This is a genomic window from Pontibacter indicus (genome assembly GCF_900156345.1).
Taxonomy (GTDB): Bacteria; Bacteroidota; Bacteroidia; order Cytophagales; family Hymenobacteraceae; genus Pontibacter; species Pontibacter indicus.
Window position 1 is genome coordinate 1,090,572 of record NZ_FTPP01000002.1, and the last position, 57,240, is coordinate 1,147,811.

The following is a 57,240-nucleotide window of genomic DNA, read 5'->3' on the forward strand; positions in this document are numbered from 1 at the left end:
GTCATCCTAGTGATGCGCACGCAGTTCCGGGTATACTTCAATGCCTACGCCGGCTACTACAGCTACCTGGGCGACCTTTACCAGGGCTCCGATAACGATATTCTGGCGGAGCGCTTCTACAAAGAAAGTGACTTGTTCGACTCGCATAACACCAAGGCCAGTTTCAGTTTGTCGGCCATGTACCGTGCCCAAAACGAGCGCAACAAAGAGATTCTGACCCTGCAGGAGGCCCTGGAGCGCCGTCCGAACCCGAAACTCTACATCCGTCTGGCCAACCTCTACGACCGCAAGCAGTACTTCTTCGAAAAACTGTATGTGCTGCAGCAGGGAGCAGAGGCCTTCCCGAAGAACGGGGAGATCTACAACAACCTGGCCCTGCTCTATGCCCAGACCAGCGTGCACGACAGCGTGACCTACTACTTCGACCGGGCACAGCAGTTTGCAGAAAATAAGGACGTAGTGCGCAGCAACCGGATGGCCTACTATACCCGCCAGGCCATGCCCGAAGAGGCCAAGGAACTGCTTACGGAGATCCGTTCCACCAAATACAAGCCGCTCCGCAGCAACATGGCCGCGCTGAACCAACTGCTGGGCCGAACCTCCGACCTCAAAGAAGATGATTTTGTGCCGGACTCGTTGGAGCAAGTGGAAGACTTGACTCTGTTCTACAACAAAACCATTTCCAGCGTAAACAAAGGCGACACAGCGTTGTTAAAGCCCATTAACCGCTACCTGGCCTCGCAGGAGAACAGGCTCTTTATGGAGGACCTGCTATACCTGAAAGGGCTGGTGCACCACTACGACGGCAGGCCGAAGGAGGCGCGCAGCGTGGTGGAGAACCTGGCACTGGCTGCAGGCGAACGCAGTGGCTACTACTACAATGCGCTCGGTCATTGGATGATGGAAGAGGAAAACTACGGTGCCGCCGCCCATTATTTCAAAGAGGCCAAAGACAGAGGCTATACCCAGGCTTTCCTGTCGCATGCCTATGCATTGGCGCTCAACCACCAATCCGATGAGGCGATGGTAGCGTTGCGCGACGTGGCCTTTACAGAGCTGGAGTCGGCGGTAACGGTGGCACAGTCGCTGGAGGAGGTGCTGGAGCAGGCGCCGTCCACGATCATTAACAGCGCGCCTGACCGTGACAAGGTGCAATATCTGATTGCCTACCTACCCGACCTGTTGCCTGCCGATGTGGAACGCATTGTGAAGAGTGTGCAGGAAAAGGACCTGCGCCGGGAAGCCCTGGTGGCCAAAGTAGACTACTTTATGGGAAGGCGGCAATGGAAGCTGGCCAACGAAGCCATTAAAGAGGCCGCGGCCGAACTGCAGCCGGAAGGGGAACTCCGCTCCAGGCTCAACCTGCAGCAAATGCGCCTGTGGCTGAATACCAAAAATCAGGAGGTGCTGGTGAAAAGGATGGACAACCTATACCTGACGCCGAAGGACAAACGGCACAAACTGTACTTCCGGGCGAAAATAGCCGAGATAAAAGGCCGTGACCGCGAAGCCGCCGAGCGCTACAGCCAGGCGCTTAAAATGCTGCTTTTCGATGAACAGGTGGTAGAGGATGCCGCTGCTTTCTTCTCCAGGTATAACCCGGGCGAAATGAAGGCTTACGACATTCTGCTGGACGGAATCACCTACAACCCATACTCTGCCAGGCTCTACAAAGCTTATGCGCTGGAGAGTCTGAATAGAGGTTTGATAAGTTACGCAGACCAGGCGCTTGTTTCGCTGCGCGGCTTGCTTCCTGCTTTGGAATATAGTACTTTTAAAGAGAAATTTGATAAACAGCGCCAGTCTAAAGAGGCAGAGGCGGACCAATGGCAACTCTAAAACAGGTTCTATGAGCACCATCATCGAGACACACGATATTTCGAAAGTATACCGCATGGGCAGCGAAACCATCCACGCCCTCAAGTCTGTGTCCATCCGGATAGAGCGTGGGGAGTATGTGGCGTTTATGGGGCCGTCCGGTTCCGGAAAGTCGACGCTCATGAACATCATCGGCTGTCTCGACACCCCGACAGGAGGGCAGTACGTCCTTAATGGCCAGGATGTGAGCAACATGACTGATAATGAGCTGGCGGAGGTGCGCAACAAGGAGATCGGCTTCGTGTTCCAGACCTTTAACCTGTTGCCGCGGCAGAGCTCACTCGAGAACGTAGCCCTGCCACTGATCTATGCCGGGTATAACAAATCGGCGCGTGAGGAGAAGGCACAGAAGGCATTGGAGAGTGTGGGCCTGGGCAACCGCGGCAAGCACAAACCAAACGAACTGTCCGGTGGTCAGCGCCAGCGTGTGGCCATCGCCCGCGCCCTCATCAACGACCCCAGCATCATCCTGGCCGACGAACCGACGGGTAACCTCGACACCAAGACCTCCTACGAGATCATGGAGCTGTTCGAGAACCTGCATGCCAAAGGCAATACCATCATCATGGTGACGCACGAGGAGGACATTGCCAAATACGCCCACCGCATCGTGCGCCTCCGCGACGGCCTGGTAGAAACAGACGAGATTAACCACGATGTGACTTCGCATGCGAAAATGAACGCAGCGCAATAGCTCATGAAAATATACACCAAGACAGGCGATAAAGGCACCACTTCCCTCATAGGAGGAACCCGGGTTGCCAAGTCGCACCTGCGCATAGAAGCCTACGGCACCGTAGACGAACTTAACTCCTACATCGGACTGGTACGCGACCAGGAAGTAAACAAAGGTCGGGCCGACATCCTCAAAGAGATACAGGACCGCCTCTTCACCATCGGCTCCACGCTGGCCACCGACCCCGACAAGAACACCAAAATGGTAACCCCCGACCTGCACCCGGAGGATGTGAGCCTGCTGGAGCAGGAAATCGATAAGATGACAGCCGAAGTGCCTCCATTGCGCTCGTTTGTGCTTCCGGGCGGTCATCAGTCGGTTTCGTTCGGGCATTTGGCCCGTTGCGTTTGCCGCCGCGCCGAGCGCCTGGCCATTCGCCTCCAGGAAGAGTCGCCGGTCGACGACCTGGTGATCGTATACCTCAACCGCCTGTCGGATTATCTGTTCGCTCTTTGCCGGAAAATGACGTATGAGTTACAGGCTGAGGAAATCGCCTGGAAGCCGCGCGTCTGATTGCATTGTTCAACTTATAATTCCCTTTATTTATGTCAGTTGATACCCTAACTATACCTACTCAGACGGTTTCGCAGAGCCGCATTTCTGAGCTGGACTTCAATAATATTGAGTTCGGGAAAATTTTTGCCGACCACATGCTCGTAGTTGATTACAAAGACGGTGCCTGGCAAACACCCGAGATCAAGCCATACGGCAACATGTCGCTTAGCCCGGCCACCTCGGCCTTGCACTATGGTCAGGCCATTTTTGAGGGGATGAAAGCCTACAAGAATGCTGCCGGCGACATCCTGCTGTTCAGGCCGCTCGACAACTTCAGGCGACTGAATATATCCGGTGAGCGCATGTGTATACCTGAGCTGCCGGAAGAAATTTTCATGCAGGGCCTGGAGCAACTGCTGCGCCTCGATGCCGCTTGGGTGCCACCAACAGCGGGCTGTGCCCTTTACATCCGCCCCTTTATCTTTGCCACCGACGACTTCATCGGCGTTCGACCGTCCTCCAGCTACCGTTTCGTGGTGTTCAGCTGTCCGGTTGGGGCCTATTATGGTCAGCCGCTTCGCGTGGCCATCGAGCCTAATTATGTGCGGTCAGCCGAAGGCGGTGCGGGCTATGCCAAGGCGGCCGGTAACTATGGCGCTGCACTATACCCTGCCCGCAAGATGCAGGAGCGCGGCTACCACCAGCTTATCTGGACCGATGCGCGCGAGCATAAGTATATTGAGGAATCCGGCACCATGAACGTGATGTTCGTGATCGACGGTAAGCTCGTGACGCCAGCCGTGAGCACCACCATCCTGGCAGGCATTACCCGCGACAGCGTGCTGCAGATTGCCCGCGACAAAGGTATACCGGTAGAAGAGCGTAAAGTGGCTGTGAGCGAGATCGTAGAGGCACACAAAGCCGGCAAGCTGCAGGAAGCATTCGGTACAGGCACAGCGGCCACCATCGCCCAGATCGCCACCATCCATTACAATGGTGAAGACATGAATTTGCCAGCACTGGAAGGCCGTGAGATCTCCAACAGTATTGCGGCGGAGCTGGATCGGATCAAAACCGGCCAGGCACCTGATGCGCACAACTGGATCCATAAGATCAGCTTATAGCGAAAGAGAATAAGTGAATGCTGGATTGGAAGCAAACAAAGCTTGCAATCCAGCATTTTAGCGTTTTATATAAAATAGACAGCATGACTTCAGAACAAATGAAGGAATTAAAGGCGCGCGTGGCCGCCTTGAGGAGGTATCTTTGACTACGATGCCAAGAAAGAGCAAATAGCCGAGACCGAGCAGCAGACCCTGGCGCCCGACTTTTGGGACGACCCGAAGGAAGCCGAGAAGGTACTGAAAGAAGTAAAGCTGCTAAAGGTATGGACAGACCACTACGAAGAGGTAGAGAAGTCTTTGTCTGACTTGGAGGTTCTCTTTGATTTCCACAAGGAAGGCGATGTGTCGGAAGAGGACATGAAAGCGGAGGCCAAAAAAACCGAGGAGGCCATCGAAGGACTGGAATTCAAGCGCATGCTCAGCGGCGAGGAAGACCAGTTGAGCGCCATCCTGGAGATCAACCCGGGAGCGGGCGGCACTGAGAGCCAGGACTGGGCCGAAATGTTAATGCGCATGTACATCATGTGGGCCGAGTCGCATGATTTTGGCGTGAAGCAGGTGAACTATAACCCCGGCGATGGGGCAGGTATAAAATCGGCCACGCTGGAGATCACGGGCGACTTTGCCTACGGGTACCTCAAGTCCGAGATCGGGGTGCACCGCCTAGTGCGAATCTCTCCCTTCGACTCAGGCGGGCGCCGCCATACCTCATTCGCGTCGGTGTTTGCCTACCCGGTAGTGGACGATACCATCCACATCGAGGTGAATCCGGGCGACATTGAGTGGGATACCTTCCGCTCAGGCGGTGCCGGAGGTCAGAACGTGAACAAAGTAGAGACTGCTGTGCGCCTCAAGCACAAGCCAACCGGTATCGTGATCGAATGCCAGATTGAGCGCTCGCAGCTCATGAACAAGGAACACGCCCTGCGCATGCTCCGATCCCGTTTATACCAGTTCGAAATGGAGAAGCGCAACGAGGAGCGCGACCGCATCGAGAGCACCAAAAAGCGCATCGACTTCGGCTCCCAGATCCGCAATTACGTGCTGCACCCTTACAAGCTCGTGAAAGATATCCGGACAGGCGTAGAGCGGTCGGATGTGCAGAACGTGCTGGACGGCGACCTGGACGAATACATCAAAGCATACCTGATGCAAGCATAATAGCTAAGGTCTAGAATGTAAAAAGGCTTCCTGTAAAGGAAGCCTTTTTTGTTTGAGAAGCTGCCTGGCTGCTTAGCCGGTCACAATGACGCGTACCTCCATGGCACGGTGCTCGATGCCGTCGATCGTTACCCGGAAGAACATCCGGATCACGTCATTCACCTGCAGGGCGCCTAGCGGAGTGCCGGGAGCCAGCGTACCATCTGCCTGTACAATCGTGGTGGTAGACAGTACATCAGGTATAGCATTGGCAGGTATTGTGAAGGTAACGGTGCTGCCGGGCGTTACCGCCTGGTTGACGGCAACGTTCGGAGCCGAATTTCGGGTGATGACCGTGGCCGGAGCCCGCTTTAAACGATCCGCATTTGTGGTCCCTGTAGGCAGGGTGGGGCTCAGGTTAGGAGGCGTGGCCGCGCCGTTGCGGAAGCGCTGGGCGGCTGCGGAAATAGCGGTAATCTGCTTGCCTTCCGGCACCCTGACTTCCACAGTTATACCGCCATTGGCAATCGCATCCTGATAAATAATGAAAGCGCCTTCGTCGAGCAGCGGCTGGCCATTGGGGCCAACAGACTGTGGAAAGGTAATGGCAGCTTCTGGCACCGGATCGGTATTGAGCAAGCCGTCGAACTCATCTTTTTCGCAACTGATCAGCGTTAAGCACAGCGTAACGAGTGCCGTGTACTTAACTGTTAAATTCTGGATTTTCATTTTTAAATCGCTTTAAAGTCAAATACACTATTCTCCCATCCACCAAACCGGTACCAGCAAGCCTGCCGGATAATCCTGCAGCGGTACGTTCTCAGAGTTACCCTGAATCTCTCCCAAAGCATAAGGCCAACGCACAGGGATTCTGGTGACGCCTACCTGCGGGTTCTGGGCAAGTTCGAGCTGGGGATAACCGGTGCGCCTATAGTCGTTATAGGCCTCGTAGGCGTTTCCGACCGAGGACGCCCATTTATCCCGAATCAGGATATTGAGCTTGCCTTCTGTAGAGCTGGCCGACTGAAAGGCCGCCACGCGCCTGTTAATGTACTCTGCCGCATCCGTCTGGAAGTTTGCAGGTAAGTTGCCGGCACCCACAAAGCTTGTGATATCGTCGAACTGAGCCTGAAGCGCCTGCCTGAAATACTCTGCCGGATCGCCGGGAGTGCCGAGCGTAAGGGCGGCCTCAGCGAGCCAGAAATTCACCATGGTATGGGTGATGAGGCGTATGGGGGCAGCACCGCCATTCGAAATCGTGCCGTCTGCATTCTGAGTGCCATTGCCTACCACGTATACTCCCCAACGAGACCTGTTTGGACTAGTGAAGGGTACTGAAGTGAATGCACCATTGTCGTATGTCACATAGTTTCCGTTGGTTCGGGTGAAGAACACAGGCAGCCTCGGGTCATTCAGGGACGAAAGCGAGTCGTAGAAGCGCTGGCTCAGGATCATGTCGTTGATGCGTGTCTGGTGCTGGTACATGTAGATCGGGTTGAACGAGCCAGATGAAGAAAAATACCTGACATTGAAGTTCTCTGCATTGGAGGAGATCAGGTTCCCTTCGTTTACCAGCTGTGTGATCGCGCTTGCCGAGTTCGGGTTCGTCTTGCGGCTTTGCAGGTATAACTTTAGTTTGATCGAGTTAGCGGCCTTGCGCCATTTGGCCAGGTCGCCACCGTAAATTTGATCCCCGAGCGAAGCGGCTGTCACGGTGGTTTTGTCCAGGTCGGCCAGTCCCTCGTCGAGCAACTGCACCACCCCGGCGTATACCTGTTCCTGCGGATCATAGGCAGGTTTCGGGAATTCCGTAATGTTCAGCGCCTGCGAGAAAGGTATATCGCCCCAAAGGTCTGTAGCCACCAGGTATACGTATGCCTGTTGGATACGGGCCATACCTGCATAATGGAAGTTGCCCTCCTCACGCCCCTGCTGCACGATCTGTTCCAAATCATCGAGTAAGGTGGCATAGATCGCGTTCCACTCGTTGTTTTCCGGGGAGACGTTATACCTGTCATAAGGGTCGGTCTGTGTACCTGTACCAGCCATTTGCTGCATCCAGAGCGAGGTGATGATCTGCGCGGTGTTTCCCACAAAGAAGCCTGTACCGATCTGTGCCCCTGGTAGCAGGCTTTGCACCGAGGCGTTTTGCAGGTTGTTCGGGCTTACGTTCACATCCAGGTAATCGTCGCAGGAGCTGGCGATTGCCAGCAAAAATGCCAACACCACGCCCTTTATTATTGTTATCTTTTTCATATGCTTTGGTGTCTAGAATTAGAATGTGAAACGAAGGTTGACGCCGTAGTTTCGAACAGTTGGAGGGGAGTTAAACTCAAAACCCCTGGTGTTACCGCCGAGTTGGTTCGACTCTGGGTCAGCATGCGGCAGGTTAGGCGCATGGAAGAACAGGTTACGGCCGGTGACGGAGATACTGGCCGCCCCAAACGGCGTGCGCTCCAGTATCGACGCAGGCAGTTCATACCCTAAACTCACTTCCCGCACCCTGAACACCGATGCGTCAAACACCGCGAATTCGTTGGCCGCGTTCAGCGCCACCCAATACTCCTGAGCAGAGATTTGCGTAGTGTTCGGCCTGGAGGTACCGTCAGCATTCAGGACAACGCCCTCAAAGAGGTAGGGGCGCTCCCGGTCTGTTTGTTCTTCGAGCACACCGCGCAAACGGGCGATCTGGGTCTGACGGGAGTAGAAGTCTCCTCCGTGCACATACTGGAGCAACACGTTTAGGTTAAATCCTTTGAAGCTGAAGGTGTTGCCCAGGCTACCCCACCAGTCTGCATTCGGGTCTGCGATGATCTGCGGGTTCTGATCCACCACCGGCACACCCGTGTTGGGGTTGATGATGAAGCGGCCCTGCTCATCGCGCAGGAAGGCCGAGGACTGGATCACACCAAAGGGCTGGCCAGGTATAAGCACTGGGCTAAGGCCTGTGAAGGCGCCGGTTCCGGCGCCGGTCAGCAGCGTGAACTGGTTAAGCCCGGGCGCCAGCGACACCACTTTCGACTTAATGTCAGTGAAGTTTACGTTGACATCCCAGCGGAAGCCACCCTCAAAAGTAAACGGAGTACCTGTAGCCGATATTTCCCATCCTTTGTTCTGGATCTCGCCGGCATTCTGGGTAAAGGTGGTAAAACCTGTTGAGCCCGGCACGTCCACGTTAAAGATCTGGTCCGTGGTTTTGTTGAAGAAGTAGTTCACATCAAGCGAGGCCCTTCCGTCAAACAGTCCTAATTCAACGCCAGCTTCGTAAGAAGTGGTAAACTCAGGGTTCAGGTCTGGGTTACCCCGTCTGTTGCCGCGTGATACGGCTGCCACTGTGCCATTGAATGGAAAACTGATACCTGCCACGTTGTTACCGAAGGCCTGGTTAACGAAAACCGTGTTGGTCAGGTATATGCCAGCGTCATTACCTACCCGGGCATAGCTACCCCTAAGCTTACCATAGCTGAGAATAGGGTTGGCAATATCAAAGGCATCTGTGAACACAAAGCCAAGGCTGGCAGCAGGATAGAAGTAGCTGTTATTGTCGAGCGCCAGTGTCGATGACCAGTCATTACGTCCCTGCAACTCCAGGAACAGCCAGTTTCTGTAAGAAAGACCGAGCTGTGAATAAATACCCACCAGTCGGCGCTGTGTCTCCGTGTTCGTCGGGAAGATGTTGGTATTTGTGTGGTTGAGCAGGTTGTAGAACTCAGGTGTGATCAAATCTTCCGCCCTGATGTTCCGGTTATCCGTGTTGATCGTGTTGATCTGGTTACCCACCAGGAATCGCAGGTTGATATCCTCGTTCAGGTCTTTGGTATATACACCGAAAATGTCCTGGTTAAACTGACGGTAGAAAATGTCGTCGTAAATCTGAGATCCGCGCCTGTTAAGGGCTGTGTTACCGTTTGAGTTAATAGAGCCGAAGGCGATCGCTTCGCGGCGTCTGTCAGAATACTGGTCCAGACCGATACGGTAGGTAAAAGTCAGATCCTGAAAGAACTGAGGCTTCCAGTTCACGGTGGCACTGGTAATGGTTCTGTTCACCTCGCTTTCATAGAAGTTCTCGTTAACGCTCCAGCGTGGGTTGTCGCGGGCGAGCTGGGTGAACAGGGTAGGGGCTTGCTGTCCGGGACCTATCTTATATGGCACATTGTTTACGTCAAAACTTCGGGGTGTGAACGGAAGCGTAAACCAGGGGCTGGTACCAGAGTTGCCTTGCAGCGAGCCTTCCTGCTCCGTGTTTGCATAGATGATGGAGGCATCAATCGAGATACCATACGACAGCTCGGCGGTACCAGCAGCACGAAGCGAGAAACGGTCAAGGCCGCTGTTCGGGATAATGCCGGACTGGTTGGTGCTGTTCGCGCTGAAGATATACCTGGTGTTAGCTCCCGCCCCAGACAGTTGCAAACCATTGTCGAAGATGGTGCCCGTCTCGAAAAAGTCTTTTACGTTATCCGGGTAGGCTCTATACTCCAGTGTCTCCTGCGGGTTACCAGGCACGTTGGGCACGGTGGTGATACCGGGGGTACCAAACCTTGGTCCCCAACTGTCGGTCACGTTCGGGCTGTAACGGAAGTTGGTGCCCTGTCCATACTCATTCTGGTACTCAGGCAGACCGTACACATTCTGCAGGTTAAAAGACGAGGTAACACTCACTTCAAACTTTTTGTTGGCGTCTCCGGACTGTCCTTTCTTGGTGGTGATGATGATGGCCCCGTTTGCCGCTCTGGATCCGTAGAGCGCCGCAGCAGCAGGTCCTTTCAGCACCGTCATTGATTCGATGTCGTTGGGGTTGATGTCGAGGCCACGGTTAGAGTAGGCTGCGCCGCCCACGGTAGGAGCGGAAGTAAAGTTAGTGGAGTTGTCGATCGGGATACCGTCCACCACAAAAAGCGGCTGGTTGTTGCCGGTGGCGGAAGAAATACCCCGGATGAACACCTGCGTACCTGCGCCGGGCAAGCCACTGGAGGAGATGATCTCTACACCTGCCACCTTGCCCTGCAAGGCATTTACCACGTTTGGTTCCGAACGCTGGGCAAGTTGCTCGCCCCCTACGTTCTGCACAGCATAGCCTAGCGACCTTTCGGTACGCTCTATACCTACAGCCGTCACCACCACTTCCTGCAACTGCCGGGTGTCTACACTCATAGTTACATTGATGGTCGATTGATTGCCTATGTCCCGTGTGATGGTGGTATAGCCAATAAAGCGGAAAGCAAGCGTGTTCGAGCCTTCCGGCACATTGATGGAGTATTCACCATTGGCGCCTGTCGCGGTACCGACACTGGTGCCCTGCACCAGTACGGCCACACCGGGCAGCCCTTGCCCTGTTTCCTGATCTGTCACGGTTCCCGTAACCGTCCTAGTCTGGGCCATGCCTTGGTGAAAGAGGGCTAGAATCAGAATAGAACACAGTAGTAGTAGTTTGTTCATGTTCCCAAAAAGTTTTGGCTTCAAAAGTTTAATAGAATCAGGTAGGTAAAAGCGTCACCAAGCAGGACGCTTACTGGGGAGGTATTAAGGGGAGCCTTTCTGAAGTTGGTTTTTATGTAATCAGGCAGAAAGGGTACTAGTAAATGGTGCTTGCGTGTCTATTTTATAATATTAAAGTTATATTATGTGAACATAACATTATACGTGTCAATTTTTATTTAGAACTTGATTAATAGTATTTTAACTAAAAATTAATATTAATATATCAAGTTGTCAGTATTCGTATATCTAGATTTAAAGTATGTTTGCAAAGTGTATTCTTAGGTGCTGAGCGAACAAAATCAATCAGCAGCATGGGGTTGAACAGTCTACTGATTTCTGGTACCAGTCTTGGGTATGATGCTTTTCTTATTCTAATCTATTATTGCTGGTCACGAGTAGAGTGATCCGACCAAGAATACCGGCTAGAATGACGTCTTAAGCGAATAATTCGAATTGTCTTTATTGTAGAAATGCCCTAGTTGACTTCTCTGATCAGGGACCGCCTTTCCTATAGATCATTGTTCATGTTTTGGTATGTGTTATAACATTGAATCAGAATAACTTAGGAAATTCGGAATTTATACTGATTTGATTGTTTTGGTACTATATTTAGTGAGGTTTATATAAGATGTGTTAAAATAGCGTTGATAAACAATGGGTTGTGTGTTTTGTGGGCTTTGTAAAAGGTGTGTCTTTTGTAATAACACAAGATGAAGGTTTAAGTCGCTGAAAAATACGGAGATAGAGGCAAAGAATTTTAAATAGCAGTTTTGTATATATTAGAAAAATATGCTTAGTTTGGAGCACTCAAGAAATGTAAAAAGTTTGTTTAAATACTAAATAGGCTTGTTTTACTCCTGTTAATTTGCTGGAAAGGAAAATGTGATCCGGTTCTCAAAACCGCATGGGAAATTCCTTTACTATGTGCCAGCATTTTAATTATAGCATACTGAAACCTTATTTCTTTAAACCTTAAATCTTAACTACTATTTATCTTTCACCTCAATTAACAGACCAATGAAAAAACTACTACTATTGAGTTTTGCGCTGGTATTCGTCGTGCTTCAGCAGGCATTGGCGCAGAGCAGAACTGTTACGGGTACTGTGACTGACCAGTCGACTGGCCAAGGCCTTCCTGGTGTTGCAGTGCTTGTAAAAGGCACTAGCACCGGTACGGCTACCGGCGCTGACGGTACTTATTCTATCACTGTGCCAGCTGACGGAAACACGCTTGTGTTCCGCTTCCTCGGCTACAGAACAACTGAGCGTCCGATAGGAACATCTGCTTCTATCAACGTTACTTTAGAAATCGACCAGAGACAACTTGATGAAGTTGTAGTAGTAGGTTACGGTACACAGCAGAAGAAAGACGTGACCAGCTCTATTGCGCAGGTGAAAGGTGAGACAATTGCCAACCTGGCAACTCCATCTTTTGACCAGCAGCTGGCAGGTCGTGCTTCTGGTGTGCAGATCACGCAGCCATCCGGTATCCTGGGTGCGCCTCCGAAGATCAACATCCGCGGTGTGAACTCTATCTCTTCCAACACGCAACCGCTTATCGTAATTGACGGTGTGCCAGCTACATCAGGTAACCTGGGTGGTTTCACGCCTTCAAACGCACTTGCTGACATCAACCCGAACGACATCGAGTCTTTCGAGATCCTGAAGGATGGTGCTGCTACAGCGGTTTACGGTTCACGCGCCTCTAACGGTGTAATCCTCATCACTACAAAACGCGGTAAATCAGGTCAGGCTAAGTTCTCTTACGATGGCTGGGCTGGTTCTGCTAAGGCGATCGAGCTACACGACCTGCTGAACGCGCGTGAGTTCGTTGACATCACAAACGAAAAGTATGCAAACCTTGGCCAGGCATCTCCTGCTGTTTTGGGTGATGCAGACACTGACTGGAACAAAGAAGTATTCCGTACTGCTTTCCAGCACAGCCACGCATTCTCTGCCAGCGGTGGTACTGACAAAACAAACTACTACTTCTCTCTTGGTTATTCTAACCAGGAAGGTATTGGCCGCGCCAACAGCCTCGAGCGTTATTCAATTCGCACTAACCTGCAGACGAAAGTAACTAAGTTCCTGGATTTCGGTTTGCAGGCTGGTTTAACTAACCAGATCAACTCTGGTCCGCTTACTGGTTCTAACAACCTGTCAGGCAACATATTTGGTGTGATCCGTATGCACCCTAACGTGCCTGCACTTGATCCAAACGACCCAACCGGTTATAACATCGACGATCAGAACGACAGATCACTGGGCCGTGGTCCAAACTTGGGTACGATTGCCAACGGTATTCCTAACATCCGTTTCGTATTGGATAACAACGTACGTAAAGCTACTACTTACCGTGGTCTGGGTAACGTATTCCTGGATTTCAAACTGGTAGACAACCTGCGTTTCAGAACTCAGCTGGGTGCTGACTTAACGCTGGTAGACGACTTCCTGTTCAACGACCCACGTCATGGTGACGGCCAGGGTTCAGGTGGTGTCGTTTCACAAGCTTATTCTCCAATCAAAGCTTGGAACTGGCAGAACATCCTGAGCTACAACAAGTCATTCAACGAGGTGCACAACCTGGATGTGACTGCTGTACAGGAATATAACAAAACAAGATCAAGCTTCTTCCAGGCACAAGGTACTGGTCTTTCTGACCGTTTCTTCAATGAAAACCTGGTATCAGGTTCGTTTGCTAACCAGTTCGCCTTCGGTGGTATCGGGGAGAATGGTCTTGCTTCATACCTGGGTCGTTTCAACTACAACTATGCTGGTAAGTACTACATCGGCGCTTCTATGCGTGCTGACGGTCTTTCTAAGCTTTCTGAAGACAACCGTTGGGGTTACTTCCCTGGCGTATCTGCTGCCTGGAGAATCTCTGAGGAAGAATTTTTCAAGAACTCATCTACTCTTAGCGTAATCTCTGACCTGAGACTGCGTGGTAGCTGGGCAGAGGTAGGTAACATCGGCATCCCTGGAGGTAACTATCCATACCTGGGTTCATTTGTTGCTGCTCAGTACGGTACATTCAACGGTATCGCTTTCGGTAACACAGGTAACCCTGATCTGCGTTGGGAAGCTCAGAAAATCACTGACTTCGGTATCGACCTGGGCTTGTTCGATGGTCGCTTGAACGTAGAATTGGCTTACTGGATGAAGGACAACTCGGACATTGTACTTGCTGCTCCAACACCTCCATCATTGGGTGTGCCTAACAACTCGATCATCCGTAACATCGGTAGCGTTTACAACGACGGTATTGAATTCTCAATCTCTGGTACAGTAATCGACAAGTCTAACTTCAGCTGGAACTCTAACTTCAACTTCTCTACACAGAACAACGAAGTGAAAGAGCTGGTAGACGGTCAGGACATCGTTTATGAATACACCATCCACCGCGAAGGTGAGTCTATCAACTCCATCTACGGCTATCAGTACGAAGGCGTGAACAGAGCAAACGGTAACCCAATCTACCGCAAAGCCGATGGCTCGCTGGTACAGGGTAACATCACTGGCAACGGTGGTTCTGCTGGTGTATACTACGGTTACGACCCAGCTAACCCAAGCGCACTGGGTGCACAGTCTTCTCTGTCATCTGCTGACAAAGTAATCTTGGGCAACACACTGCCTAAGTGGTTCGGTGGTTTCGACAACAACTTCAAACTGGGTAACTTCGATGCAAACGTGTTCGTGCGTTTCTCTGGTGGCAACAAGATCATGAACCGTACGCGTCAGGACCTTTTGACAATGGCGTTTGAGAACAACGGCCGTGAGATTCTGGGCAGATGGCAGTCTGCAGAGAACCCTGGCGATGGTCAGACTCCAAGACTGGCTGCTGGTGCTAACTACGGTAACTTCATTAACACAAACGGTGAGTCTTCTTCTCGTTTTGTTGAGAGCGGCGACTTCCTGAAAGTGAGCAACCTGTCACTTGGCTACACACTGCCTAAGACGCTGTCTGACCGCATCAGTGTAGACCGTCTGAGAGTTTACGCTCAGGTGCAGAACGCTTTCGTGATTACTGATTACACAGGTCTTGATCCGGAAACCTATACTAACATGAACAACAACAACCTCGGTGTTGACTGGAACGGTCAGCCACAGCAGCGTGTGTTCACAGTTGGTTTAAATCTTGGCTTCTAATTTCTTAATTTCCTTAAAATGAAAAATAGATCATTTATCAAAAATAAACTGAAGTTAGCGTTGCTAGCCCCTGCGGTGTGCTTCTCCCTGATGCTGACTTCGTGCGAAAAGGATACAGTAGAACTTGATCCTTTCGACAGACTTACTGAAGCAAGTGCCTTTACAACTCCTGAGCGTGTAGAACTGGCTGTAGCCGGTGTTTATGACGCTGCTCAGAGTGGTTTCTATGCTGGCGGTGCTGTGCGTGGTTATCCGTTTGGTGCGGCTCACGTAGAGCAGGGCGACAACCGTGGTGAGGACATGCTGAACCTGGAGGCGTTCTACGCCATCACGTACGGCTCCACCTACAACGCAGCCTCTGCCAACAACGTGTACCACTTCGAAACACTTTATTCGGTTATTAACAAAGCCAATATCGTGATCGAGGGTGTGGAGAAAGCTGTGGCAGACGGTTTGATTACACCTGAAGTAGGCAATGCTTACCTTGGTGAAGTGCGTATGCTGCGTGCCCTTTCTAACCACGAGTTGCTGGTGCACTTCGCGCGTCCTTACAATCACACAGCCGACGCTTCTCACCCAGGTGTTCCGATCAGAACGATTCCGGTGAACACACCAGCCCGCGTGGAAGAGGCAAGACAGCAGGGTAGAAATACCGTGAAAGAAGGGTATGATGCCATCTTGGCTGACCTGGACTATGCTGAATCTAACCTTCCTGAAACCCGCGCAGCTGGTGCTAAAATTTCCAGAGCTACAAAGAGTGCTGCTATTGCACTTAAGTCGCGCGTGAAACTGCACATGCGTGACTGGCAGGGAGTAGTGACAGAGGGCAACAAGCTCATCACTGGTACTACGACTTTCACAAGCCCAGTCGGCGGTTATGCTCTGACGGCCTCTCCGGATGGTCCTTGGGCTAACAATTCCAGCAACTCTGAATCCATCTTCTCGTTCATGAACACGGCCAACGACAACGCCAGTGTGAACGGTTCTTTGGGTCAGATGTACTTTGCCGGTGCAGGTGGCCGTGGTCTGGTTGCCATCAGCCCGCTGATCTGGAACGCCACTTTCTGGCCAGCAAACGACGCTCGTCGTCAAATCATCACAACTACTTCACGTGCGATCTTTACAAGAAAGTACAGAGATCCACAGACGCAAACCGACTGGTCACCAATCATTCGATATGCTGAAGTGCTGCTGAACGTAGCCGAGGCTGAGTCAAGACTGGGTAACAGCGACAGAGCATTGGCTCTACTCAATGCAGTTCGTGGCCGTTCTACAGACCAGACTTACACAGGTCTGACAGGCGATGCCCTGACACAGGCCATCGTAAACGAACGCCGTATCGAGTTCGTGGGTGAAGGTCTGCGCTGGAAAGACATCCACCGTCTGGCAAAAGAAGGCAAGTTTGGTCCTGCGGGTATACCTGCCAAGGTAGCCTCTACGTCTAACCATATTCCGCAGTACAATGCGGCAAGCGGTACGTTCCCGGCTACCACTATACCTTTCATTCCTTACGATGACTTCCGTTTCATCTGGCCAATTCCAGTGTCTGAAGTTGCATCTAACCCTGTGTTAGCTGCTCAGCAAAACCCTGGATACTAAGCCTAGCGGATAGTATAGATTTAAAAAGCCCTGTCAGCGGAAGCTGGCAGGGCTTTTTGTTTTATTTTTGTCATGTAAACTTCTCTATACACCATGGCGCTCCTACCAAATTACAGTGGCTATACCTTAGAAGCAGGCATTGACGAGGCAGGTCGCGGCTGCCTGGCGGGTCCTGTGGTGGCGGCCGCTGTCATACTGCCACCCGACTATAGCCATACCTTACTGAACGACTCAAAGCAACTGAGCCATAAGCAAAGGCTGCAGCTACGGGTAGACATTGTGCGCGATGCCGTGGCCTGGGCCATAGGAGAGGCCAGCCAAACTGATATTGACCAGGTCAACATTTTACAGGCGACCTACCTGGCCATGCATCGAGCTGTAGCGGGACTAGGCCTGGAACCGGAGTACCTGATAGTGGACGGGAACAGATTTAAGGTATACGAAGGGCTGCGCCATACCTGTGTGGTAAAAGGAGACGGGAAATACCTGTCGATTGCGGCGGCTTCGGTACTGGCCAAAACGCACCGCGATGAGTTGATGTGTGCGCTTGCTCACGAATACAGCGCATATGGCTGGGAGCGTAACGCCGGATACCCCACCCGGGAACACCGCAATAGCATTGCGCAGTTCGGAACCACGCCATACCACCGCCAGTCTTTCAGGCTGCTGTCAGAAGAGCAGTTGTTGCTGTTCCCTGACAAAAAGGACTAATCCTTATTTAAGCTTTATGAGGTCGAGGAACAGAGTGAAATTATCAAGCGATGACTGGCTGTTCTCGAAGTTGTCGAAACTCATCGGCTTTACGATATAGCCGGCCACATTAAGTTTTTGCGCGGCCAGGCGGTCTGTCTCTTCGTTTGAGGTAGTCATGATGAATACCGGGATGTGGCTGAACTCCGGCTCATGGCGCAGTTCGGCCAGAAACTCCAGCCCGTTCATGCGTGGCATGTTGATGTCGAGCAGGATGACACTGGGTGCTGGGGAAATTTTGGGCACGCCGCTTCCGCGCAGCATATCGAGCGCCTCACGGCCATTACGGGCTACATGGGTTGGGTGCTTAATGCCTATTTTCTTAAGTTCACGTTCCACATTCATAATATCCAGGTAGTCATCTTCTACTAAAAGGATATTAACGTCTTTATTTATCATAGCACTTCTCGAAATTCAATAATCAAAACTAATATAATTATTTCAATTATTCCCGATTTTTAGGCCAGGTAAAACTGAATGTTGCCCCTTGACCGGGGCTGGAGACCACCCAAATATTGCCTCCGTGGTACTCTACGATCTTTTTCACGATGGCCAGACCCACCCCTGTACTTTCGATGGCGTCGCGCTCCTGCAGAGTCTGGAAGATCACGAAAATGCGTTCGTGGTACTGTGGCTCTATCCCTGGTCCATCGTCCGTCACCGAGAAGGTATAGAAGTTTTCCGCCTCCTGGCACGTAATATCGATGCGGCCGTCTTCGCGGTGGTGATATTTAATGGCATTTGTGACCAGGTTAAGGAAAATCTGATGCAGATGCACCCGCTGTGTATAAATGTGCGGCATGTCAGGCCCGATTTCGATGGTAAAGCCTTTCGGTGGCGTGGCCATGTCCGTCACCTCAACCAGCAGCTGCCGCACATCCACCATTTCCCGTGCGTAGCTGTTGCGATCCACGCGGGCGAGGGCCAGTATACCGTTGATCAGGTTCTCCATGCGGTGTACGCGCACTCGCATCATTAACAAATACTCCTTAATATTGTTAGGCAGGCTCTGGCCCATGTCTTCCTCCACCCAGCGCGAGGCCACTTCTATACCTCTCAACGGCGCCTTCAGGTCATGCGACACCACGTAGGCAAACTGGTCCAGCTCCTTGTTCTTTCGATCCAGTTCCGTAAACGTCTCGTCAATTGTGCCCGACATCCTGTTCAGGGAGTGAGACAACTGACTGAGTTCGTCTTGGGAGGTGTCCACAATTTGGGTCTGGTAGTCCCCCTTCGATATCTTCTCTGCCAGTACCACCATTTTCATGATGCGGTTAGAGATGATGCGGGTGATGTACCACGCCCAGCCAAGGCCCAGCAGTACCGACAGTACGGTAAGAACGATGGATACCTGCCTTGTAGTATTGATACTGGTGTTGAGGCGGTCATTTCTTTCTCCCCGCAAGGTATACTCATGGGAGTTGAACACGCGGAAGTCCGTTCGAATAGTGTCCATCAGTACTTTTTCGCCCAGCACAAGCGTATCGAGCTTCATGTCGAAGGCCCGGGAGGCGTATTCGAGCGTGTCGCCTCTCTTCATTTGGATAAGTGGCTCGGCATACTGCGTGATCCAGTCATTGTGCGTACTGATGATCTTGTCGAGCCTGTGTTGCTGGTTCTCGGAGGCGGTGTAGTTCCGCACGTCTTCCCGGAGCCTGGGAAGAATCCGTTTGGCTTCGTGGTAGGGTTCCAGGAACACTTCGTTGCCGTTGAGCAGAAAGCCCCGCAAGCTCGCTTCCATGTCGATGATGTTACGCTGCAGGGAGGCGGAGTTGCGGACCACGATCTGAGAGCGCGATACCCAGCGCATGTTCTCAATCACGTCCTCCGACAACCTGAAGTTTACGATGGCTACAATGGTGAAAAGCAGCGATATCAGGACAAACCCGATAAACACTTTGGTAGATAGCTTCATGGAATATTATCTGATATGCGCCAGACTAAGCTCTTGATAAGACAGACGACATCCTGCTAAGATAGTAAAAATGGTCCGAAGCAGACTAACATGCCCTGCAAAACCCGAAACGGCCGGCAGAAGAGGCAAATAGAGAGCAGGCACACTTGCCCGGTGTGCGAAGCGGTGATGAAATGTGAACGGCATTCCTTTTGGCTAAAAAAGTGTCGGGTTGGTGTACGCACTGTCCACCGCAAGGTTATGCACAAAAGCGTGTGGATAAAGGTCTGCGGGAAGCAGGAAGCGGTTAGGTTTCTAGGAAAATAGGGTTCAAACTATACATACCTTGTTCCTGTATAAAATTTAGGAAGCGGTTTAATTTTACTTAATTTTGGGCATCTACTTTATTAGCAGTCAAATCTGATATGGAACTGAAGAAAATAGCTTTGAATGATGTGCACGAGTCGCTGGGAGCGAAGATGGTGCCTTTTGCAGGATACAACATGCCGGTGCGTTACTCCTCCGACCTGGAAGAGCACAACACCGTGCGCAACGCGGTTGGTATATTCGACGTGTCGCACATGGGCGAATTTATGGTGAAAGGACCGCAAGCACTCGACCTGATCCAGCGCATCACCACCAACGACGCCTCTAAACTGACGCCAGGCAAGATTCAGTACTCCTGCTTCCCGAACGAGGAAGGCGGTATAGTAGACGACCTGCTGGTGTACTGCATGGCCGAGAACGAGTACATGCTGGTGGTGAACGCCTCCAACATCGACAAAGACTGGGCCTGGGCGAACAAGTACAATACCGAAGGCGCTGAGCTGGAAAATATTTCAGATGAAATGTCGCTATTTGCCGTGCAGGGACCGAAGACAGTAGAGGCGCTTCAGTCGCTCACTTCAGTAGACCTGGGCAGCATGGCCTACTATACCTTCGAGAAGGGCGAGTTTGCTGGTGTGCCTGATGTTATACTCTCGGCTACAGGCTATACCGGTGCGGGTGGCTTTGAGATCTACGTGAAGAACGAGGACGCCAAAAAGGTGTTCGACGCGATCATGGAAGCAGGTAAAGAACATGGCATCAAGCCGATCGGTTTGGGTGCCCGCGACACGCTGCGCCTCGAAATGGGCTTCTGCCTCTACGGCAACGACATCAACGACTCAACTTCTCCACTGGAGGCCGGCTTGGGCTGGATCACCAAGTTCGACAAGGAGTTTGTGAACGCCGAAAACCTGAAAGAGCAGAAAGTAGCGGGTGTGCAGCGCAAGCTGGTAGGTTTCGAGATGCTGGAGAAGGCTATACCTAGAGCGCACTACGAGATCGTGAACGCTGAAGGCGAGCAGATCGGCGAAGTAACCTCTGGCACCATGTCGCCTTCACTGGGCAAAGGCATCGGCCTGGGCTACGTGCAGACGGATTACAGCAAGCCCGGCACAGAAGTGTTCATCCGCGTGCGCAACAAAGACATGAAAGGCCAGATCGTAAAACCGCCGTTTGTGAAGAAGTAAATTAATTGTTGATTGCTGATTGTTAATTGTTGTTCACTTTACCGGACGATGCTAATGATCAACAATCAACAATTCAACAATCAACAATTTAATAAATGCCAAGTATAGATGTGTGCTACAGCCCGGAGCTGTTGCACTTGTATGAATTGGAGGGGAAGGCAGTGGTGGCTGTGGATATTCTGCGCGCTACCTCAACCATGGTGACGGCCTTTGCGCACGGCGCGACTGATATTATACCTGTTATGCAGTTGGAAGAGTGCCGTGCTCTTGCCGAGCAGGGCTGTCTGACCGCGGCCGAGCGTAACGGCATCAAGGCCGAGGGTTTCGATCTCGGAAACTCACCCTTTGCCTACATGAATGGCAAGGTGCAAGGCAGAACCGTGGCGATCACGACTACGAACGGCACCCGTGCCATCCGTTTGTCAGAGGCGGCCGAAGAGATTGTGGTAGGAGCATTTCTGAACCTGGAGGCTGTAGCCGAGCACCTGCGTGCGCTGCAACTGGATGTGCTGGTGGTATGCGCCGGCTGGAAAGGCAAGTTCAACCTCGAGGACACGCTTTATGCCGGAGCACTGGCCGAGCGTTTGCAGGGTGAATTTGAATTTGAGAACGACGCCACGCTGGCTTCGCTATACCTGTACCACGCCGCCAAAGACGACATGGTTACGTTCCTGCGGCAGTCCTCCCACGTTCGCCGACTCGAAAACCTCGAAATCCACAAAGACATTGAGTTCTGCCTCCAGCATGACACCTACAACGTGCTCCCGGTTTGGAAAGGCGACAGACTGGTAGATTTAAAGAGTTTGGGAGTTAGAGAGTTTGGGAATTAGAGAGTTGAGAGGTAACCTTTATTCGGGCTATACCTACGTTATCAAACAGCGAGCGCCAGTTTCTAAAACTGGCGCTCGCTGTTTTTATTTATCTGTGTAAATTCCTACACTTCTCACCTCCAAAAGGTCACTCTTAAACTCCTCAACTCTTCAATTCCCAAACTCATTTCAGTTTCTCATTCTGCTTATGCCGGTCACTGTCGCGGTTGGTTTTCTTTTCGAGGTTTTTGCGGAGGGCTTCGGTGAGGTCTATACCTGTCTGGTTGGCGATGCAGATGAGCACGAAGAGTACGTCGGCCAGCTCGTCGGATAGCTGCTTGCCCTCGTCGCTCTTCTTGAACGACTGCTCGCCATACTGCCGGGACATGATGCGGGCCACTTCGCCTACCTCTTCTGTGAGGATGGCCATGTTGGTGAGTTCGTTAAAATAGCGGACCCCGTTCTCTTTGATCCAGTTATCTACAATGGTTTGGGCTTCGGCGATGGTCATAGGTATAGGGCCTTTGGTTATTTGCCAAATTTAATGACAAAATCTACGTAAGGCACCCCGATGGCGATAGATTCCGCAATATCGCCGTTGTTGATAAACGCCAGATCGACGGTCAGGCGCTCGCCCATGAACCGCACGCCGTAGGAGATCAGTCCATAGTAGCCGTCGCTTGGCACGAGCCAGTTCTCCGAAACCAAGCCCACCCGACGGCTAATCCGCTTCATGCCGCTCAGGTTGAGCACTGGTCTTTTCGAGAACTCGTCGTCTACAAAGCCATAGCCCACACCCAGCGTCACGTTGTCGTCGGTGTTGCCGTAGGTCACAATGCCGTAGCCTATACCAAGCCCGGAGAAATCCTCCTCCAGCCCGATCACATTCATGTAAAGCAAGCCGCCGCCGGCCCGCCATTTGTCGTTGATCCCAAACGTAGCTTTAGGAGTGATGTAAAATGCTGGTGTGCCCGAAAAGGTAGAGATCAGCTCGAAGCCGCCGCCCATCGTGATGTTATCGGTGAGGCCGACGTTGAAGGAGTTGAGCAGCAGGTAGGTGTTTTGGTAGTAGGCTTCCCCTTTTTTGAGGCTGAAAGCAGAGGGAGAGAACAGGTAGCGGGTTGCGTTGGGGTTTTCGAACCAGTATTCGCCGTTACGCATGCGGCTGTCGTCTACTATTTTAGTGCTTTTGATCTGGGTATGCGGAATCAACACTTCGCCTGCGCTGTCAGTTTGCAAGCGTATGCCGCCGTCCGTTTGCCCCAAAAAAATACCTTGGATGACAGAGCCGTCGCGGGTTTCCACGATCCAGCGCTTGCCTACTACGCTTTGGGTGAGCGTGGTGTCGGTCTGCGCCTGGGCGCCCGTTGCTATACCTGTTAAGAAGAAGGCGCACAGCAGTAGCCGGCCAAGGAGTTGCGGCAGCCGTGCTGCCAGATAAGGTATGGCTTTCATAAAACCGTCCGGTAAGGTATAGCTGAATAGGGTAGAAATATATAGATAATTCTTTTTACTTTTCCAGCTAGCCTCCGAAATATTTCGGGCGGTTTACTCCTTGTTTTTGGAGTCAATGGTGATGGTAACCGGACCGTCGTTGAGGAGCGCCACTTTCATGTCGGCACCGAACTCACCGGTCTGTACGCGCTTGCCCAAAGCTTCCTCCAGCAAGGCGACAAAGCGCTCATACAAAGGTATAGCCAAAGCTGGCGGAGCCGCCTGAATGTAGGAGGGGCGGTTGCCCTTTTTGGTGAGAGCATGGAGCGTAAACTGGCTGATCACCAGCAGGTCGCCCTGCACATCCTGCACGCTCAGGTTCATCTTGTCTTCTGCATCGCTGAAAATACGGAGCTGCACCACTTTGCTGGCCATCCATTTCAGGTCCTCTTCGGTGTCGTCGTGGGTGAAGCCGGCAAGCAGCAGCAAGCCCAGGCCGATCTCGCCCTTTACCTGGTTATGGATGGTGACAGATGCCTGGGTGACGCGTTGGACAACGATGCGCATAAGGTATACCTTTGGTTCGGTTGCAAAGGTAGCGGTTCTGATTTATTTATACCCTGGCTGCAGACTGCTTAATCCACATAGCCCTCATACCGGATGCGGTTCACCTTGCCGTTTTTCAGGAAAAAGCGCAGCGATGTAGGGGCACCCTCCACCGAAGTGGCCACGATTTCGGAGTTGGTTTGCAGAATGCGCACATCGAAGTTCTTGAGCTTGGTCATCAGCTCGGGCTGGCTCATACCAACCTTCATGTTGTTGCGCAGCGCTATACCTCCGTTGCGGATGTCGGCCACCTGCAGCAGCAGCTCGCCTGTTTGCGTCGGGGCATACAGCTCGATCACCGACTCGCCAAAGCGGATGGTGTAGATCGTGTCCGTGATGGCCGGGCGGTGCATGTTCTCAATCGGGTCGGCATCGAGCGTGAAGTCCGTGTTGATGCGGGCAAAGTAGGCATCCAGCTTCTTGCTCTGGCGATAGTCTGACAGAAAGGGGTTGCCCAGGAAATCGAGTGATGACGGTGGAGCGCCTGGCTGGCGACGGGCCAGCAGCGTGTCAGATTCTACCAACGGCCGGCTGCGCTCCCGTGGCTCTTCTGTTTGTTCCTCGTGCGCTTCCTCCGGGTTACAGGCGCCAGCAGTGGTGCTGATCAGCAACAGCAGGACCAGCAGGCGTACAGAAAGGCTGTACCTGTATCGTAGGCTGAGGCTGATAAGATGTAACATGGTATCGGTTAAGAAGCGGGAAAGCAGATTATACTTTTCATACGAGAACAGGCGTTCTTAAAGTTTTGTTTAAGTGGAAATTTATTCTGTAGATTCTGCGCAGGATAAAGCATAATTTTGCGGCAAATATCTGCATTTATGTCATTACAACAAATAGCTTTAGTCACTTGCCAGAGCCTGGGCGATTATACCACCAACGCCGACAGCGAAGACGAGCGCCTGTACCGCTTTTTGGCCGAAAAAGGCCATCATATTTCTTTTCTGGTATGGGACGATGAGCAGGTGGACTGGACCGCATTCGACACCCTCATCATCAAGTCACCCTGGGATTACTTCGACAAAATCAGCGCCTTTTATACCTGGCTCAACAAGGTGGAGGCCCTGGGCTGCCGGGTGCTCAACCCTGTGAAAGTTCTGCGCTGGAACGCCGATAAGGTATACTTCCGGGACATGCAGACGCAAGGTGTTACGATCGTGCCTACCGTGTGGTTGGAGCAGGGCAGTACCTTCGACCCTGACAGCGTGTTTGAGGCGATCGGGCAGGAGAAGATCATCGTGAAGCCACGCGTGAGCGGCGCAGCCAAGAATACCCTGGCCATCAGCCGAGCCGAGGCAGACAGCTTTACAGAACGCATCAATGCCCTGCTGCAGGAAGAGCCCTTTCTGGCGCAGCCTTTCCTCGAGGAGATCAAAACGCAGGGCGAGTGGTCCTTTATTTTCTTTAACGGCAGGTATAGCCATGCGGTGCTCAAAAAAGCCAAGTCCGGCGATTTCCGGGTACAGCACTTTTTCGGTGGCAGCGTGCATACACCCACACCTCCTGCCGGCATGCTGCACACCGCTACCTCGATTGTAGATCAGTTCGCACAAGGCTGCCTGTATGCCCGCGTGGATGGCGTAGAACTGAACGGCGAACTGGTGCTGATGGAACTCGAACTGATCGAGCCCTTCCTGTTTCTGAGCACGAGCGAGGGCGCCCTGGACCGCTACTACGAGGCACTGCTGGAATTGACGGAACAACCTGCTGCCAGGGTATAGGCTATACCTTGCCCTGAAACACGAGGACTGGCATCGGCGCGTGCAGCACCATCTTTTTGGCCAGACTGGGGTTGAAGAGCGAGTCAAAAGTGCCGCGCTCCTGGGTGGTTAGGGCCAGCAGGTCGATGTTTTCACTGCGGGCAAAGTCCTGCAGGGCTTCCGCTACGTCGCTGCCCTCGAGCAGGGCGTAGCGAATGTCGTTTTCGGGTGCGCCGTGCTGGAGGTTCTGCTGCAGCTCGAGCAGCTTTCCCCGGTCTTCTTCCGGATCGTCCGAAATATGCACGCAGTAGATCATGGGCTTGAGGTGGCCGAACAATTGCCGGATACGGTCGATATCGGCCACGTCCGTTTTGCCGAAGTCGGTGGCGTAGAGGATGCGGCCAGGTATAGCGCCGTCAGACTGGTTGGGCACCGTCAGCACCGGCACGCGCGTCTCTTCGATCACCTTTGTAGACACAGTGCCGAACACGGACCGCCCGATGCTCCACTCGCCTTTGGTGTTCATGATGACCAGTGCGGGACGGAAGCGCTCCGCCTGATCGGGTATTTCCTCCTCGGGTTGGCCGTGGGTAAAAGACCGCTCGATGTGCAGGCTGCTGCCCATGCTGCGGGCCTTGTGCCGTAGCTCGTCATATAGTTCCTCGAGTTGCGCCAGCGCCTCGGTTTCGTTTCGGTGCAGTACGCGCTCTGCCAGTTGCTCGGAAGGAGTTAGGTTGGCCGAACTGGCCGGTATGGCATCCGCCAGGTAGTCCTGAAAGCAGTGGAGGAGCAGTAACTTGGCTCCGGGAACACCGGCCGCAAGCTGCAGCGCATAATGGCTGGCCCTGGTGGAGCCTTCCGAGAAATCTACAGGTACAAGTATCCGAAACATGTCGTGGAGTTTTGGGTTGGCCCCTTTATACGCATTCAGGCGCTTGCAGGTATGGCTTCTGGCCGCCAGTAGGTGTAGAATCAGGATTTTTTCGACTTGAATTGGGACACAAGCACTATACTCGGGCGATTTCTAATTTTTTCGGTTAATTTGTAGCCTCATACACTCCACTATGCCGAAACGCATTGTCTTTTTCTTCATCGCATTTGTGGCGCTGGCCTCCCTGGCCTATTATGGCTTCAGCAGGTGGCAGGGCGCACGGCAAAAGGTGGACCTCTGGACGCTAGTGCCCGAAACGGCAGCCTTTGTGGTGGAAACCAATAACCATAGCGATTTGAAAAAGCACCTGCAGGAAACCGCCCTGTGGGAGAGCTTTTCGGTGCTTCCGGTGGTGCAGCGCTTTCAGGAGAACATGGCCCTGCTCGACAGCGTGGCGCCCGGCAATCAGCGCCTCGAGCGGTTCCTGGACAAAAAGCACATCCTCACGTCTGTGCATGTGCTCGGCAAAACCGATGTGGAATTTGTGTACTACATCCCGGTGGCATCAGTGGGCGAGCACCGTTTCCTGCGAACGCTCAGCGAGAATATCGCCAAAGACCCGATTTTTAAAGAGGAGATCCGTGAGTACCAGGGCGTGTTCCTGACCGAAATTACCAACACACAGTTGGGCAACACCTTCACCTATTTCTCATATCACAACAACATTATTCTGAGCGCCTCGCCCGTGCTGGTGGAGGAGATTGTGCGCCGGATTAGCCGCGGCAACCTCAGCTCCATCGCCGCTGAATACAAAAAGGTGAACTACCTGAGTCAGGCTGATGTGTATGCCAACGTGTTTGTGAACTACCGCGCGCTGCCCGACCTGTTTGGCCTTTTTGTGCAGGAGGATCTGATGCCGCAGGTGCGCTACCTGAGCAGCTTTTGCCGCAATGCCATGTTGGAGCTCAAGCTAGACGAGAACAAGGTTTTTCTGAACGGTTTCTCGAATCCCGAAACACTGAATGGCTCGTTCCAGGCGCAACTGCAACCCGCCAAACCTCGCCCGCTCGACATTAAACTGCTGCTGCCAACGCGAACCGCCATCCTGATGCACTTTGGGGTAGGAGAGGTGGCCCGCCTGCGCGACGGTAAGGGTGTGAATGATGCCTATACTACCGCCATTGACAGCCTGTCGCGCTCTTTCAGCCAGGAGATTGCGCTGGCTTATATGGAGTCGTACAACATGAACACGAGCCCCGACAAAATGGTGATTGCCCGCATGGAAAGCAGTGGCAAGACCGGAGCCCGTTTGCAGGCCCTGGCGGAGCAGGTTAGTAAGGCGCAGAACGAAAAGATCTACACCGAAAAATACGGCAACTATACCTTGCGTCTGCTGGACCTGGAGGAACTGCCCGCCCGCTTGTTTGGCAGTCTGTTCGCTGGGTTTGAGCAGAGCTACGTGCTGCAGCTCGACAATTACATGATCTTCTCGCCGGACATAGCCAGCCTGCGCGCCCTTATTGACGACATCAATGCGGGCGAGGTATGGGGGCGCTCTGTAGCGCAGAAAGCTTTTCTGGAGGAAACTCTGCAGGAGGGCAACTTCAGCCTATACCTGAACACCGTGAACGCCTGGTATATCCTGAACCGCTACGTGCAAGAGGAAAACCGCGAGGACCTGCTGCAGAACTCCAGCCTGATCAGAAGGTTTAATCAGGTCAGTGTGCAGTTTGCCCATGCCGAAAACCAGTACTATACCAGCGTGCTGTTCCGAAGGCAGGAGCGCCGTACCGACGGCCAGCAGGAAGGATATGAAGAAGAGCTGACCGTTCCGTTTGCCAGCCGCCTTCTATCGCCGCCTTACCCGATCCAGAACGCCATCGACCGCAGCCGTGAGGTAGTGGTGCAGGACTCGGCGCTGGTGCTGCACAACATCACCTCCACCGGCAGCCGCGGCTGGACCGACTCTTTGCAGGCACAGCTAAGGGGCAGCGTGCAGCACATAGAGCTCGGCAGCGAGAAACGGTTAAGGTATGTGTTTGCCACAGGCAGCCGCATTCATGCCATCGACCATCTGGGGCGTAGCCTGGAGCATTTTCCGTTTAACGTGGGCGATACCCTGCGTCTGCAGCGCCTGGCCGTGTTTGACTTCGCAAAAAACCGCGACTATCGCTTTCTGGTAGATGACGCCCTGGGCAACCTGTACATGTTCGACACGCGTGGCAACGCTATACCTGGCTGGCAACCCCGCCGCATGGACTACCGCCTCGCCGCCACGCCACAGCACGTGCGGGTGGGCGGTCGCGACGTGATCCTGGTGCTGCTCGAAAACGGGTACGTATACGCTCTCAACACCGAAGGCGAAGCCTATCCGGGATTCCCGTTCAGTTTGCGGGTGCCCATTACCTCCGAAGGCGTTATCCGGGCAGGCGCCGACCTGCGCCGCTCTGTGGTAACCGTGGTGACGCGCTATGGCGAGGTGGTGGAGTTTAACCTGCAGGGCAAGGTGACAAACCGGGAGCAACTGCCGCGGCCAAGCAAAAGTGCCATGTTCGACCTCGTGCCCGATGCCGGCGGCCGCTCCTTCATCATTGTGCGGCAGGACCAGGGCAAAGTGGCCGCCTTCGACCAGGACCTGAAAGAGTTGTTTGAGAAGCGCTATGTGACTTCAACGCCTAAAATTGTGCAGTACTTTAACTTCGGGGGCGGCAACCAGGTATACGCTATCACCGAAACCGGCCCGCAAAAGACCTACCTCTATGGTCCGGACGCTCGGTTGATAGGCGGCAGATCGCTGGAAAGCAACCAGGCCGTGAGCATTCACTACAACGAGGTGGGCAACAACTACTCCGTCTACAAAGTGTTCCGCAACCAACTGCAGAAGCTAAACTTCAAGCTGCCGAATTAGAAGCTTGATGTTCTTTATAGCTAATGCTATCAGCTACGATTCATCTTTATTTTGTCATCCTGTAAGGATCCTGGTAGTAAGTTATAAGGCTGTACTTCAGGGATCAGCTTTAAGAAAGCTGAGGTATGGATTTTCACTCTTTATCAAACCATCTTCTTTTCACTACTCCAACACTTCATCCTTCTCTCCATAGATGGCGTGCTGATAATAGGTATAGCGTTCATAGTAGAGCAGCTTGTAGCAGGAGTAGCGGCCTGCAAAAGTTTCAGGTTTGCCTCTGTTTTCTCTGTGCTGTTCAAGTCTGTGCACTAGGTCATTTGTCATCCCGGCATACAGCATCGTTTTGCTGGGGTTGGTCGTGATGTAGACAAAGTAATTGTGGCTTTTCATAGCTAGTGCTTAACCTCCCTTCTACCAAGTTTCTTTCAGAATGACAAAACGGTCTTTTGTCCGCTTACTCAAAAGCTCTTAAACCACCCTTTCTTATAAAACAGGTATAGCTGCACCAGCACCAGGGTCGTCATCAGCACCATCAGGATTGGATAGCTGTAGGGCAGGTATAGCTCCGGCATGCTGAGTCGGAAGACCTCGCCTGTTTCAGGATCTGTGCGCGAGAAATTCATGCCGTACACTCCAGCGATAAAGCTCAGCGGGATGAAGATACTCGAGATGATCGTCAACACTTTCATGATCTCGTTCATGCGGTTGCTCACCGTGGACATGTATAACTCTACGAGGCTCGTCGACATTTCCTTGTGGCTGTCGATCAGGTCGATAAGCTGGATGGTATGGTCGTAGGCGTCGCGGAAGTATACTTTCAGTTTGTCAGGTATAATATTGGCCTCCATGCGGAGCAATTCGTTCATTTTGTCGCGTTCGGGCCAGGCGATGCGTCGCAGCTTGATCAGCTCGTTTTTGAGGTCCAGTATCTCCCGCAGGGTCTGCTTTGTCGGATTGTCCAGGATCTTCTGCTCCAGTTCCTCGATGTAGGTGCCAATGGCCGCCATCACCGGGAAATAGTAGTCGAGCACCACATCCAGGATGGCGTATACCATGTACATGGGCGGGCGCTGTCGGATGATGCCTTTTCCAATCCGGATACGCTCACGGAGCGGGTCGAGGCAGTCTTCGTAATCGCTCTGCAGGGTGAGCACGTAGTTGGGGCCCGAGAAAATCGAAAGCTGCACATCATCCAGGGTATGCTGCTCCTGTGACCAGCGCATCATGCGGGTGATGATGAAGAGCCGTTCATCGAATTCGTCTACCTTCGGGCGCTGATAATCGTTGATCACGTCCTCCATCTGCAGCGAGTGTATGTCGAAATCCTGCTTAATCAACTCGAGCATGGTCAGGTCAGCGTATCCCCGGATGTCGATCCAGTGTGTGGCATTGGGCTGCGCTTTCACCTGCTTGATTAATTCAGCATACGAATCCAGTTCCTGCTCTTTGAACATTTGCTCGTTGAAAGACATCAGAAAGTAGCGCGGGGCATGTGCCTCGAAAGGGATAAAGAGGGAGCCCGGGCTGATGCCGATCTTACGGTCAAGTATTTTATGTCGGGTGCGGGTTCGTTTCTTTTTAGCCATGGTGTTGCCGTGGGTGTGTTGCAGCTTTACAAGGTAATGAAAATTTAGTTTTTGACTGATGCGTGGGAGAGGTATGGCGGGAGCGTCCTTGCTTGTATCTGCTGTGGTGAGGCTGCCGGCCCCGTTGTAGTTACTTCTGCTCTCGCTCGCGTCCCGCGAGTGTGAGCTATCGGGCGGACTCTGGCCGCTGATGCAAAGTAGCGGTATACCTAGCGTAGCTCCTGTCTTGCTATACCTTAAGCTGAGCTGTTTCATTGCTTCGCCTGTGCGGCGGGCACCTACTTTTTTCCTTGATGAAAAAATCGAGGGCCCCTACCCCCAGTAGGCAAAAAAATCAAGACCCTCCAAACTCGCTGACCGCTCAAACAGTGGAGTGTCGAAAAGTGCACCTAGCACAGCTATCTGTTTCATTGCAAGCGTGCAAATTAGTCTTGCTATACCTGCCAGTGGTATTTGTGGCATTGGCTACAAGGCTTATACCTTAGGTATAGCTGATACAGAAACTCCCCCTTCGAAGGGGGCAGGGGGATGACAATCGTGCACAAGACAAAAACCACGAAGCTATACCTGTAGATCAGTAACTACCTGATTCCCCTCTCGGGAGGGGCAGGGGTGGGTATAATCGTGCACGAGAATCCTGAAAATCCGTGGGGGTAGGGGCCCTATGTATAGATTCAGATAACCACAACCCCCTCAATCCCCTCTAGCTTACCTGTTACTTCCTCCTCCAGCTTTTTCCTAACCTCCAGTGTCATGCGGCAGTCGAGTTCGAATTGCTGGTCTTTTACGCCGAGCTCGAACTCTTTTACCAGGCTCATCACGTCGTTCATTTGGGGGTAGGCGAAGTGCACTTGCAGCAAGGCAGTTTCGTGCTTTTCGACGATGATAGCGTTGGCGAGGGCCTCGGCAGTAGAGGTTTTATAGGCGTTGATCAGGCCGCTGACGCCGAGCTTGGTGCCACCAAAATAGCGTACGACCACCACCAACACATTGCTCAGCTCAAAGGAACGTATCTGGCCCAGGATGGGGTCGCCGGCAGAATGGTTGGGCTCGCCGTCGTCGTTGGCGCGGTAGCGGCTTTTGTCGGCGCCCAAAATGTAAGCATAGCAATGGTGGCGAGCGTCGTAATACTGCTTGCGTAGGTCGGCTAAAATCTCTTTCACATCGTCCTCCGTGTAAACCGGGTAGGCCAGGGCAATGAACTTACTGCCTTTCTCTTTGTAGAGGCCCTCAGCGGGCGATTCGACGGTGCGGTAGGTATCTTCCATAAACTAAAACAGCTTGGCAGCTTTCGCCTGAAACATAAGTTATACCTGAGCAGCAACTGTTATGTCACGTCCGGAAAAACGGTCCTGCTTCGTTGTTTGTAAAGGGTAGCAGTGACCTGAGACATTGTGCTTCGTGGAACCGGAAAAGCCTGCAACTGAACACAAGCGGAGCAACCTGTGACAAATGGAGAATCAGGTATAGCATAGGTGTAAAAGCCACATAGCCTGCTTTGCAAATGTAACAGATACAGGCGCAAGGGCAAAGCCGGGGCGCAGGTATAGGCACATTAACCGAAATTGTTTTAATTTGTAGAATCACTAAATTCTGCCTTTTGTCTGCCACACCCTACCTGATCCATTTTACCGAAACCGGCAACCAGGAACTAGGCTTCATCGCCTCCACGCAACTGGCCCGGAACATCCCTTTTGAAATCAAGCGGGTATTCTGGACTTATGGCACCCCGGCTGGTGTGCTGCGGGGACAACATGCCAACAAAGCCACAGAAGAGGTGCTGGTAGCCGCAATCGGGCGTATAACGGTGGAGACGGATGATGGAAAGAACAAGCAAACTTTCGTGCTCGACAACCCGGCTACCGGGCTATACCTGCCCGCCATGTGCTGGACCGATCTGCACTTTGCCCCCGGCACAGTGGCCGTCTGTCTGACTTCCACTGATTTCGAAGAAGCCGACTACATCCGCGACTACGCCACCTTCAGGCAGTTGGCTTCGCACCTGGCCCTGTAAATTATACCAATGCCATTTATTCAGGTTCCATACTTCTCTTTCCGCGACTTCCCTGTAGGTATAGACTGTCAGGTGGAGGAGGCAGTACTGCGTGCTGTGCGCGGGCAGCAGTATATTATAGGGGAGGAGGTAAGTGTTTTTGAGAGCGAATTTGCCGCCTATGTGCAGGCAGATACGGCTATTGGCGTGGGCAATGGTTACGATGCCTTGGTCGTGGCGCTGAAAGCTGCAGGTATAGGAGCAGGTGATGAGGTGATTGTGCCGGCCAATACTTTTATCGCGACAGTGAACGCCGTGGTGCAGGTGGGCGCTATACCTGTGCTGGCCGAACCCGACCGCCATACCTGCAACCTGACCGCTGCCGAGGCCGCTCGGCGTATCACACCCCGTACCAAAGCCATTATACCCGTGCACCTCTACGGACAGGCTTGCGAGATGACTGGTTTCCTGAGGTTAGCCGAGCAACACGACCTGACGATTGTTGAAGACTTCGCACAGGCGCAGGGTGCCAGGTATAAGGGCCGCCCGGTGGGTAGCTTTGGTCGTATCAGCGCCACCAGTTTTTACCCGACCAAAAACCTGGGCGCGCTTGGCGATGGCGGTGCTGTCGTGACATCGGACCCAGCGTTGGCTGCCTATACAAAAATGTACCATAACTATGGCCAGCAGCAAAAGTACTACAACCAACTAATAGGCATCAACTCCCGCCTCGACACCTTGCAAGCAGCCGCACTGCGCATCAAACTGCAGCACCTCGACGCACTCAACAACGAGCGCCAGCGACTGGCACAGGTATACCTGCGCGCGCTGCAAGGTATAGGCGACCTCGTGCTGCCAATTACAGCGCCGGACTGTACGCACGTTTACCATATTTTCAACATCCGCACAAAGCAACGCAATGCCCTGCAGCTATACCTGTCGGAGCAAGGTATACAAACGGCCATCCACTATCCGGTGCCAGTGCATTTGCAGGAAGCCTATACCTGGCTAGGACATAAAAGAGGGAGCTTTCCGGTAGCAGAAGAGCTGGCCGAAACGAGCCTGAGTCTGCCGCTTTATCCGGGTATGACCGAGACCGAACAGAAGGCCGTATTAGCAGCCATTCACACTTTTTTCGAGCGCCATGGATAGTGTCACGCAGCCTTTGGTGTCGGTGATCTGCCTTTGCTACAACCATGAGCGCTTTATTGCCGAGGCTTTGGATTCGGTGCTGGCCCAGACTTATCCCAATCTGGAAATCATCATCATGGACGACTGCAGCACCGACAACAGCGTGGCCATCATCCGGGAATACCTTCAGAAATATCCGCAGCTCACCTTCCTGAGCACGGGCACCAACCAGGGTAACACCAAAGCGTTCAATACGGCCTGGCGGGCTTCCAAAGGCGCTTACATCATCGACTTTGCCACGGACGACGTGCTGCTGCCTGAGCGGGTGGCGCAGCAGGTGGCGGCCTTCGAAAGACTGGACGAAACCTACGGCGTCGTCTATTCGGATGCGGAGTACATCAACGATGAAGGGCGGCACGTTCGTTTTCACTGCCAGCGCAACCGGGCGGGCGAGGTGATTTCCTTTGCGCCTTCCGGCGATATATTTCACCACTTGCTCGGGCGCTACTTTATCTGTCCGCCTACCATGATGATGAAGCGGCGGGTATTTGAGGACCTGCAGGGATACGACGAAACGCTGGCCTACGAAGACTTCGATTTCTGGCTGCGCTCCGCCCGCCGATATAAGTATTTTTTTCTGGATGCCATCACCACCAAGCGCCGCCTGCATGCCAGTTCGCTTTCGCATCAACTGTATAAGCCGGGCGACAAACAGCTCTCCTCTACGGTGGTGGTTTGCGAAAAAGCAGCGAAACTGGTGCAAACTGCCGAAGAGCGCAGCGCCCTGACCCGCCGCCTTCAGTACGAGGCCCGGCACGCCTATCTTACCGGCCACTACCAGCAAGCCGAGCAGTTTCTGAACCTGCTGCGACAGCACGCCGGACTTGGACCCGTATACCAGACCCTTCACTTTCTCAACAAACTGAAAGTAGATCTGCGCTTCCTTAGAGTGCTGTATCAGAAGCTTTTATCTCGCTGAAATTGCACTCTTTCAGGGACTTACTACACATTGCAGGTAAAGGTGTAAACAGTTTTCCGTTTCTGCGTAAGTAGTGGGTATTCCGGGTTTGTTTTATGGGTTGCGCTCTTTCCAGAATGTGCAGGTTGAGGTTTAAACACACAGCTGAACCCGAACTCCTTTTTTAACAGATAGTTAACTTAATGTTACGCTGCGGACAACTATTTTAGTATAAATACCTATATTTGAATTTCAATCGCCTAAAACAATACCATGATTACAGCCATTGCATCCCGTGTAGAAGTCATGAAGTGGATGGAAGACTTTGTCCACGAGAAGATGACAGAGTTTCTAAAGTCCGTTGAAGACAGCTGGCAACCTGCCGATCTGCTGCCTGACGCCCGCATGGAGAATTTTTTTGAAGAAGTAAAAAATCTGCAGGAGCGTGCCCGTGACCTTAGTTATGATCTGCTGGCCGTGCTGGTAGGTGATACCATTACAGAAGAAGCGCTGCCAACTTACGAAAGCTGGCTGATGTCCATAAAAGATTTGCCAACCAACGAAGAGAGCCCTTGGATGAAGTGGAACCGCGCCTGGACGGCCGAAGAAAACCGCCACGGGGACCTGCTGAACAAATACCTCTACCTGACCGGTCGCATCAACATGCGCGAGATGGAGGCCTCTACCCAGTACCTGATCGCCGACGGCTTCGATCTGCAGACCGACAACGATCCGTACCGTGCGTTCGTGTATACCTCTTTTCAGGAAACAGCCACCAACCTGTCGCACCGCCGTGTAGCCCAGATCGCCAAAAAACAAGGTGACGGTATGTTGGCCAAGCTGTGTGGTTATGTTGCTTCTGATGAGGCCCGTCACGCCAAAGCGTACAAGGCCTTTGTAGGCAAAATATTCGAGGCCGACCCGAACGAGATGATGCTGGCTTTCGAGGACATGATGCGCAAAAAGATCGTGATGCCGGCACACTACATGCGCGAACTGGGTGTGGACATGGGCAAAACCTTCGGTCACTTCACCGATGCTGCCCAACGCATCAACGTTTACACCGCCCTCGACTACACCGACATCCTGCGTGACCTGGTAAAAGAGTGGAAGCTGGAAACGGTTACGAACCTAAATGATGCCGGCGAGCGCGCCCGTGATTATCTGACTGCTTTGCCAGATCGCCTTAAAAGAGTAGCGGAGCGTATGAAAGCCCCACAATTGGAGTATAAGTTCCGTTGGATTGACTAAGTAGCGGAAGCTATACCTTATAAAGTCAGAGGGCAGGTTGCGAAAGCAGCCTGCCCTCTGACTTTATAATCTTATCTGGTAATTGAATTAGCAATGATGGCGCGAGCGTCCGCGCTTATGTCTGCTATCGAGGGGCCTCTGGCTCAAGTATAGATATTGCATGCGTTGTAGCGACCGCCATTGCAGGTATAGCAATCTGACTTGTCTTATAGCTTCGCCTGTGCGGCGGGCACCTACTTTTTTCCTTGATGAAAAAAGTAGGCAAAAAAATCAAGACGCTCCAAACTCGCTGAACGCTCAAACAGTGGAGCGTCGAAAAGTGCACCTGGCGCCGCTATCTGTTTCATTGCCAGCGTGCAAGTTAGTCTTGCTATACCTGTCAGTGGTTTGTGTGGCCTTTGCAACATGGCTATACCTCTGAATTGACTTTAGCCAAAAGTCCCCTCTCGGGAGGGGCAGGTATAATCGTGCATGCTCCCCCTCCTGTTTTTAGGAGGGGGTTGGGGGGAGGTTAAACCCTTGTGTAAGAAGCCCTATACAAAGATACTTACAAAAAAAGAGTTAGCGATGATTGGCCTCAATATACAGCCCTACCGAATCCCCTCAGAGTTAATCCCTTTTAAAAGACGCTTCCGAGCATAACTGCCGTATAAGAACCGGTGTGCACGAACATTCGGCTGTGTAGCGTTGTTAGGTTATAAATCAGGAGAGAGCTATGAGTATTGGGTATAGATTTGGAGAGTACATCCCGCCACAGGATGACAAGCAGGGCTTTGAGTCGCTGCTGAAGATCTTTTTGCAGCTGGTCATGATTACGTCCGGCGATGTGGCTGAGGCGCTGGCCTGGCTAAGTTCGCTGGACAAGCAGTACGGCCTGACCAGCGACGACTACGGTATCGGCGATTTTATCGAGGAGCTCAAAAAGAATGGGTACATCGACGAGAATCCGCAGGAGGAAGGCGTGCTGAAGCTGACGGCCAAGAGTGAGCAGAACATCCGGAAGAGCGCGCTGGAGGAGATTTTTGGTAAGCTGAAGAAAGGCGGCAAAGGCAGTCATGCCACTCCCCAGACAGGTATAGGCGACGAGGCCAGCACCGACCGCCGGGAATACCGCTTCGGCGATGCACTGGAGCAGATTTCCATGACCGACTCCATCCGCAACGCTCAGATCAACCACGGTCTTTCCGATTTCCGCCTGACCGAGCAGGATCTGGAGATTATGGAGACGGAGCATAAAACGCAATCGTCCACCGTACTGATGATCGACATTTCGCACTCCATGATCCTTTATGGCGAAGACCGCATCACGCCGGCCAAGAAAGTGGCCATGGCGCTGGCCGAACTGGTGAAGCAGAAGTACCCGAAAGATACCCTGGACGTGATTGTGTTTGGTAACGATGCCTGGCAGATTGAGATCAAAGATTTACCCTACCTGGAAGTTGGTCCTTACCACACCAACACGGTGGCCGGCCTGGAGTTGGCAATGGATATTCTGCGGAAGCGCAAAACGTTGAATAAGCAGATCTTTATGATCACGGACGGCAAGCCAACCTGTCTGAAAGAGGGACTGCATTACTATAAAAACAGTTTCGGCCTGGACCGCAAGGTGGTCAATAAAACCCTGAACCTGGCAGCCCAGTGCCGTCGACTCAAAATTCCGATTACCACCTTTATGATCGCATCGGACCCCTACCTGCAGCAATTCGTAGACGAGTTTACCAAAGTGAATAACGGCCAGGCATACTACAGTTCGCTCAAAGGCCTGGGCCACCTGGTGTTCCGCGACTACGGCCGCAATCGAAAGAAAAGCTTTTAATTTGAAAAGTTTGGAAAGTAGAAAGGTAGAAAGTTGTGATGTAGCGACCTTACAGTGTAACGTCGTAATACTACGCAGTATGGGTGCAACTTCGTAGGGACAGGTCGCGACCTGTCCGAATCGTGCACTAAAAATGCTCAGGACTGCTTTCTCTTCAAAGAGCTGGCGAACAGAAACAAAAGGAGTAAGGCTCCCAGGGCAGTATAGTAGAAAGTAGTACTCAGTTCAAAATATATCCTGGAAACGAAGGCGATTAAAAACAGAAACAGGCCGATGATTTCCAAAAGTTTATAGAGCGGGATCTTTCGCAAAAGGCAAGATAGTTTTTTTCGAAACGATCTCCGAAAATTTAATAGTTTAATAGTCATTCAATTAAAAGAGAATGCAATACGAAGACATTAAAGCAGAGAACTTACTAAAGATAAAGACCCTGGGCCAGTTGCGCGCCGCCGGGTACGAACCGCAAACCGTGAAGCAGGAACTGCGCCATAACCTGATCCGCAAACTGCAGCGCAAGGAGGAAGTGTTTCCGGGCATTTGGGGCTATGAAGAGACCGTGGTACCCGACCTGCAGCGGGCCATTTTGTCGATGCACCACATTAACCTGCTCGGCTTGCGCGGACAGGCAAAGACGCGCATCGCCCGCCTGATGGTCGACCTGCTCGACGAGTATATACCGGTGGTTCAAGGCTCCGAGCTGAACGATGACCCATTGCAACCGCTCTCCCGTTACGCCAAAGACCAAGTACACGAGCACGGCGACGATACACCCATCAGCTGGCTACATCGTTCCGAACGATATACCGAGAAACTGGCTACGCCCGATGTGTCGGTAGCTGACCTGATCGGCGATGCCGACCCGATCAAGGCGGCCACCATGAAGCTGCCATACTCCGATGAACGGGTGATTCACTTTGGTCTGATTCCGCGTTCGCATCGGGGCATTTTTGTTATCAACGAACTGCCCGACTTGCAGGCGCGCATCCAGGTGGCGCTGTTCAACATTCTGCAGGAAGGCGACATCCAGATCCGTGGTTTTAAGGTGCGTTTGCCGCTGGACATCCAGTTTGTGTTCACCGCCAACCCCGAGGACTATACCAACCGTGGTTCCATCGTAACGCCGCTCAAAGACCGCATCGACTCACAGATCATCACGCACTACCCGAAATCCATCGAGATCGGCAAGAAGATCACGCAGCAAGAGGCGCACGTCAAAGAGGAACAGGAGCAGCTGGTTACGACCAATGACATCATCAGCGATCTGATAGAGCAGGTAGCTTTTGAGGCACGTGAAAGTGAATATGTGGATGCCAAGAGCGGCGTATCGGCGCGTCTGACGATCTCAGCTTTCGAAAGTCTGCTGAGTGCCGCCGAGCGACGTGCTTTGCTCAACGGCGAAAGCAAAACCTATGTGCGGGTATCTGATTTTCTGAACACCATACCTGCCGTAACGGGCAAGGTGGAATTGGTGTATGAAGGCGAGCAGGAGGGAGCCGGCCACGTAGCACAGGTGCTCATGGGCAAGGCCATCCGCACTCAATTTCTTCACTACTTCCCGGACCCTGACAAGGCTAAGAAGTCTAAGGAGGGCAATCCGTACAAGAAAATAACCGACTGGTTTGGCGATGGCAATACGGTGGATATTCTGAATGACGCCACAGCTTCGGACTACAAAAAAGCCCTGCAAGCTATACCTGGTCTAAGCGAGCTGGTCGAGAAATTCCGCTCCGATGCGAAAGGCGACGAGAAGCTGTTCATGATGGAGTTCGCCCTGCATGGTCTGGCCGAGCACAGCCAGCTCAGCAAGAACCGCCTCAGCACCGGTCTGCAGTTCAAAGACCTGCTCAGCGGCATGTTCACAATGCCAAGCTTCGGAGAGGAAGAGGACGAAGACGACTTTTAAGAAGTTTAAGAGTTTAGGAGTTTTAGAGTTGAGGAGTGAAAAGCCAGAAGCGGTGTAAGAACTGCTTCTGGCTTTTTTGCTTGTTGATAGTGAGCAATGCTCCGGACTTCCAGGTATGTAGCTCTATACCTGCAGTAAGACAGTTGCTATGCTATCCCACTCTTCCTGAAGAGAGGTATCTGGCCGCTTTCTGCCAGCCCGGCTATACCAGTAATCCGCGTTCCAGGTATCGCCTTCCTGGCGGTGCAGGTAGGCGTGAATCCAGGCAGCGGTTTTATCTGGCAGGTCCTGCACCAGCACGTGTGCTTTCTCCCAATCGCCCTTCGCCTCGTGCCACAGCGCGTGCAGGTATATCGACGCCTTCGGGGGAGGTGCATCGGCGGTGAGGCTTGCTTTGAAGGTAGTGAGGTTCATGGGAAATTATGGTCTATAAGAAGCAACTTTAGAAATGAAGACTTAGGGCAATTTTGTCGAACAGTGCTTTGTAAGTTTCAAAATTAGGAGATATGGTTACCATCGTTAATATTAGTATAGTACCTTCCCTGTTTGTAAACAGAACATAATTGTGCATATCTTCTTTACTGTATTTGTTTTTATGGGACTCAATCAGGTATTTGTACTTTCTGTTGTTGATCACCGTGTCGCCCTGCTCTATAATTGTAAACCCTTCGGCGGTACCGATACTCTCTAAGAACTTTTTATACGTTGCATCCAGGCTTTTCTCGTCACGACGTAGAATATTAAGATTGAAGTTCTCTCTTGGTACATCCTCCTCAGTTTGTTTCTGCCTGAATGCCATTAAAGCCAGAGATCGGTCAGCGGGCACACCATATTTCCAGCCAACCGGCACGCCTATCTGGTAATTACTTACGGTATCCTGAAGGATAGCAAGTTCTTGTCCAAAACTTACAGTCTTAATAGATACAAGGATGAGGAGCGTTAGTAGAAAGTTTTTCATGTATTAGTTTTAGGGAATAGTTTGTCGAGTAATTAACAATCAGCTTTCATGTTGAAAAGTAAGGCTGCAAATGAATCTATAATATAAAATCAGTATCCCTGCGTGTCGCTCTTATTCAAAATAGGCTTTTCAGCGTTGCTTCTATAAAGCTCCAGTGCACTTGTTATAAATTGGTAAAGTAAAGGATGCGTATCTTTTTGAGGTGATACTGCATAAAGTTCATACGCTGGCATGTTCTCATGTTTTACTTTTACAACTGCACGGGTACCATCCAAGACGATTCTATTTTTGTTTTGCTCATCCACTGTCAGCGTCTTTTCCTTCGATAAGGAATCGCTGAGATGCAGCAGGGGATGGTTTGATGAAATTATCAGACTATCTTTTTCAAATACCTCATACTTTTCAATAATTTGGATGAGCTGCTTTCGCGTTTCAGGATCATCAAAGGTTTTCGCTAGTTCTTCAATTTTTAAACTGTCTTCCTTAGTGGGCTTCAATTCCCCCTCCTTTCTTTTAGAATAAAGAATTTTTGTTGTGTCTCCTGACTTTAGGACATAAATTTTAAACTGTGAGTGACTGGCGGATGCAGTAGATGTGATTTCAATCTGATAATTGCCGGTAGATTGAGCAAGCGAAATAAGAGTGGTCAGAGTTAGAAGTAGAAGTGTTTTCATTTTTTGTAAGTAGTTCTAATATGAGTTAAAAGACTGCTGCAAATGATGATCTCACCCAAACAAAGCCGGAAGCTGCTTCAGCAAGGTATAGCCACCCATCCAGGCCATTACCAGCACTACCAGTAAACCAAAAACCGTCAGCCACAGCGGATGCTTATACCTGCCGATGATCTCTGTTTTGTGCGCAGCGATCAGGATGGTGCCGAGCGTGATGGGGAGGATAAGTCCGTTAAGAGCCCCTGCCAGGATAAGCAGATGCACGGGTTTGCCGATGGTGACGAAGATGGCGGTGGAAACCACAATGAACCCGATGATGAACCAGTTTTCGTTGCGCTCGATGCTCCTGTGAAAGGACTTGATAAAGGAAACTGAGGTATAGGCCGAGCCAATGACTGAGGTGATCGACGCCGCAACCATCACTACTCCGAAGAGCTTATACCCGATAGTGCCTGCCGCCAATTGAAAAACCGAGGCAGGCGGATTGCTCTCGTCCAGCACCAGACCTTTGCTCACCACACCCAAGGCAGCCAGAAACAGGAAAATACGGATTACGGATGCGACCGTTATACCTGACACGGCGCTAGTGTTCACCTGCTGCAGCGACGCTTCGCCTTTCACACCGGCATCGAGCAGACGGTGGCCGCCTGCAAAGGTGATGTAGCCGCCCACTGTGCCGCCTACCAGGGTAATGATGGCGATCAGGTCAATTTGGTCAGGGAGGAAGGTTTTAACAGCTGCTCCAACCAGGGGAGGATTGGAGGTGATGGCCACGTACACGATCAGCAGAATCATCAACAGGCCCATCAATTGGGCAAAGCGGTCCATGGCCATTTTGGCTTCGCGCACCAGGAAAATGCCGATGGCAACTGCGGCGGTGATGATGGCCCCCAACTCCGGCGAAATCCCAAAGAGTACGTTGAAGCCCAGTCCGGCACCGCCCACGTTGCCGATGTTGAAGGCAAAGCCTCCGAGCACGATCAGCACCGCCACCAACAAACCAAGCCCAGGCAGCAGCAGGTTGGCAATGTCCTGCGCCCGCTTCTCCGACACGGCAATCACCCGCCATACATTCAGCTGCACGCCAATGTCGAGGATGATGGAAGCGAGGATCACAAAGCCGAAGCTAGCCCCGAGCGATTGCGTGAAGACGGTAGTTTGGGTGAGGAAACCGGGACCAACGGCTGAAGTTGCCATCAGGAAGGCAGCGCCGAGCAGCACGCTCCAGTTGCGTTTCTGCTTCATGGGCGCTGCACGTTTGGTCGGGCTAGCGCTATACCTTCGCGCTGCAACGTTTCGTGAATATGGCGCGCAAACGTGAGCGCATGCGGCCCATCGCCGTGAATGCAGACCGTGTCAGCCTGTATACCTACGTTCACGCCCTGCTGCGACTGCACCTTGCCTTCGCGCACCATGCGCAGCACCTGGCCAGCGGCCTGGTCCGGATCGGAGATGAGCGCATCAGGCTCGCGACGGGAAGTGAGCGTGCCATCCTGCTGGTAGGTGCGGTCAGCGAACACTTCATTTGCAGCAACCAGTTGGAGCCGCTTGGCAGCCTTGATCAATTCACTTCCGGCCAGGCCGTACAGCAGCGTTTCAGGATTTACTTTATAAACCGCTTCAGCAATAGCTTCGGCCAGTTTGATGTCAGTAGCGGCCATGTTGTAGAGCGCGCCATGCGGTTTCACGTGGTGCAGCGTGCTGCCTTCGGCTTGCACAAAGGCCTGCAAGGCACCTATCTGGTACACCACCATGTCGTATACCTCCTCCGCCGAAACGGCCATATTGCGCCTGCCAAAGCCCACCAGGTCGGGCAGACCGGGGTGGGCACCGATGGCTACGCCGTGCTGCAGGCAGAGCTGTACGGTTTTGCGCATCACGCCCGGGTCGCCGGCATGAAAGCCACAGGCAATATTGGCCGAAGTGACAAAGGGCAGGATCTGTTCGTCGTTGCCCATGCGGTAGGCGCCAAAACTCTCGCCCAGGTCGCAGTTCAGGTCAACGGATAGGGGTTCGCTCATATGTTTTGTTTAAGTTGAATGGCGCGGGCTAGTTGCATCAAATTCTGTTCCTGCCGGATGTAAAGCTGCTGGGCTTCCTCCAGCGACACTTCCTCAAACCCAATGGTCTGACCCGGCACGACCTGGGCCAAGATAGGCAAATCGACGCGGACAACCTGCAAAATGCGCGGGTAACCACCTGTGGTCTGATGGTCGGCCATCAGCACGATCGGTGTTCCCTCGGGCGGCACCTGCACCGTGCCAAACGTGACAGCCGTAGAGATAAGCTCCGCTTCCTCGCTCAGGTATAGCGAGACGCCCTGCAACCGGTAGCCCATCCGGTCCGACTGCGCCGATACCTGAAAGCGCTCCGTCCAGATTTGTCCCTGGCTGATTTCGGAAAAGCGCTCGTATTCGGGACCTTTGACAGTCCGTATAGTCGGGTTTGGCCTGTAGGCAGGGTAAAGCTGCGGATCGGGCGTCCAGTTGGCGGCCAGGAAATTGTGACCCTCAGGGGTGGCAGCGGCTTGTGCAAACAGGGCCATTGCTACAGGTGTGGTACTGTGGCAAGGTATAACATCACCGGCTTTCAAAGCACGTCCTTGGTAGCCACCTATACCTGCCTGCAGGTAAGTCGAGAAGCTGCCCATCAGCCTGGGTAGATCAAATCCACCTGACACTGCCAAGTACGCCCTACAACCGGACACATGCGCACCAAAAGACAAAACACAGCCTTCCTTTACCAAAAAAGGCCGCCACATGGCCACGGGCTCCCCATTAAGCTCAGGGGAGAGGTCAGCACCGGTCAAGGCAATCAGCTGGTCTTCGGTGAAGCGAATAGTGGGGCCGGTTAAAGTGATTTCCAGCACGGCTTCATCCGCTGCGTTACCGGCCAACAGGTTGGCAACGCGGCAGGCAAAGGTGTCCATGGCGCCACTCGTGACGATGCCCTCCCGCTGATGCCCATACCTGCCTCTGTCCTGCAGGGTGGTGAGCATACCTGGTTTGATGATCTCAAGCCCCATGCGCCTGCTCCTTTAAATCCCAGAACTCGTCTTCTGAGATGGACACGAACTTCACCTGGTCGCCGGCCTGCAGCAAACTGGGCTGCTCGCGGTTCGGGTCAAAGAGCCGGAGGGGTGTCTGGCCGATCAGTTGCCAGCCACCTGGTGTCTCGATGGGGTAGATGCCCGTCTGGTTGCCCGCTATACCTACCGATCCGGCCGGGATGCGGGGCCTGGGATTTTGCTTGCGGGGAGTGGCCAGCTTTTTGGCCATCCCACCCAAGTACGGAAAGCCGGGCACAAAGCCGATCATGTATACCTGGTACTTGCAGCGTGCGTGGCTGGCTATGACTTCCTGCGGACTGAGTCGGGTATGGCGGGCCACAAACTCCAGGTCGGGCCCAAAAGCGCCGTTGTAGCAGACCGGAATTTCGACTGTACGGGGCGCGGCCGCCCTGCCGTGCTCACGGGCCACCCGGAGGATGTACTGCAACTGCTCTGTTACGCGGGTATAGGGATTGTAGAAGCCCTGTTCGCTTGCCAGCCAAGGGTCGTAGTACACGGTAACGGTGTTGTAGGCAGGGACCTGTTCCACAAAACCGGTAAAGGGATGCCGGTCCAGGTAAGAGCTGAAGGCGCGTACCTTGGCATGGATCGCCTTGTCGATGCGATCGCCGAACTGCACCGTAATGGCGCTGTCGCCAAGCGGGTATAGCTGGAACAGCTGCATGTCTTTTTGCTTCATGCCTGCGCTAATCTGGTGTGCCTCTGTATACCCTTTGCGGGGAGGTATAGTTAACCAAGGTACACAAAAAAACACAAGACCGCAGCAGGCAGTCTTGTGTTCTCGGTATAGGTTCAGAATTATTTATTTGTTCAGGCCAACGTCCTCCAGCACAGGGGGATGCACCTGACCTTCGGAATGCGCCACGATCATGGCCACGGAGGCATCGCCGGTCACGTTCACGGTGGTTCGCAGCATGTCTAGCAAGCGGTCAGGGGCAAGGATCAAGGCAATGCCCTCAATGGGTATACCTGCCTGCTGCAGCACGATCACGAGCATTACCACGCCCGCACCGGGTACAGCTGCCGCACCGATGGAGGCCAGCGTGGCCGTGAGCACAATGCCCGACTGCGCCGCCAGCGACAAGTCCATACCGTAGGCCTGTGCGATAAACACGGCCGCTACCGACTGGTAAAGACTCGTGCCATCCATGTTGATAGTAGCGCCAAGCGGCAGCACAAAGCTGGTGATCTCGCGGTTGATGCCTAGTCGTTCTTCGCAGCGCTCCATGGTAACCGGAAGCGTAGCTGCGCTGGAGGAGGTAGACAAAGCCAGCATCTGGGCCGGGAAAATGCCTTTGAAAAAGTCGACGTAACTGCTTTTGCCCAGGAACTTGATAAGGAGTGGGTATACGACGAATATCATAATGGCCAGGCCGATCACCACTACAATGCAGTAGTAGCCGAGCACAAGGAGCAATTCGACAGCGGCAGAAGGATCGTCGCCGGCAAACTCCACCACCAACCCTGCCAGCAAGGCAAACACACCGTACGGGGCCGCCATCATGATGATATCCACCATCTTGAGGATGACGAGGTTTACTCCTTCGAAAAAGGCATTGACCGGACCAGATTTATCTTGCGGAATCATGATCAGAGCGATGCCGAAGAGCAGCGCGAAGAAGATGACCTGCAGCATACTGGTATTATCCGTCATGGCCCCGAAGATGTTGTCAGGCACAATGTCGATAAGTGGCTGCAGCGGTCCCTGTTGCTCTACTTCAGCGGCGGCCGAAGAGCGCTGGTCAGTTGTTGTGGCATACTGGGCTTTAAACTCCTCCCGTTTTTCAGGAGAAAACGCTTTACCGGGTTCTGCTATATTCACGAGGACAAGCCCCAACACCACGGCGAGCAGTGTAGTGGACAGGTATAAGCCAATCGTTTTGGTACCAATACGGGAGAGTTTGCTGATGTCGCTAAGACTGGCCACGCCATTGATCAGGGACACGAGCACAAGCGGAACGGCAATTAGTTTGAGCAGGTTGATGAAGATGGTACCGAAAGGTTTGATCCAGTCGGCGGTGAATTCCATAAGGCCAAAGGAGCTGGCAGTGATACCCCAGGCAACCCCTAACGCCATGCCAATCAGGATTTGCCAGTGTAAAGCGAGTTTCTTCATAAAGTAGAGAGACGACAGGCTGCTAAATGATGGCCTGCCAGTATATGTGTAAAGATCAGGGAAACAAAAGAATGCGAAACGCAGCCCAATCGACTGCATCGTTTGCCGGAACAAATTGCCCTTGCTGTTAAAATTAATAATAATTCTGTAAGAATCAGGACAGGCATCAGAATTAGGCAATTTAATGTGCCCGAACGAAGTGCCTTTAAACAGAAAGGACCGCACAAAAGCGGTCCTTTCTGTTTGTCTATGGTCTGTCAGGCTGACTATTCCTCGTTCACCACGATCTTCTCGATCCGGTCGTTGGCGCGGATCTGGTCGATCACGTCCACGCCCTCTACCACCTTGCCGAAGCAGGTATGGTTGCGGTCGAGGTGGGCGGTGTTTTTGCGGTTGTGCACGATGAAGAACTGTGAACCACCCGTGTTGCGGCCGGCATGCGCCATTGATAGCACGCCGCGGTCGTGGTACTGGTTCTCGCCCGTCAGTTCGCAGTCGATTTTGTAGCCCGGCCCACCCGTGCCTGGTATACCCTTGGCACCTTCGCGCGAGTTAGGGCAGCCACCCTGTATCACAAAGTCAGGAATAACACGGTGGAAGGTCAGGCCGTCATAGAAGCCCTGTTTCGCAAGTTTTATAAAGTTTTCTACCGTCTTGGGAGCGTCTTTTTCATAAAACTCTACTTTCATGACGCCTTTACCGGTATGGATTTCTGCGGTTCTCATAATTTTAAATCTTTAGGGATAACGTAATACGAATAAGTACAAAAGTACGCAAAATATCGATGGAGAGCCAGCCGACAGACCTGCGATTTGGCTCGGCGTACGAATGGCCCGGTATTTGCCAAAACTCGAAGCACCCTAAAACAGTAATTGTACTATAGCGCGACACCAGAATCTGAAAAACCGGAGCCTACTATGAAAGCTATTCCCTATATACTAACCCTTTTTGGACTGGCCATGCTGCTGCTCACTGCCTGCGACCAGCCCCAGGACACAAATACCGGAAACGATGCTGCCCTGCAGGATGAGGCCAATGCCTTACAGGCCAACGGAACTATACAGGAACAAACCAGCACGACCAGCCAGAATCCAGGTGGTGCCGAGTCCGATCGTGTCCCTTCCCGCAGTTTGTTAGATAACGTAGCTGCCAACAGCGACCTAAGCACCTTCAACGCGCTGCTGCGCAAGGCAGGCGTGGCCAAAAGCCTGAGCGGTACAGGACCTTATACTGTGTTTGCCCCCACCGAGGCCGCCTTTAAAGCGCTCCCCGACAGTCTGCGCAATAACCTGGAAAGTCCGGAGCACCGTGAGCTGGTGCAGCAGCTACTCAACAACCACATTATTGCAGGTAAGTTGACTACTAGTGACTTGCAGGATGGTGCTATTCTGAAAACAGCGGCCGGGCATCAGCTTAAAGTAGAGAAGCGCGAAAGCGAAGTTCAGGTTGGTCAGGCCCTGATGGAGAAGCCAGACGGTATGAGCAGTAATGGGGTGTTGCATACCATTGATAAGGTGTTGGTACCGATAGAAGAGACGGTTCTTTAAACGATTGGCGGATTTGCCGCGGGTACTATCATCACAGGTATAGCGGTATGGCGCGAGCGTCCTCGCTCGTAACTAGGTATAGCGGTCAAAGGAATTTAGTACTCGACACACATACTCTTTCGAATCTCCAGATCTGGAAGCAAATTGCTGGGGATGTCCACATCCCCGTGTGATGGTATAGGTATAGCCCTGCTACTATTTCATAGCGTGCCTTGGCCAGGCGGGCTGCTGCTTCGCCTGTGCGGCGGGCACTCACTTTTTGTCTTGACACAAAAAGTAAGCAAAAAAGTCAAGATGCTCCAAACTCGCTGACCGCTCAAACAGTGGAGCATCGAAAAGTGCACTTGGCAGAGCTGACTGTTTCATAGTTTCAGTGCAAGTTAGCCTTGCTATACCTGCCAGTGGTTTGTGATGGGAAACAACAGTACTTATACCTATGAATTGGCAGTGGCATGATTCCCCTCCTGGGGGTATTGGTTAGGGGTGGTTGGACCCGGTACAGCAAAACAGAAACAACATCGCTTATACCTTAGGTATAGCAGCTACAGAAAAGTCCCCCTTCGAAGGGGGCAGGGGAATGTCAATCGTGCATTGGAATCCTGAAAATCCGTGGGGATAGGGGCCCTTTAAAATCCTGATTCAGACAAATTACACCAGCGCACGGTTAGAACAGACCACGACCTGCCCGCACAGGTATAGCCAGCTCAACTTTTTACTTTTCTAACTTCCCAACTTTTTAACTTAATATCACTTCCTGTTATCCTCCCCGTGTAGCATACTCAGGTAGCTTTCGTATCGGGTCAGGGCGATTTCGTTTTTGCGTACGGCGTCTACCACCGCGCAGCCGGGCTCGTTGAAGTGGGTGCAGTTGTTGAAGCGGCACTGGTTGAGGCGCTCGCGCATTTCGGGGAAGAAGTGGCCGAGTTCCTGTTTCGGGATGTCGACGATGCCGAGCTCTTTGATGCCGGGGGTGTCGATGATGAAGGTCTCCGGGTCGATCTCGAACATCTCGGCGAAAGTGGTGGTGTGCACGCCCTTGTCGGAGAAGTCGGATATCTCGGAGGTTTTCAGGTCGAGGTCCGGTACGATGAGGTTGATGAGCGTGGACTTACCTACTCCCGAGTGGCCGGAGAACAGGGTGGTCTTGCCGTGGAGCAGTTCTTTCAGCTCGTCTATACCTTGGTTGGCGTGCGCTGAAACCCCCATTACTTTGTAGCCAATCCGTTCGTAGAGGTAAGCGATTTGCCGCTGATACTCCTGCATTTCCTCGTCGTAGAGGTCGGTTTTGTTGTACACGATCACGGTTGGTATACCGTAAGCCTCAGCTGTTACCAGAAAGCGGTCGATGAAGCCGAAGGAAGTGCGCGGCGATACGAGTGTGGCAATCAGCAAGGCCTGGTCGAGGTTGGCAGCGATGATGTGCGCGTGCTCGGCCTTATGCGTGGATTTGCGGATGATGTAGTTCTCGCGGTCTTCAATCTTATGGATCACGGCCGTGTCTTCGCCAGTGGTCTCCACGTCGAACTCCACGCGGTCGCCGACGGCCAGCGGGTTGCTCACCTTCATGCCCTTGAGCTTGAACTTGCCGCGCAGACGGGCCCGGTGCAACTTGCCTGCCTCGTCACGTACCAGATACCACGACCCCGTCGATTTTACTACAACTCCTTTCATTCGCTTTATTTCAACAGCTGGCGCACGTCAGCCATGATCTTTGCCGTGGCACCCGCCTGTTCGTGTACGTAAGTTTTTTCTTTGTCGGTTATACCCTGGTGCAGACCGGGCGTGGTGTGCACCCGCTCAAAAGCCTGCAGCAACTCGTCAGCATTGTTAATCGGGAAAGCACAGCCTAAGGCCACCAAATCCTTCGCCTCCTGAAACTTGTCGAACTTCTGCCCAAAGAACAGCGGCAGTCCAAACACGGCAGCCTCCAGCGTGTTGTGTAGCCCCTTGCCGAAGGCCCCGCCGATGTAAGCATAGGTGCCATAGCTATAAAGCGAGGAGAGCATGCCGATGTTATCAACCACGAGCACATTATACCTACCGGCGTCGGCTTCCGTAACCTGCGAGAAACGAACTGCCCCCTTACCGAGCTGTTGCATCAGCTGACTGATGCCGCTTTCGTGGATTTCGTGCGGGGCGATGATGAATTGTATACCTTGTCTATGCTTCTGAATCAGCGGCAACAGTACCTCAATATCTGCTGGCCAGCTGCTGCCGACCATGAACACCTCTTTGCCTTGTGCAAAGGCCTCCACCACAGGTATAGTTTTCACACTGGCCGCCGTCTGCAGCACCCGGTCGAAGCGGGTGTCGCCGGCGATACTGGCTTTGGTGATGCCTATACCTTGCAGCAGCTTCCAGGAGGCTTCGTTTTGGGTATAGAGATGCGTGAAGCGCTGCAGCATGCTGCGGTTGAAGCCGCCGTAGGGCTTGAAAAACACTTGATCAGGCCGGAAAATGGCCGAGATGGACAGCACAGGTATAGCCCGCTCCTGCAAGGCCTGCAGGTAGTAGTGCCAGAACTCGTACTTCACAAACACCGCCAGCTTTGGCTGCACGATATCCAGAAAACGGTTGGCGTTGAGGTGGCTGTCGAGCGGCAGGTAGAAGATATGATCGGCGCCAGCGTAGTTTTTGCGCACCTCGTAGCCCGATGGGGAAAAGAACGTCAGCACCACCTTATACCTTGGGAACTCCTCTTTAAAAGACTCGATCACTGGCCGACCCTGCTCAAATTCCCCTAAAGAGGCGCAATGAAACCAGACCACCGGCGCAGTTTTGCCCTGCAGCTGTTGGGCCATCCGCTCAAACTGTCCTTCACGGCCCGTCTGCATCAGCTTCGCCTTCTGGTTAAAGGGCGCCGCCAACGCGATAGCCGCCTGGTAAGCTTTCAGTCCGATGTCGTAGAGTAGTTTCAAAATCTATAGTTCTGGCGAAGATCTAGCAGTGTCTGTGCACTATTTTCACGCTGCAAATATAGGGTATTCTAAAGGGATAGTGGTACGGAGACTATACTTTGTGAAAGGGAGGAGAATTACTTGTAGGGATATTGAGATTTAGTATATTTGGTAGGTTGAATATAACCTCTTACGTTTATTTATATGTTGTGCGATATCAAAAAAGACCATGAATATTGAATCTGAGTATTATGATAACTTAAGCAAATTTATTTCTTCAACTAAATTTAATTTGCCTGAAGATTATCTTGATAGGATTTTAGAATCATTTCAATCTATTCAAAAAATTGACTTTGAAAGTGTTCTAAAGAATTTGCCAACAACAAGAAAGTCAACAACTCCTACGGCAATAAAGAATTTAAAAAAAGCACATGAAGCGGAGAATCTTAATTTAGTAGTAGGGGCAGGAGTATCTAAGCCCTACGGAATCCCAACTTGGGATTATTTACTTCAAAGGTTGCTCCTAAAAACATTAGAAGAAACACCTGAAAAAGCAGTTGTGCTTTCAAAAGTTTTTACAAAATTATTTAATCCTAGTCCTCTTATTGCTGGGAGGTATTTGCAGGAATCCCTATCTGATTTGAAGGACAAAAATAGGTTTGAGAAGGAAGTGAGAAGGACACTGTATGAGTCTTTCGATAAAAATGCTTCCTCCCAAATAATGGACGAAATTGTAAAACTCTGCGCAGCCCCTGGGAACAGTCCTAATCTCGATGGAATCATAACTTATAACTATGATGACATAATTGAGACTAAAATCAGAGAGAAGAATATGGATATTCCTTTCCAATCCGTCTATGGTCAGGGTATTGATCCAGATAATCGCGCGCTAGCAATTTATCACGTCCATGGTTTCTTACCTCAAGAAGGAGCTATAAGTGAATTAAATAACATCACTCTAAGCGAGTACGTTTACCATGAGCAATATAGTAATATCTATAGCTGGAATAATATTGTACAAATCAATAAGTTTAGAGATAAAACATGTTTATTTATTGGGACGTCGTTATCGGATCCAAATATTAGGCGTTTACTTGATATTGCAAATTCACAGAAGAAAGGCAGGAAATTTCATTATATAATCAAGAAAAAACCATCGAGAAGTTGGGTATCAAAAAGATTAAAGAAAATACTTGATGATAATTCTGAAATATTCAACGAGAAGGTAAAAGCAAAGCTTGATTTTGAAGAAACTATTGACTTCCTGATTGAAATTCAAAACAGATTTGAAGAAAAGGACTCCGAATCACTTGGTGTAAAAACAGTATGGATTGATGAGTATGATAGTGATATTGCGAACATATTAAAAAGGATAAGAGAGTAACCTGATTTTACAGATCTTAACTCATCTTCATGAAAGACGACCTAATTAGGACTTTAGTCTTCTTTTTAAATAGGTGATATTCTGGGAAGAATATTGACGGGTCTTATACTTTGCTTAGTTAAGGTTCCTGGCATATGTGGCAGAGAATTGATATTCGATCTTATGATGTTCTCAGTATCAGACGATATATATTAGATTATCAGACAAATACTGCAATCCTTAACTTATCCCATGCCCCTCACCATCCGTCCCATACAACCCGCCGACAACGAGCCTCTAGCCTCTTTGATCCGACAGGTTTTCCGCGAGTTTAAGATCGACCGGCCCGGCACGGTGTATACCGACCCGACCACCGATGCCCTGTATGAACTCTTCCGGCAGCCACGCAGCGCTTACTTTGTGGCGGAGGAAAATGGCACCATCCTGGGCGGCTGTGGCGTATACCCAACCGAAGGCCTGCCCAAAGGCTGTGCGGAACTGGTGAAATTCTACCTCGCTGCCGAAGCCAGAGGAAAGGGAATCGGTAACCAACTGATGCAGCAGAGTATAGCGGCAGCCCGAGCGCTCGGCTATACCCAGCTATACCTGGAGTCGTTCCCCGAGCTGGCCAAAGCCGTATCGATGTATGAGAAGGCAGGCTTTAAACCCATACCGCATGCGCTGGGCAATTCCGGCCACTACGCCTGCAACATCTGGATGCTGAAAAACCTATGACCGTAGAAGAAGCCTATAACAGTTGGGCCGCGCAATACGACACCAACAAGAACCGAACCCGCGACCTGGAAGCCGTGGCCCTGCGCGCCACGCTGGCCGCTATACCTTTCGAGACGTGCCTCGAGATTGGCTGTGGCACGGGCAAGAACACAGAGTGGCTGGTACGCAAGGCCATGCACGTAACTGCCGTGGATTTGTCGGGCGAGATGCTGGAGCGTGCCCGCAAGAAAGTGAGCTCCAACAAAGTAACCTTCCAGCAAGCCGACATCACACAGCTTTGGCAGTTCGCGACGCAGACATACGACCTGGTTACTTTCAGTTTGGTACTGGAACATATTCAGCAGCTGGATTTCATCTTTGAACAAACGGCGGCGGTCCTCAAAACCGGTGGTTACGTCTACATCGGCGAGCTGCATCCTTTCAAGCAATACAGCGGCACCAAAGCCCGCTTCGATACGCAGGAGGGAAGACAGGAAGTGGAATGCTATACCCAGCATGTGTCCGAATTTGTGCAGACAGCCGCACAGCAAGGCCTGAAGCTTGTCGACCTGAACGAATATTTCGATGACCACGACAAAACAGTTATACCCCGCATCCTGACCTTGCTCCTGCAGAAGGTATAGCCTTGCCTGGTGCTATCTCTGAAGAAGAGGATGCATCAAAAGAGCTAACGATATCCTTGAGGGAAATACTAGGAGTGCTAATACTTGGTATACTCCTCACTTGTTTTAATCAGCCCAATCCATCGGTTTTCCGTAAACTCCATACCTGCTGCGGCAGGTATAAAGCACCAGCGTATGACGGAAAACAAGCAAGACGAAATAAAAGTTGTGGTATTCGACCTGAACGGCACCTTCTATAATAAGAGCTCCAAAGAAGAGTTTTTCAAGTTCATCAGCAGAAAGAAACCCCATAAACTGGCCTATTACTTCCAGATGGTGTACTACAAGGCGCTCCTGAAGATGAACCAGATCCGAATGACCGAGTTCAAGGAAAACTTCTTCAATTACCTCGACAACATCCCGCCTGAGCAGGTAGAAAAATACGCCCGCGAGTTCTGGAAAGAGGAGTTCCCGGAAGAGTTTAACAAAGAGGTGAAAGCCAAACTGGACAGGTATAGGCAGGAAGGTGTGCAGGTGATCTGCGCGACCGGCGCGCTGGAGGTATACGTGAAGCCGCTGTTTGAGCTATACCCGATCGATGCGGTTTTCGGGACGCAAACCCGGTATGACGGCACAACCTACATCGTGGAGGGCAAGGCCTGCAAAGACGAAGAAAAGATCAAACGACTCGACAAGCATTTCAAGGGCAAACCTTATAAGATCGTAGAGGCCTTTTCGGATGCCAAAGAAGATATACTGGACCACGCCGAAAAGGCCTGGCTGATAAAGGACAGCGGGAAGTTGGTGCCCTATTCCAAATCATAATGGATTTCCTGGTTTTGGGTAGGTATAGATACAGATTGTTCTATATTTGAGGGTCCAATCTTTCAAAACCTAAAACTAACCAGCTAAATTATCCCATGGCATCCATCAGTCCGTACCTCACCTTTGCCGGCAACTGCGAAGAAGCATTCAACTTTTATAAATCTGTATTCGGCGGCGATTTCCCGTATGTGGGTCGCTTTAAAGACATGCCCTCCGAGAACCCGCTCCCGGAGTCAGAAAGAAATAAGATCATGCACATCTCGCTCCCAATCAGCAAGGAAACGACTTTGATGGGCAGTGACTCTTCCGAGGCCTTTGGTCACGCGACGGTGATGGGCAACAACTTCTCAATCTCCATCAACGCCGAGAACGAAGACGAAGCCAAGCGTCTGTTCGAGGGCTTGTCGGCAGGTGGAAAGGTAACCATGCCGCTGAACAAAACGTTCTGGGGTGCGCTGTTTGGCATGTTCACCGATAAGTTCGGCATTCATTGGATGGTGAACTACGACTACGAGCAGAAGCACTAACAGTACGCTGAATTACGGCAGATGAAGATACTTTTAGCAATAGGGGCGGGCAGTTTCATTGGCGGCACATGCAGGTATCTGTTGTCGCAGTTTATCCAAACAAGGACTACCATACCCTTTCCTCTTGCTACGCTTACCGTCAATATCATCGGCTGTCTGCTGATCGGGGTGGTGTTTGGACTTGGGGCTAAAGGTGGCATCACACCGGAGTGGCGTTTGTTCCTGGCGACAGGTATACTGGGCGGATTCACTACGTTCTCGGCCTTCTCCTACGAAACGGTGCATATGCTGCAGAACGGGCAAACGAGCAGCGCGATAACTTATGTGCTGGCAAGCGTGCTAGTCGGCTTACTGGCCACCTTTGCTGGTTTCTGGCTGACGAAGCTGGTATAGTCTAAACTGTAGAAGTGAAGACGCAAAAAAGTCCTGGTAACCACCAGGACTTTTTTGTTATAGCTTAATTCAGGAAGCCTTCCATACTTCTGAAGACCGAGACCATCGCCTGTCCTTTCTCCGACAAAGTATACTCAATGTGCAGGGGCTTTTCCTGTACCACGGTCTTGACCAGAATATCCGCCTCCTCCATTTCTTTGAGCGCCGTTGCTACCGACTGCTTGTTGGAGCCTGGCAGCTGACGCAGCAGACTGTTAAACCGCACCGGTCCGTCCAGGGCCAGCCGGAAAATCTGCGGCTTCCATTTCCCAGATAACTGCTTCAGAATGCCTTCGGCCGGGCAGCTCGCTTCCTCCTGTGGTAAATTGTTGGTAGTCATGTTTTTTTGACTAATTGACTCTCCTAAGGTTTAGTCCGACCTTTGTTTCAGTAGTTCAATAAAGCCTGCTAGTTACTGGCTAACAGGCTGATTTTTATAAAGTTTAACACAAGATAGAATATTATGGAGACGAAACCAACCATGCATTGCGATATGGAAACCGGTATGTGCGAAATTCCGGGAGCGCAGGCCACGACAGCAGATACCAACATTGCCGCAGCCCAAAAGCCAATCAAGCTGCTTTACTTCACCGATCCGATCTGCTCCTCGTGCTGGGGCATCGATCCGCAACTGAAGAAACTGGCGCTGGAGTACGGCCCATACTTTGAGGTGGAGTACCGCATGGGCGGGCTGCTGCCAAGCTGGGAAGCCTATGGCGGTCGCGACGTGAATGGCCCTGCCAGCGTGGCTCAGCACTGGGAAGAAGCCGGCGCCCACTACGAGATGCCAATCGACGGCGACCTGTGGCTGGAAGACCCGCTGCCATCTTCGTACCCACCGTCCATTGCCTTTAAGGCGGCCCAACTGCAGGGCGAGGATAAGGCCGTGAACTTCCTGAGAAGGATAAAGGAGATGATCTTCCTGGAGAAGAAAAACATTGCCCGCTGGGATAACCTGGCGCTGGCTGCCGAACAAACAGGTCTGGATGTGGCCCAACTCAAGGCCGACTTCGAGGGTAAAGCCGTTGAGTTGTTCCAGCAGGACTTGGCGCTGGCACGTCAGCTGGGTGTGCGCGGTTTCCCGACCATCTTTGTGACGGACGGAAATGACAACCGCATCTTGGTATACGGCTCCCGTCCTTATCAACAATACGAGCAGGCGCTGCTCCAACTGCACCCGGAGGCAAAGAAGCAGGAGTACGACAAAGCCTATACCTCGCTTTTCGGCAAGTATAGCACGCTGACAACGAAAGAGTATGCAGTACTTTCAGGTATGAAAACCAGCGAGGCTGAAGCACATCTGCAGGAACTGCAGGAGCAGGGCAAGATCGGAAAGTATGCTTCCAAGAACGGTCCGCTCTGGAAAAGATTCTAAACTGATATTATAGGAAAAACAAAAGCCCCGGCAAACTGCCGGGGCTTTTGTTTTTAATTTACTTAGATCAAAATTAGGGGATCGTTTGTGAAAATTGTGGAGGATTTCACTTTGAAAAAATAGTAAGCCGGCTCGGTATCAGGGATTTGTTTTGCATATAAATTTCGCTATTCTTTATACTCCCTTTTACCTTATGACAAAATCTTTCCTTCTAACCTGTTTGGGCATTGGTTGCCTGTATCAGGTTCATGCACAGGACCTGCCGCAAGAGGCAACCGTACCTGTTGCAACTCCCTCGGAATCCACTTACAAACCTGTGCGCCTGCTGCTGGGCGGTGCACTGGAGTTAGGTGGAGATAATGTAGCCAAAGTGTATTTTACGAACGGGCAGGACCAGTCTGT

General features: G+C 52.0%; 52 protein-coding genes (2 of these 52 running past the window's edge). 27 read left to right on the top strand and 25 right to left on the bottom strand.

Annotated features, from left to right (window positions below):
• The 5 genes from B0B12_RS13620 to prfB form a co-directional block, all read left to right on the top strand.
• Positions 1-1,839: the 3' portion of a tetratricopeptide repeat protein gene (locus tag B0B12_RS13620; RefSeq protein WP_076669625.1), read on the top strand. 1,206 nt of this gene lie to the left of the window's left edge; the window shows 1,839 of its 3,045 coding nt (coding positions 1,207-3,045); its start codon lies off the left edge, out of view; the stop codon is at positions 1,837-1,839.
• A 10-nt stretch (positions 1,840-1,849) separates the two neighbouring features.
• Positions 1,850-2,572 carry an ABC transporter ATP-binding protein gene (locus tag B0B12_RS13625; RefSeq protein WP_076669630.1) on the top strand — a complete coding sequence of 241 codons (723 nt, stop codon included), beginning with the start codon at positions 1,850-1,852 and terminating at the stop codon, positions 2,570-2,572.
• 3 nt (positions 2,573-2,575) lie between these two features.
• Positions 2,576-3,127, top strand: coding sequence for a cob(I)yrinic acid a,c-diamide adenosyltransferase (locus tag B0B12_RS13630; RefSeq protein WP_076669631.1), 552 nt, complete (start codon positions 2,576-2,578; stop codon positions 3,125-3,127).
• 32 nt (positions 3,128-3,159) lie between these two features.
• A complete protein-coding gene (locus B0B12_RS13635; protein ID WP_076669632.1) occupies positions 3,160-4,233 on the top strand; it encodes a branched-chain amino acid aminotransferase in 1,074 nt (357 codons plus the stop codon).
• 83 nt (positions 4,234-4,316) lie between these two features.
• Positions 4,317-5,394, top strand: a protein-coding gene (prfB, locus tag B0B12_RS13640; protein WP_139337807.1) for a peptide chain release factor 2 whose coding sequence is annotated in 2 segments (ribosomal slippage) — positions 4,317-4,376 and positions 4,378-5,394 — 1,077 coding nt in all. Because the reading frame shifts where the segments join, the coding sequence is not laid out codon by codon here.
• A gap of 72 nt (positions 5,395-5,466) precedes the next feature.
• Here the strand turns inward: prfB and B0B12_RS13645 are convergent.
• The 3 genes from B0B12_RS13645 to B0B12_RS13655 are packed head-to-tail and all read right to left on the bottom strand — an operon-like array spanning position 5,467 to position 10,755.
• Positions 5,467-6,102 (bottom strand): hypothetical protein, encoded by a 636-nt coding sequence (locus B0B12_RS13645; RefSeq protein ID WP_076669634.1) that lies wholly within the window; start codon positions 6,100-6,102, stop codon positions 5,467-5,469.
• Between the two features lie 27 nt (positions 6,103-6,129).
• Positions 6,130-7,629: a SusD/RagB family nutrient-binding outer membrane lipoprotein gene (locus B0B12_RS13650; protein WP_076669635.1), complete on the bottom strand. Its 1,500-nt coding sequence runs from the start codon at positions 7,627-7,629 to the stop codon at positions 6,130-6,132.
• Positions 7,630-7,647: 18 nt separating this feature from the next.
• Entirely contained in the window at positions 7,648-10,755 is a 3,108-nt protein-coding gene (locus tag B0B12_RS13655) for a SusC/RagA family TonB-linked outer membrane protein (RefSeq protein ID WP_170871866.1), read from the bottom strand.
• Positions 10,756-11,871: 1,116 nt separating this feature from the next.
• Between B0B12_RS13655 and B0B12_RS13660 the strand changes: the two genes are divergently transcribed.
• From B0B12_RS13660 to B0B12_RS13670, 3 genes are all read left to right on the top strand, one after another.
• The gene (locus B0B12_RS13660; RefSeq protein ID WP_076669637.1) at positions 11,872-15,000 is read left to right on the top strand and encodes a SusC/RagA family TonB-linked outer membrane protein; all 3,129 of its coding nucleotides are present in this window, start codon (positions 11,872-11,874) and stop codon (positions 14,998-15,000) included.
• Between the two features lie 18 nt (positions 15,001-15,018).
• Positions 15,019-16,599, top strand: coding sequence for a RagB/SusD family nutrient uptake outer membrane protein (locus B0B12_RS13665; RefSeq protein ID WP_076669639.1), 1,581 nt, complete (start codon positions 15,019-15,021; stop codon positions 16,597-16,599).
• A 93-nt stretch (positions 16,600-16,692) separates the two neighbouring features.
• Entirely contained in the window at positions 16,693-17,310 is a 618-nt protein-coding gene (locus B0B12_RS13670) for a ribonuclease HII (RefSeq protein WP_076669640.1), read from the top strand.
• Between the two features lie 3 nt (positions 17,311-17,313).
• Here B0B12_RS13670 and B0B12_RS13675 read toward each other — a convergent pair whose 3' ends face one another.
• On the bottom strand, positions 17,314-17,748 hold the full coding sequence (locus B0B12_RS13675) for a response regulator (protein WP_076669641.1): 435 nt from the start codon (positions 17,746-17,748) through the stop codon (positions 17,314-17,316).
• Between the two features lie 46 nt (positions 17,749-17,794).
• Positions 17,795-19,264 (bottom strand): sensor histidine kinase, encoded by a 1,470-nt coding sequence (locus tag B0B12_RS13680; protein ID WP_076669642.1) that lies wholly within the window; start codon positions 19,262-19,264, stop codon positions 17,795-17,797.
• 404 nt (positions 19,265-19,668) lie between these two features.
• Here B0B12_RS13680 and gcvT point away from each other — a divergent pair, with 404 nt between their 5' ends.
• Complete coding sequence (gene gcvT, locus B0B12_RS13685; RefSeq protein ID WP_076669643.1) at positions 19,669-20,757, top strand: glycine cleavage system aminomethyltransferase GcvT; 1,089 nt, start codon at positions 19,669-19,671, stop codon at positions 20,755-20,757.
• Between the two features lie 95 nt (positions 20,758-20,852).
• Positions 20,853-21,587 carry a 2-phosphosulfolactate phosphatase gene (locus tag B0B12_RS13690; protein WP_076669645.1) on the top strand — a complete coding sequence of 245 codons (735 nt, stop codon included), beginning with the start codon at positions 20,853-20,855 and terminating at the stop codon, positions 21,585-21,587.
• Positions 21,588-21,750: 163 nt separating this feature from the next.
• Here the strand turns inward: B0B12_RS13690 and B0B12_RS13695 are convergent, their stop codons facing one another.
• The 4 genes from B0B12_RS13695 to B0B12_RS13710 form a co-directional block, all read right to left on the bottom strand.
• Positions 21,751-22,077: a nucleotide pyrophosphohydrolase gene (locus B0B12_RS13695; protein ID WP_076669647.1), complete on the bottom strand. Its 327-nt coding sequence runs from the start codon at positions 22,075-22,077 to the stop codon at positions 21,751-21,753.
• 17 nt (positions 22,078-22,094) lie between these two features.
• Positions 22,095-23,021 (bottom strand): hypothetical protein, encoded by a 927-nt coding sequence (locus B0B12_RS13700; protein WP_076669648.1) that lies wholly within the window; start codon positions 23,019-23,021, stop codon positions 22,095-22,097.
• A gap of 93 nt (positions 23,022-23,114) precedes the next feature.
• Positions 23,115-23,567 carry a D-aminoacyl-tRNA deacylase gene (gene dtd, locus B0B12_RS13705; protein WP_076669650.1) on the bottom strand — a complete coding sequence of 151 codons (453 nt, stop codon included), beginning with the start codon at positions 23,565-23,567 and terminating at the stop codon, positions 23,115-23,117.
• A gap of 68 nt (positions 23,568-23,635) precedes the next feature.
• The gene (locus B0B12_RS13710; protein ID WP_076669652.1) at positions 23,636-24,286 is read right to left on the bottom strand and encodes a hypothetical protein; all 651 of its coding nucleotides are present in this window, start codon (positions 24,284-24,286) and stop codon (positions 23,636-23,638) included.
• 138 nt (positions 24,287-24,424) lie between these two features.
• Here B0B12_RS13710 and B0B12_RS13715 point away from each other — a divergent pair, with 138 nt between their 5' ends.
• Positions 24,425-25,324, top strand: a complete 900-nt coding sequence (locus B0B12_RS13715; protein ID WP_076669653.1) for an ATP-grasp domain-containing protein — start codon at positions 24,425-24,427, stop codon at positions 25,322-25,324.
• A 1-nt stretch (position 25,325) separates the two neighbouring features.
• Here B0B12_RS13715 and B0B12_RS13720 read toward each other — a convergent pair whose 3' ends face one another.
• On the bottom strand, positions 25,326-26,195 hold the full coding sequence (locus tag B0B12_RS13720; RefSeq protein WP_076669654.1) for a universal stress protein: 870 nt from the start codon (positions 26,193-26,195) through the stop codon (positions 25,326-25,328).
• Between the two features lie 172 nt (positions 26,196-26,367).
• On the opposite strand from B0B12_RS13720, the gene B0B12_RS13725 reads away from it, so the two are divergent.
• The gene (locus B0B12_RS13725; protein WP_076669655.1) at positions 26,368-29,082 is read left to right on the top strand and encodes a hypothetical protein; all 2,715 of its coding nucleotides are present in this window, start codon (positions 26,368-26,370) and stop codon (positions 29,080-29,082) included.
• A gap of 162 nt (positions 29,083-29,244) precedes the next feature.
• Here B0B12_RS13725 and B0B12_RS13730 read toward each other — a convergent pair whose 3' ends face one another.
• From B0B12_RS13730 to B0B12_RS13740, 3 genes are all read right to left on the bottom strand, one after another.
• Positions 29,245-29,472 carry a GIY-YIG nuclease family protein gene (locus B0B12_RS13730; protein ID WP_170871867.1) on the bottom strand — a complete coding sequence of 76 codons (228 nt, stop codon included), beginning with the start codon at positions 29,470-29,472 and terminating at the stop codon, positions 29,245-29,247.
• A 68-nt stretch (positions 29,473-29,540) separates the two neighbouring features.
• Positions 29,541-30,923, bottom strand: a complete 1,383-nt coding sequence (corA, locus tag B0B12_RS13735) for a magnesium/cobalt transporter CorA (protein WP_244554709.1) — start codon at positions 30,921-30,923, stop codon at positions 29,541-29,543.
• A gap of 419 nt (positions 30,924-31,342) precedes the next feature.
• Positions 31,343-31,936, bottom strand: a complete 594-nt coding sequence (locus tag B0B12_RS13740; protein WP_076669658.1) for an IMPACT family protein — start codon at positions 31,934-31,936, stop codon at positions 31,343-31,345.
• Between the two features lie 332 nt (positions 31,937-32,268).
• On the opposite strand from B0B12_RS13740, the gene B0B12_RS13745 reads away from it, so the two are divergent.
• The 6 genes from B0B12_RS13745 to B0B12_RS13775 all read left to right on the top strand — a co-directional run bounded on the left by B0B12_RS13745 (position 32,269) and on the right by B0B12_RS13775 (position 39,720).
• Complete coding sequence (locus B0B12_RS13745; RefSeq protein WP_076669660.1) at positions 32,269-32,682, top strand: sugar 3,4-ketoisomerase; 414 nt, start codon at positions 32,269-32,271, stop codon at positions 32,680-32,682.
• A gap of 9 nt (positions 32,683-32,691) precedes the next feature.
• Entirely contained in the window at positions 32,692-33,813 is a 1,122-nt protein-coding gene (locus tag B0B12_RS13750) for a DegT/DnrJ/EryC1/StrS family aminotransferase (RefSeq protein WP_083704211.1), read from the top strand.
• Positions 33,806-34,771 carry a glycosyltransferase gene (locus B0B12_RS13755; RefSeq protein ID WP_076669661.1) on the top strand — a complete coding sequence of 322 codons (966 nt, stop codon included), beginning with the start codon at positions 33,806-33,808 and terminating at the stop codon, positions 34,769-34,771. Before B0B12_RS13750 ends, B0B12_RS13755 begins: the two co-directional genes overlap by 8 nt.
• Positions 34,772-35,023: 252 nt before the next feature.
• On the top strand, positions 35,024-36,001 hold the full coding sequence (locus B0B12_RS13760; RefSeq protein WP_076669662.1) for an acyl-ACP desaturase: 978 nt from the start codon (positions 35,024-35,026) through the stop codon (positions 35,999-36,001).
• Between the two features lie 715 nt (positions 36,002-36,716).
• Positions 36,717-37,817 carry a vWA domain-containing protein gene (locus tag B0B12_RS13765; protein WP_076669664.1) on the top strand — a complete coding sequence of 367 codons (1,101 nt, stop codon included), beginning with the start codon at positions 36,717-36,719 and terminating at the stop codon, positions 37,815-37,817.
• Positions 37,818-38,199: 382 nt separating this feature from the next.
• Positions 38,200-39,720: a sigma 54-interacting transcriptional regulator gene (locus tag B0B12_RS13775; protein WP_076669666.1), complete on the top strand. Its 1,521-nt coding sequence runs from the start codon at positions 38,200-38,202 to the stop codon at positions 39,718-39,720.
• 123 nt (positions 39,721-39,843) lie between these two features.
• On the opposite strand, the gene B0B12_RS13780 is transcribed toward B0B12_RS13775, so the two are convergent.
• The 9 genes from B0B12_RS13780 to B0B12_RS13820 all read right to left on the bottom strand — a co-directional run bounded on the left by B0B12_RS13780 (position 39,844) and on the right by B0B12_RS13820 (position 47,260).
• Positions 39,844-40,134, bottom strand: a complete 291-nt coding sequence (locus tag B0B12_RS13780) for a hypothetical protein (protein ID WP_076669667.1) — start codon at positions 40,132-40,134, stop codon at positions 39,844-39,846.
• Between the two features lie 28 nt (positions 40,135-40,162).
• The gene (locus B0B12_RS13785; protein WP_076669668.1) at positions 40,163-40,678 is read right to left on the bottom strand and encodes a hypothetical protein; all 516 of its coding nucleotides are present in this window, start codon (positions 40,676-40,678) and stop codon (positions 40,163-40,165) included.
• Positions 40,679-40,767: 89 nt separating this feature from the next.
• On the bottom strand, positions 40,768-41,352 hold the full coding sequence (locus B0B12_RS13790) for a hypothetical protein (RefSeq protein WP_076669669.1): 585 nt from the start codon (positions 41,350-41,352) through the stop codon (positions 40,768-40,770).
• Between the two features lie 51 nt (positions 41,353-41,403).
• Positions 41,404-42,594: an NRAMP family divalent metal transporter gene (locus B0B12_RS13795; RefSeq protein ID WP_076669670.1), complete on the bottom strand. Its 1,191-nt coding sequence runs from the start codon at positions 42,592-42,594 to the stop codon at positions 41,404-41,406.
• Positions 42,591-43,370, bottom strand: a complete 780-nt coding sequence (gene pxpA / locus B0B12_RS13800) for a 5-oxoprolinase subunit PxpA (protein WP_076669672.1) — start codon at positions 43,368-43,370, stop codon at positions 42,591-42,593. The genes B0B12_RS13795 and pxpA overlap by 4 nt, the downstream gene beginning before the upstream one ends.
• Positions 43,367-44,374 carry a 5-oxoprolinase subunit C family protein gene (locus B0B12_RS13805; RefSeq protein WP_076669674.1) on the bottom strand — a complete coding sequence of 336 codons (1,008 nt, stop codon included), beginning with the start codon at positions 44,372-44,374 and terminating at the stop codon, positions 43,367-43,369. The genes pxpA and B0B12_RS13805 overlap by 4 nt, the downstream gene beginning before the upstream one ends.
• Positions 44,364-45,098 (bottom strand): 5-oxoprolinase subunit PxpB, encoded by a 735-nt coding sequence (gene pxpB, locus B0B12_RS13810; RefSeq protein WP_076669675.1) that lies wholly within the window; start codon positions 45,096-45,098, stop codon positions 44,364-44,366. Before pxpB ends, B0B12_RS13805 begins: the two co-directional genes overlap by 11 nt.
• Before the next feature lie 123 nt (positions 45,099-45,221).
• Positions 45,222-46,535: a dicarboxylate/amino acid:cation symporter gene (locus B0B12_RS13815; protein WP_076669679.1), complete on the bottom strand. Its 1,314-nt coding sequence runs from the start codon at positions 46,533-46,535 to the stop codon at positions 45,222-45,224.
• Between the two features lie 266 nt (positions 46,536-46,801).
• Positions 46,802-47,260 (bottom strand): peptidylprolyl isomerase, encoded by a 459-nt coding sequence (locus B0B12_RS13820; protein WP_076669685.1) that lies wholly within the window; start codon positions 47,258-47,260, stop codon positions 46,802-46,804.
• A gap of 192 nt (positions 47,261-47,452) precedes the next feature.
• Between B0B12_RS13820 and B0B12_RS13825 the strand changes: the two genes are divergently transcribed.
• Positions 47,453-48,082: a fasciclin domain-containing protein gene (locus tag B0B12_RS13825; RefSeq protein WP_076669689.1), complete on the top strand. Its 630-nt coding sequence runs from the start codon at positions 47,453-47,455 to the stop codon at positions 48,080-48,082.
• Positions 48,083-48,829: 747 nt separating this feature from the next.
• On the opposite strand, the gene rsgA is transcribed toward B0B12_RS13825, so the two are convergent.
• Positions 48,830-49,753 (bottom strand): ribosome small subunit-dependent GTPase A, encoded by a 924-nt coding sequence (gene rsgA, locus B0B12_RS13830; RefSeq protein ID WP_076669690.1) that lies wholly within the window; start codon positions 49,751-49,753, stop codon positions 48,830-48,832.
• Positions 49,754-49,758: 5 nt separating this feature from the next.
• Positions 49,759-51,000 carry a 3-deoxy-D-manno-octulosonic acid transferase gene (locus B0B12_RS13835; RefSeq protein ID WP_076669691.1) on the bottom strand — a complete coding sequence of 414 codons (1,242 nt, stop codon included), beginning with the start codon at positions 50,998-51,000 and terminating at the stop codon, positions 49,759-49,761.
• 208 nt (positions 51,001-51,208) lie between these two features.
• Here B0B12_RS13835 and B0B12_RS13840 point away from each other — a divergent pair, with 208 nt between their 5' ends.
• The 6 genes from B0B12_RS13840 (at position 51,209) to crcB (ending at position 55,424) form a co-directional block, all read left to right on the top strand.
• Positions 51,209-52,363 carry an SIR2 family protein gene (locus B0B12_RS13840; protein WP_076669696.1) on the top strand — a complete coding sequence of 385 codons (1,155 nt, stop codon included), beginning with the start codon at positions 51,209-51,211 and terminating at the stop codon, positions 52,361-52,363.
• 231 nt (positions 52,364-52,594) lie between these two features.
• Positions 52,595-53,077: a GNAT family N-acetyltransferase gene (locus B0B12_RS13845; RefSeq protein WP_076669698.1), complete on the top strand. Its 483-nt coding sequence runs from the start codon at positions 52,595-52,597 to the stop codon at positions 53,075-53,077.
• Positions 53,074-53,700 carry a class I SAM-dependent methyltransferase gene (locus B0B12_RS13850; protein WP_076669699.1) on the top strand — a complete coding sequence of 209 codons (627 nt, stop codon included), beginning with the start codon at positions 53,074-53,076 and terminating at the stop codon, positions 53,698-53,700. Before B0B12_RS13845 ends, B0B12_RS13850 begins: the two co-directional genes overlap by 4 nt.
• Positions 53,701-53,874: 174 nt before the next feature.
• Positions 53,875-54,504 carry an HAD family hydrolase gene (locus B0B12_RS13855; protein WP_076669701.1) on the top strand — a complete coding sequence of 210 codons (630 nt, stop codon included), beginning with the start codon at positions 53,875-53,877 and terminating at the stop codon, positions 54,502-54,504.
• Between the two features lie 95 nt (positions 54,505-54,599).
• On the top strand, positions 54,600-55,031 hold the full coding sequence (locus tag B0B12_RS13860) for a VOC family protein (RefSeq protein ID WP_076669702.1): 432 nt from the start codon (positions 54,600-54,602) through the stop codon (positions 55,029-55,031).
• 21 nt (positions 55,032-55,052) lie between these two features.
• Positions 55,053-55,424 (top strand): fluoride efflux transporter CrcB, encoded by a 372-nt coding sequence (crcB, locus tag B0B12_RS13865; protein ID WP_076669703.1) that lies wholly within the window; start codon positions 55,053-55,055, stop codon positions 55,422-55,424.
• A gap of 64 nt (positions 55,425-55,488) precedes the next feature.
• On the opposite strand, the gene B0B12_RS13870 is transcribed toward crcB, so the two are convergent.
• On the bottom strand, positions 55,489-55,803 hold the full coding sequence (locus tag B0B12_RS13870) for a winged helix-turn-helix transcriptional regulator (protein ID WP_076669706.1): 315 nt from the start codon (positions 55,801-55,803) through the stop codon (positions 55,489-55,491).
• 123 nt (positions 55,804-55,926) lie between these two features.
• On the opposite strand from B0B12_RS13870, the gene B0B12_RS13875 reads away from it, so the two are divergent.
• On the top strand, positions 55,927-56,838 hold the full coding sequence (locus B0B12_RS13875; protein WP_076669708.1) for a ClpXP adapter SpxH family protein: 912 nt from the start codon (positions 55,927-55,929) through the stop codon (positions 56,836-56,838).
• Positions 56,839-57,031: 193 nt separating this feature from the next.
• Positions 57,032-57,240, top strand: the start of a protein-coding gene (locus B0B12_RS13880) for a hypothetical protein (protein WP_244554710.1). 406 nt of this gene lie beyond the right edge of the window; 209 of the gene's 615 nt are visible here — the first part of the coding sequence; its start codon is at positions 57,032-57,034; its stop codon lies beyond the right edge, outside the window.

What these genes read in the sequence shown, in the direction of transcription:
- B0B12_RS13700 (WP_076669648.1), bottom strand. Translation starts at nt 23,021, where the DNA reads ATGAAAGCCATACCTTATCTGGCAGCACGGCTGCCGCAACTCCTTGGC.
- B0B12_RS13805 (WP_076669674.1), bottom strand. Translation starts at nt 44,374, where the DNA reads ATGGGGCTTGAGATCATCAAACCAGGTATGCTCACCACCCTGCAGGAC.
- B0B12_RS13870 (WP_076669706.1), bottom strand. Translation starts at nt 55,803, where the DNA reads ATGACTACCAACAATTTACCACAGGAGGAAGCGAGCTGCCCGGCCGAA.
- B0B12_RS13650 (WP_076669635.1), bottom strand. Translation starts at nt 7,629, where the DNA reads ATGAAAAAGATAACAATAATAAAGGGCGTGGTGTTGGCATTTTTGCTG.
- B0B12_RS13775 (WP_076669666.1), top strand. Translation starts at nt 38,200, where the DNA reads ATGCAATACGAAGACATTAAAGCAGAGAACTTACTAAAGATAAAGACC.
- B0B12_RS13875 (WP_076669708.1), top strand. Translation starts at nt 55,927, where the DNA reads ATGGAGACGAAACCAACCATGCATTGCGATATGGAAACCGGTATGTGC.
- gcvT (WP_076669643.1), top strand. Translation starts at nt 19,669, where the DNA reads ATGGAACTGAAGAAAATAGCTTTGAATGATGTGCACGAGTCGCTGGGA.
- B0B12_RS13765 (WP_076669664.1), top strand. Translation starts at nt 36,717, where the DNA reads ATGAGTATTGGGTATAGATTTGGAGAGTACATCCCGCCACAGGATGAC.
- B0B12_RS13635 (WP_076669632.1), top strand. Translation starts at nt 3,160, where the DNA reads ATGTCAGTTGATACCCTAACTATACCTACTCAGACGGTTTCGCAGAGC.
- B0B12_RS13710 (WP_076669652.1), bottom strand. Translation starts at nt 24,286, where the DNA reads ATGTTACATCTTATCAGCCTCAGCCTACGATACAGGTACAGCCTTTCT.
- B0B12_RS13785 (WP_076669668.1), bottom strand. Translation starts at nt 40,678, where the DNA reads ATGAAAAACTTTCTACTAACGCTCCTCATCCTTGTATCTATTAAGACT.
- pxpB (WP_076669675.1), bottom strand. Translation starts at nt 45,098, where the DNA reads ATGAAGCAAAAAGACATGCAGCTGTTCCAGCTATACCCGCTTGGCGAC.
- B0B12_RS13715 (WP_076669653.1), top strand. Translation starts at nt 24,425, where the DNA reads ATGTCATTACAACAAATAGCTTTAGTCACTTGCCAGAGCCTGGGCGAT.
- B0B12_RS13670 (WP_076669640.1), top strand. Translation starts at nt 16,693, where the DNA reads ATGGCGCTCCTACCAAATTACAGTGGCTATACCTTAGAAGCAGGCATT.
- B0B12_RS13730 (WP_170871867.1), bottom strand. Translation starts at nt 29,472, where the DNA reads ATGAAAAGCCACAATTACTTTGTCTACATCACGACCAACCCCAGCAAA.
- B0B12_RS13720 (WP_076669654.1), bottom strand. Translation starts at nt 26,195, where the DNA reads ATGTTTCGGATACTTGTACCTGTAGATTTCTCGGAAGGCTCCACCAGG.
- B0B12_RS13815 (WP_076669679.1), bottom strand. Translation starts at nt 46,535, where the DNA reads ATGAAGAAACTCGCTTTACACTGGCAAATCCTGATTGGCATGGCGTTA.
- B0B12_RS13630 (WP_076669631.1), top strand. Translation starts at nt 2,576, where the DNA reads ATGAAAATATACACCAAGACAGGCGATAAAGGCACCACTTCCCTCATA.
- B0B12_RS13690 (WP_076669645.1), top strand. Translation starts at nt 20,853, where the DNA reads ATGCCAAGTATAGATGTGTGCTACAGCCCGGAGCTGTTGCACTTGTAT.
- B0B12_RS13740 (WP_076669658.1), bottom strand. Translation starts at nt 31,936, where the DNA reads ATGGAAGATACCTACCGCACCGTCGAATCGCCCGCTGAGGGCCTCTAC.
- dtd (WP_076669650.1), bottom strand. Translation starts at nt 23,567, where the DNA reads ATGCGCATCGTTGTCCAACGCGTCACCCAGGCATCTGTCACCATCCAT.
- B0B12_RS13695 (WP_076669647.1), bottom strand. Translation starts at nt 22,077, where the DNA reads ATGACCATCGCCGAAGCCCAAACCATTGTAGATAACTGGATCAAAGAG.
- B0B12_RS13855 (WP_076669701.1), top strand. Translation starts at nt 53,875, where the DNA reads ATGACGGAAAACAAGCAAGACGAAATAAAAGTTGTGGTATTCGACCTG.
- rsgA (WP_076669690.1), bottom strand. Translation starts at nt 49,753, where the DNA reads ATGAAAGGAGTTGTAGTAAAATCGACGGGGTCGTGGTATCTGGTACGT.
- B0B12_RS13795 (WP_076669670.1), bottom strand. Translation starts at nt 42,594, where the DNA reads ATGAAGCAGAAACGCAACTGGAGCGTGCTGCTCGGCGCTGCCTTCCTG.
- B0B12_RS13725 (WP_076669655.1), top strand. Translation starts at nt 26,368, where the DNA reads ATGCCGAAACGCATTGTCTTTTTCTTCATCGCATTTGTGGCGCTGGCC.
- corA (WP_244554709.1), bottom strand. Translation starts at nt 30,923, where the DNA reads ATGAAACAGCTCAGCTTAAGGTATAGCAAGACAGGAGCTACGCTAGGT.
- B0B12_RS13860 (WP_076669702.1), top strand. Translation starts at nt 54,600, where the DNA reads ATGGCATCCATCAGTCCGTACCTCACCTTTGCCGGCAACTGCGAAGAA.
- B0B12_RS13675 (WP_076669641.1), bottom strand. Translation starts at nt 17,748, where the DNA reads ATGATAAATAAAGACGTTAATATCCTTTTAGTAGAAGATGACTACCTG.
- B0B12_RS13645 (WP_076669634.1), bottom strand. Translation starts at nt 6,102, where the DNA reads ATGAAAATCCAGAATTTAACAGTTAAGTACACGGCACTCGTTACGCTG.
- pxpA (WP_076669672.1), bottom strand. Translation starts at nt 43,370, where the DNA reads ATGAGCGAACCCCTATCCGTTGACCTGAACTGCGACCTGGGCGAGAGT.
- B0B12_RS13625 (WP_076669630.1), top strand. Translation starts at nt 1,850, where the DNA reads ATGAGCACCATCATCGAGACACACGATATTTCGAAAGTATACCGCATG.
- B0B12_RS13780 (WP_076669667.1), bottom strand. Translation starts at nt 40,134, where the DNA reads ATGAACCTCACTACCTTCAAAGCAAGCCTCACCGCCGATGCACCTCCC.
- B0B12_RS13840 (WP_076669696.1), top strand. Translation starts at nt 51,209, where the DNA reads ATGAATATTGAATCTGAGTATTATGATAACTTAAGCAAATTTATTTCT.
- B0B12_RS13660 (WP_076669637.1), top strand. Translation starts at nt 11,872, where the DNA reads ATGAAAAAACTACTACTATTGAGTTTTGCGCTGGTATTCGTCGTGCTT.
- B0B12_RS13750 (WP_083704211.1), top strand. Translation starts at nt 32,692, where the DNA reads ATGCCATTTATTCAGGTTCCATACTTCTCTTTCCGCGACTTCCCTGTA.
- B0B12_RS13655 (WP_170871866.1), bottom strand. Translation starts at nt 10,755, where the DNA reads ATGGCCCAGACTAGGACGGTTACGGGAACCGTGACAGATCAGGAAACA.
- B0B12_RS13760 (WP_076669662.1), top strand. Translation starts at nt 35,024, where the DNA reads ATGATTACAGCCATTGCATCCCGTGTAGAAGTCATGAAGTGGATGGAA.
- B0B12_RS13825 (WP_076669689.1), top strand. Translation starts at nt 47,453, where the DNA reads ATGAAAGCTATTCCCTATATACTAACCCTTTTTGGACTGGCCATGCTG.
- B0B12_RS13665 (WP_076669639.1), top strand. Translation starts at nt 15,019, where the DNA reads ATGAAAAATAGATCATTTATCAAAAATAAACTGAAGTTAGCGTTGCTA.
- B0B12_RS13755 (WP_076669661.1), top strand. Translation starts at nt 33,806, where the DNA reads ATGGATAGTGTCACGCAGCCTTTGGTGTCGGTGATCTGCCTTTGCTAC.
- B0B12_RS13820 (WP_076669685.1), bottom strand. Translation starts at nt 47,260, where the DNA reads ATGAGAACCGCAGAAATCCATACCGGTAAAGGCGTCATGAAAGTAGAG.
- B0B12_RS13850 (WP_076669699.1), top strand. Translation starts at nt 53,074, where the DNA reads ATGACCGTAGAAGAAGCCTATAACAGTTGGGCCGCGCAATACGACACC.
- B0B12_RS13845 (WP_076669698.1), top strand. Translation starts at nt 52,595, where the DNA reads ATGCCCCTCACCATCCGTCCCATACAACCCGCCGACAACGAGCCTCTA.
- crcB (WP_076669703.1), top strand. Translation starts at nt 55,053, where the DNA reads ATGAAGATACTTTTAGCAATAGGGGCGGGCAGTTTCATTGGCGGCACA.
- B0B12_RS13790 (WP_076669669.1), bottom strand. Translation starts at nt 41,352, where the DNA reads ATGAAAACACTTCTACTTCTAACTCTGACCACTCTTATTTCGCTTGCT.
- B0B12_RS13680 (WP_076669642.1), bottom strand. Translation starts at nt 19,264, where the DNA reads ATGAAGCTATCTACCAAAGTGTTTATCGGGTTTGTCCTGATATCGCTG.